Origin of the sequence: Segetibacter sp., assembly GCF_025963695.1 — a bacterium.
Classification (GTDB): domain Bacteria; phylum Bacteroidota; class Bacteroidia; order Chitinophagales; family Chitinophagaceae; genus Segetibacter.
The window spans coordinates 57,672-115,342 of record NZ_JAOQAH010000068.1; the positions used below are offsets into that span (position 1 = coordinate 57,672).

The following is a 57,671-nucleotide window of genomic DNA, read 5'->3' on the forward strand; positions in this document are numbered from 1 at the left end:
TATAATGTTTGGCGCCCACCCCGATGATTGTGATATGGGTGGAGGCGGCACTGCTATCATTTTTGCAAAAATGGGATACGCTGTAAAGTTTGTTTCTGTAACCAATGGAGATGCGGGTCATCAGACAATGAAAGGGACGGCCCTGGCAAAACGACGATTTGCAGAAGCACAAGAAGCTGGGAAACGATTTGGCGTAGCATATGATGTACTTAACAATCATGACGGCGAACTGTTGCCTACACTGGCAGTACGCATGCAGGTAATTAAAAAAATAAGAGAATGGGATGCTGATATCGTTATTGCCCCCAGGCCAAATGATTACCACCCGGATCATAGATATACGGGAGTGCTGGTGCAAGACGCCGCGTACATGGTTGCAGTACCTAATGTAGCCCCTGAAACACCGGCACTAAAAAAGAACCCGGTCTTTCTATACTTCCAGGATCGTTTTCAAAAACCTAATCCTTTCCGCCCCGATATCGCCATAGACATAACGCCCGTTTTTGCTCAAAAAATTCATGCAATGGACGCACACGAATCGCAGATGTATGAATGGCTTCCATGGATAGGGCATTTCCTTGAACAAGTGCCAGCTAATAAACAGGATCGGGAAAAGTGGCTGGGACAAAGACGAGCGGCGGAAATAAACCCATCTGTAAGGCAATCTTTGGAAAAATGGTATGGTAAGGATAAAGCTGCGACAATTAAAAATGCAGAGGCTTTTGAAATTTGCGAATATGGCGCGCAACCTAATGATGAAGAAAAGAAAAGACTCTTTCCGATGCTGGTATCTACAACTGCACAACTTTAGATGTCTAGCCCGAATGCACATTCAACATCACAACTAAAGTTTAAAATTAGCCTGCCGAATTTCAAGACAAACTAAAAGGCTTCCTGTTCAATCATCGCAATTTGGTCAGAAGACTCAAGTTTTATTTCCCACTTCTGTATTTCAAAGTTTCGGTCTTGCTTAAATAAAAAATAACTGAAATCCATTTTGATCTTCCATCACATTAACGTCCCACCTCCTAATAAAAATGTAAGTTGATTGTCTAATAATTTTACGGAAATAACCATCTTTCTATTTTGTCGTTTTACAAAGACTCTTGACGAAAACAAAAATCCCTTGTGTTCAAAATCCATTAAATACTTTTTCACTATTCCTGACATTAACCTTGAAAGTTTGTATGCAACGAAAAAAGGAAGCGTAAAAAATCAGACTCATTGCATTGATAATATGGATCTCCAAAATTCTTATGGCACAATTTTTAAGTAATCTCCTTTAAATAAAAAACACATGAACAACATATTTAGAGGCTTAATAGCAGGATACGGAGCAAAAAAACTTGGTGGTGGATGTTTTAGTACAATACTTATTTTTATAGTGCTATGGTATGTTTTAGGTCAATGCAATAACTAATATTTAAAAAAGTTATAACAGGCCATAGTCTACCCAATCAGAATGGAAGCACTACTAGGTCTTACTAAATGCACGCTAATTTAATTTCAAAATTCTATTTCCTGTATTCATATTACTAACTACGATAGGTGATAGGCTCAACTATTACCTATCACTTTTTTTATTTTCCGCTACTAATATTGCGTTCCTCCACTAGCAGCGAGTTGCTAAGGCGCATAAGATAAATATTGCGGCTATGCCTTTGGAGGTGTCCTTCAATGTTACTCTGTAGCGAGTCTTAAGAGGAGCAAATTATCTCGCCTCACCCATACCAGTTGTATCAGCATTCATAATAGTACCCGTTGAAGTATCTGTAAGCACGTGACCAGAAAAAGAGGTGTCGATTTTTACTGTATCAGCAGTCGGGTTTTCTGCCGAGTTATTATTACCACAAGAAGCAAAGGCAGGAATTAAAAAGAATAATACAAGCTTTTTCATTTTTTAATTTTCTTAGATGGAGTATGGAAAATTGGGCCAGGGATATCGAGACTAAAATAAAAAAAAGCCACCCCAACTTAGGGTGGCCGGTAACGATTGCTTGCCAAATAAAAATTTTTACTTCTGCCGTAGCAAGCTTACACACATATTCAAAAACAGAAGAACAAATATTTTAGTGAGGAGTGCTCATACTAGTAGTATCAGTAGACATTGCACTAGCTCCAGTAGTATCAGTACTCATTGTGCCAGAAGTTGCATCAGTAGATACAGATGTAGAGTCACTAGTAGTTGTTGATTCTCCACCGCCGCAAGCTGCAAATGCACCCAATACGAATACAAAAAGTAATTTTTTCATTGTTTCTTGATTTTGTTGTTAATGTTTGAATTATATATTAATACAAGCAATAATTAAAAGTAACCTCTCCTTTAATTATTTCTTTTTTTTAATAATCAAAAAGCCTTCCGTTTCGGGAAGGCTCTTAAGAATTGCTTGCAAAAATATAATCTTAATCAGCTATAACTTAAGCAAGCGGTAAGCCAGAATAGTCGCCGATTTTAATTCAATGATTAGTGAGCAATAGATGTAGTATCTGTGCTCATTGCACCAGCACCAGTTGTATCAGTACTCATAGTTCCGGTAGAAGAACCAGAAGTTGCATCAGTAGATACAGATGTAGAGTCACTAGTAGTTGTTGATTCTCCACCACCACAAGCTGCAAATGCGCCTAATACGAATACGAATAATAACTTTTTCATTTTTCCTTTATTTTGTTTGTTTGTAATTACAGTTTAATACAAACAACGTAAAAAGGTAACCTGACATTTTAAAAATAATATTTACATCTCTATAAAGACAAGTTATTCCTTTGCTTTTGGCGAGTTTCTTGCTTTACCGCAACAATTAATATTTCTTTTTGCTATTACATAAGAACAAATGGTTGTCTGAAAAGCATACACCTTGTTTTTCTATTAAAGTACGGCGAAATAGCTAAAGAAGACAGCCCAACTGTTATTTTTATTGCCCACTTCAAAGTCTTTTTATACCAGATACAGACTTTAGATCAAATTGTTTCGTCGCAACCTCAGCCACTTAATATCTTTGAAATCATTAAGATTTCGTTTGGGTTACTTTAAAAACAAAACGGTATTAAATAAAACATCTGTGAAAGCCGAAATTAACGAACAAGTATTACTAAAGGGGCTGGCAAAAAGTGATGCAAAGGCTATAGAGACGATATATAAGAGCAATTTCAATATGGTTCAGTCATTTGTTGTAAATAATAATGGAACATACGACGACGCGAGAGATATTTTTCAGGAGGCCATGATTGTTTTATACGAAAATGCAAAAACTGACTCATTCGTTTTAACCTGCCAAATCAAAACTTATCTCTACAGCATTTGCAGAAGGCTTTGGCTTAAAAGACTACAACACCTTAATCGATACAGCACGCAGGTTGAAAGTCTTGAAGAAACTGTTGCGGTTGAAGAGGATCTGGAATACCAGGAAAAACTAAGTGCAGACTTCGCTATAATGGAAAGAGCCCTTGGAAGCTTAGGAGAACCTTGCAGAAGTTTGTTGGAAGCATACTACCTGCAAAAGAAAGATATGACAGACATTGCTACCACTTTTGGATACACCAATGCAGACAATGCTAAAAATCAGAAGTACAAGTGTTTGCTTAGATTGAAAAAATTATTTTTTTCGCAATATAATATAGGAGAATAACTAATGGACGACATTTTACTATTAGATACCACTGAGCGATACCTTAAAGGTGAGCTGAATGCCGAAGACAGGGCGGCATTTGAGCAGTTGCGCCAGACCATCCCAGAGGTAGACCAAATGGTCGTTGAACACAATATGTTCCTCAACCAAATAAATGCTTTTGGCCAAAACCGGGAATATAAACACCATCTTCACGAAGTTCACAACAACCTCGAAGAGGCGGGAGTAATTTCTGCCACAACTACTGATGAAGGAAAAGTGGTTCCGTTATGGAAGAGGTATAAGAAAGTTATTGGAATTGCAGCTACTATAGCTAGCGTTACTGCTTTAGTCATAAGTGCCCTGGTAACTTATTTTACTCCTGCTAATAAGGGTGATATTGTACAACTAAACCGCAAGATTAACCAGGTGATGCACAGCTATAATGTGCAGAGCAAGCAGTTGAATGAGTTGAAGTCAAAAGTTCCGATGTACGAGAAAGCGCTTAATGGCGGCACCAGCTTTCTTATAGACGGAAGCGGATTTCTTGTTACCAATGCTCATGTGGTGAAAGGGTCTTCCACTATCCTGGTTCAGAATAACAAGGGACAGGAGTTTAAAGCCATTATCGCTCATATTGACAATGTTAAAGATCTTGCCATTTTGAAGATCGACGACGAAGACTTCAAATCCTTTCCAAGCTTGCCTTATCGCATACGCAAAGGGGCAACAGATTTAGGAGAGCCTATTTATACCCTTGGCTTCCCAAAAGATGAGATCGTATATAATGAGGGTTATATGAGTGCCAAGACAGGTTATAACGGCGATACCATTAGTTACCAGATTGCCGTAAGCGCTAACCCTGGTAATAGTGGCGGCCCGGTCTTCAATAGAAACGGTGAAGTGATAGGTATCTTGAGCACTTCTCAGCCTACAGCCCAAGGAGTGGTTTTCGCTATAAAGTCAAGAAATGTACACCAGGCAATAGACTCGCTTAAGAAAGTAGATACAACTTATCAAAATTTAAAAGTATCGTCTGTTTCCAATCTAAAAGGATTAGACAGAGTGCAACAGATTAAACAGATACAGGATTGTGTTTTCATGGTCAAAAGCTTTACCAAGTAAGCATTCTTTCTAATCAAATCATAAATAAAAAATCCTGCTCATCTGGCAGGATTTTTATTTAAAACAAGTATTTCTTTGTACCTAACATCACTTACAAATGTAGCTCTCGTTGCGTCGCACACTTGTACATTCGTAATTTTTTCAGCAGTTAAAATCGTAATTACACTGTTCGTTTAAGCGTTTAGGTTATTTGGATATTCGCCTGAATGAACCAGCGCATCAATACTTTTTTGAACACCGGGGGCATCTTCTTTATAAGTAACACCAAACCACTGCGCATCAGTTGGAATAACTTTAATAACACCTAAACCCGATTTAATATAATTATCACCAACCAAAGGAATAAAAAATTCAGCTTTAGGCTTGCTTATATTTTCATCCAAAAACTCCTGAAACTGTTTTTCAATGATGGGAAATATTGCCGGTGAAAAACCAAAGAAATTCATACTTACAAGACTGTCTTCGCTTACCTCATGTAAGCCTGATTCGTCTTCGTATGTAATCTTCCCCTGCTCGTTCCGGTAAATGCTTGTACGCTCATTTATCGAGATCAGGTCATTGTTTTCATCTGCTTCACAAACACCACGGCTAACGCTTCCATTTTCGCTCAGCGTCTTTTTTAATTGGTACCCAATAATACATTGAGCTTTCTCACTAACCTCTGTAGTAAGAAAAGTGTAAGCTTTTTTAAAAGCGTCTGCGCCATAAAAGTCATCAGCGTTTATTACTGCAAAAGGTTCTTTCACAGTGTCTTTGCAGCACAACACTGCATGTGCTGTTCCCCATGGTTTTGTTCTTTCTGCCGGAACCTGCCGTTCACCCAGGAACGATTGTAAACTTTGAAAAACGTAATCTGTTTCAATTTTCCCTTTGAGCTTTGGTTCAAAAATACTTTTGAAATTTTCTGCAAAGTCTTCCCGGATAATAAAAACAACTTTTTTAAACCCTGCTCGAATAGCATCATAAATAGAATAATCCATGATAGTCTCTCCTGAAGGACCAAACGACTGAATCTGCTTCATACTTCCATACCGGCTTGCCATACCTGCCGCTAAAATCACTAATGTTGGTTGCATACTGAATTTTTAAACTTTGCGAAACTAATTTATACTGCTCATGCAGCAAATAAATTGTTCATTTTTGCAAAAACGATACCAGTGGATTTACGTTCAATCGAGATTCAACCTATAGAAGCAAAATGGCTTACAGACAAACATGTTTCACTAGATGTTTTAAGATTGGACAAAATCGATGCAGTGGTAAGCGGAAACAAATGGTTCAAACTAAAATATTATCTGGTCCAGGCACAGGTTGAGCAAAAGCGTACTGTTGCAACATTTGGTGGAGCCTGGTCTAATCACATTATTGCCACTGCTTATGCAGCGAGGGAGGCTGGTCTAAAAAGTGTTGGTATCATACGGGGCGAAAAACCAACAGTGTTGTCGTACACACTTGCACAGGCAATAGAATATAATATGGAGCTGCATTTTGTAAGCAGAGACCAGTACAAAAGAAAAGAAGAGATAATACAATCATTCTCAAATAACGATTGGTTCTGGATAGATGAAGGTGGCTATGGTATAACAGGGGCAAAAGGCGCTGCCGAAATTTTAAAAACAGTCGACACGCGCTCATACAGTCAAATTGTTGCCGCTGTTGGAACCGGAACAATGTTATCCGGATTAATACTTGGCAGTTCCCGGGGTCAGTCAATAACGGGTATTAGTTCTATGAAGGGGAATACGGCTATCGAGCAACAAATAAAGGATTTACTAAAAAACGAAAATCCCCAAGCAACATTTGAAATAAAACACGAATACCATTTTGGAGGCTACGGAAAGCACCCGCACCAACTTATAACTTTTATAAACGACAGTTATGATAAACACTTATTACCACTAGATATCGTTTACACAGGTAAAACGTTTTATGCTATAAAAGACATGGTGGAGAATAATCGGTTTCAAACGGGAAGTAAACTGCTTATGATACATAGCGGAGGCCTGCAGGGTAACAAGAGTTTAGCTAACAAAGTCTTAGTGTTTTAATTATTTTTCACCCATTATCTTTGCCGCCATAATTAAAAGAAGTTGAAAAAAGTCATTAGCCTGATACTTGTAGTGTTTATAGCAGGCAGGGCATTTAGCCAGGATACGTTACCAAAATTTACACTTACCGAAAGGGGAGACAAAGTAACCATTAGTTGGAAAAACCCCTATCTGCGAATGGTGCAGCTAAACGTTCAAAGATCATATGATAGTTTAAAAAACTTCTCTACTGTGTATTCGGCAACTTCTCCCGAACTACCTCAAAATGGTTACACAGATCCACGCCCGGCAACTAGTCGTACTTTCTACAGAATCTTTTACGTACTCGAAGGTGGCTCGTACTTTTTTACAAGGTCTAAAAGAGCTACAGGTGCTACATCAGTAGCTGTTACAACAACAGACAATTCAAGAGATCTGGGAAATGCAAGAGATTTAACAAACGGTGCCTTCAATAATGTAGTTCCGGGTGATAAGAGAATTATATCTATAAAGATAAAAGACAGTATTTTTAAAAAGCTTTCTGTAAATGCATTCAGGAGTTTTAGAGACAGCATTGTACGACAAACGAAGGATACCATTTATTCGATTAATGACTCTGTAATTGGCGTCAGCCCGTATGTAGTAGTAGAAGTTTTCAAAACGTCCTCATACATTTATATCACCAGGGACGGTTATATAAATGTTTCTGTACCGCAGGTTAATGAAAAGAAATACAACGTAAAATTTTTTGAAGAAAACGGTACTGCCCTTTTTGAAATTCAGATGGTAAAAGAGTCGCCGTTAATTCTTGATAAATCAAATTTCATTCATTCCGGCTGGTTTCTATTTGAACTATACGAGGACAACAAACTCAAAGAAAAAAACAGGTTGTTTGTACCTAAGGAATTTTAGGAACAGCTATTACTACGAACCGCAGGCCGCAAGCTTCGTGAGCGGTATTATTGGTTAGCCGGAAACTGCGTTAGCTTGAGCTGCGGTTTGTGAGCCCCTAATTTTTAAAACCATCAAGTTTCGAAACCAAGGCTTTTGCTAAATCTGGTGCAACTTGTAAGATTTACCTTTTAAGTTTTTCATGACGAGCTTGTAGCTTTCAACCGATAGCGGGCACCAAACAATTTTCAGGCTCGTAATCTTGTAGCTAAAAGCTCGCAGCTTGTATTTCCACATCAAAAACCTTTTCAAAATTAGCCTTCACTTTTTCTTTGACTTCGCGCATCGGCACTTCATAACCTAGTTCTTTTTGCAATGAGGTGACTTGTTTATTCTGAATGCCGCAGGGAACAATATAATTAAAATATTCAAGGTTGGTGTTTACATTGAATGCAAAACCATGCATCGTGATCCATCGGCTGCAGCGAATGCCCATTGCGCAAATTTTTCTTTCGCTGCCTTCGATATTGGGTGCGATCCATACCCCTGTTTCGCCTTTACTTCTTTCGCCTTTTAGTCCGTACTCAGCCATTGTAAGAATGATAACTTCTTCAAGGCTTCGTAAATACCAACCTATATCAGTTTTAAATTTTTCGAGATCAAATATGGGGTATCCCACCAATTGGCCCTTTCCGTGAAAAGTAATATCTCCTCCCCTGTTTATTTTAAAAAACTCAATTCCTCTATTTTGCCTGTCATCTTCATTAATTAAGACATTACTAATATCGCCACTTTTACCTAAAGTATACACTGGCTTATGTTCTACAAAAAGAAGATGATTGGTTGTTGATTGATTTGCCAGAGCTTCTTTACGATCTTCATTTTCTAAACCTCTTGCGGCGGCTTTAATTGCACAATTTTGCTGCAACATACGCTCCTGCAAATCCCAGGTTTCTTTGTATGGTTGGTCTTTTCCTAAATCCTTAAATAAAACGAGTTGTTTCATGAATTGGCAAAGCTAAACTATACAGGGCAGTGTTTCAAGAAGGTCTGCTCAGCAAGTTGTGCCACACTTAAAGATGTGGCACAACTAAAAAATACGGGTCTTTTTAGGTGGAACGTATAACACAAACGCGGGCCGTATCAGTGTTGAAAGTGTGGCCCACCTAAACAACATTGATCAAAGATTAATATAGGTTTGGAGTACAAGTGAGTGACACAACAATGCCCCTATGAAAAGTTACTGCTGAAAACCCTGATATAATTAGACTTAAATTTTTTAAAAAAGCGAGGGATTGAATGGAATGCACCACAATAAAGGCTGTCAATTTGAGTTATGCATTAGGAAAAGTGTTTCGTTATTGGTGCGCCTTACCTTTGCAACTATGAACCAGGAAAATGAATTGCTGCGTGACGAAAGCGGCGAAGAACTATACGAGACCCGCGTAATAAAAACCGACAAAGGACAGGAACCAATAAGAATTGATAAGTTTTTGATGAACAGGATTGAGGGGGCGACAAGAAATAAAATTCAACAAGCACTTGAGGCCGGACTTATAACAGTTAATGGACACCAGGTAAAAGCGAATTATAAGGTAAAAGCATTTGAAGAACTCATCATTTATTCTACAGATCATCCAGAATCAACAGATGTTGTTCCGGAGCCAATGGACATAAACATTGTGTATGAGGATGATGCAGTAATGATTATAAACAAGCCAGCCGGAATGGTGGTACACCCTGGGAGCGGAAACTATACGGGCACATTGCTGAACGGGATGGCCTACTATCTGAAGCAACAGAATCCGGGGGTTGACGAAAATTCGCTTCCAAGATATGGTCTTGTACATAGAATTGATAAGAATACAAGTGGCTTGCTTATAATGGCTAAAACAGCACAGGCAGCAGCGCACCTGGCAAAACAGTTCTTTCACCATACGATACAGCGAAAATATATAGCGCTGGTTTGGGGTGACTTTGACGAAGAAGAAGGTACAGTTGTCGCCCACGTAGGACGAAACCAACGTTTTCGTAAGCTGTTTGAAGCTTACCCCGAAGGAGAACACGGCAAAGAAGCTACTACACACTACCGGGTTTTAGAACGGTTTAATTATGTAACAAAAATAGAGTGTGTACTTGAAACAGGTCGTACACACCAGATAAGAGTACACATGAAACACATTGGGCACACCTTATTTGCTGACAGCACCTATGGTGGAGATAAGATTTTGAAAGGAACTGTTTTTACGAAGTACAAGCAGTTTGTGGACAATTGTTTTGAAATCTGTCATCGCCAGGCGCTTCATGCTTTTACCCTTGGCTTTAAACACCCGGTAACAAATGAAGACATGTTTTTTGAAGCTCCCCTTGCTGATGATATAGAACAGGTAATTGAAAAATGGCGGAAATATGTAAAAGGACGTACCGAATAAAATGCCTTCTTCTTTCCACAATGAAAAACCTTCTTTTTGTCCTCTTTTTCTTTCTACTAATTTTTACTAATAAATTATCGGGACAGTCGTATTTTTTAGATCAGGGTTTTACAAGTGGGGCTACCGTAACAACTTGTAGCGGAAAGTTTTTCGACTCCGACCCTGGCGGTAATTATAACCCAAACGAAAACTATACTGTTACTTTTTGCTCCGGAACCAGCAATAAAATAATACAGGTGTCTTTTACTTCAATAAGTATTGCTGCCGGAGACACCTTATTTTCTTATGATGGTAACAGCATCGACGCTACCGTTATTGATACATTCACAAATAGTATTCAAAATTCTCTTTCCTATACCCCATCGCTTTCCAACACAAGTGGTTGTATAACTTTCAGGTTTGTATCAAACGGTTCTGAAGAAAGAAGCGGATGGGAAGCAGTCGTCAGGTGCATATTTCCTTGTAAACAAATGATCTCCGGAAACACTTTTTCGTTGCCGGCCAAAGACCCTGCCGGGTATACAAATATTTGTTTTGGTGATTCCGTTAGCTTTTCGGTAGAAACAAAATTTGCTGATAATAATATTGTTTATCACCAGGATGACCGCACCTCAATCTTTCATTGGGTCTTTGGCGATGGAAAGGATACTACCGGAACGAACTTGCGTTCCGTAAAACATTCATATACTTCTGCCGGGGGATATTATGCAAGGTTAACAATAACAGATTCTAACGGATGTACCAATAACCAGCCTATACGAATGCCGGTAAGAACAAGCCTAAAGCCGGTATTCAACATATTGCCTCCACCTTACATCTGTTTATTAGATACTGCTATCCTAAAACCTGCAGCTTTAATTAATGGCCAGGCAACAGTGACTACTTCGGGCGGCTCATTTGTAACCTTACCAGTTTCCGGCGACTCTGTTTTCCTGCCTGATAACCCCCCGCAGTGTTTTACCAGTAGTATTGTAATTGAGCAATTTGCTCCTAACCAAACCCTTCAAAATTTAAATGACCTTCAGGGCATTTATATGAATATGGAGCATTCTTACCTTGGCGATATAACCATTTCGATTGAGGCACCTAATGGAGCAAAAGTATTTTTAAAAACCACAGTAGAGGGCAGTGCAAACGATGGAACTTTTTTGGGTGAGCCGGTAGATGAGTCTTTATGGGGAGATCCAACTGATAACAACTTTGCCAAGGTGAGGGGGAAAGGTTTCGAATATTTTTTCAACAATGCTCCCCAGCACGCAACTATGTGGGATGAGGCAAGCAAGCACAGCTATAGCTATACTGATAATGCAGGCCAAATAATAACCAATCATTATTACTTGCCAGCGGGCAGTTATAAATCAGAAGAGTCGATGCTTTCGCTAATAGGCACTCCACTTAATGGTAAATGGACAATTGAAATCTGCGACAAACAAGCCATAGACAATGGCTTTGTCTTCAACTGGAGGGTCGAGTTCAAAAAATCAATCCTCCCTAATGCCGAAACTTACACTGTTCCTGCCGTTAGTCAGGTGTGGGTAGGTGCTCCTGGTTTAGTTTCACTATACCATACAACTGCATTAATTTCTCCCCCGACTTCCGGCACATTCCCTTACACCTATCATGTTAATGATGCATTCGGTTGCACATACGATACTACTATCAAACTTATTGTAAACCCTATTCCCGCTAAGCCAAATCTCGGTGCTGACACAAACATTTGTACTGGTGGCAGTTTAATACTTACTGCCGCTAATTTCGAAACAGGTAATAACTACCATTGGAGCACCAGTCAAAAAGGCATATCAAATATTACCATTAACCAACCCGGTGCTTATTGGCTGGAAGCATCAAATTCTAAGGGTTGTAAAAACAAGGACACAGTGGTCGTAATGCGAGTAGACCCGTTTACCGTTAACCTCGGTTCCGACACGCTATTGTGCGGCTTGCGGGCAAACACCCTAATACCAAAAGCCTCCACAAATATTACCGGGTGGAAATGGAGTACGGGCGATACTACGTCAACTTATGCCACTTCAACTACCGGCCAGTATTGGGTTGAGGGGAAAGACGTAAAAGGTTGCCGGGTAAGAGATACAATAGAGGTTTCAAACAATCCTGTCACTTTTTTTGAATTACCAAACGATACTTCCTTTTGCGAAGGATCTGGGTATATGCTAACTCTTAACCCAAATCCCGGTACTGCAATTACCTGGAACGATAGTACAACAAGCTACTCTCGTCTCATAAGCAAGTCAGGCACATATAGCCTTACTGCTGATTACAAAGGATGCACCCATAAAACAGATGTGACGGTAGCAGTTCGGCCCTTACCTGTTTTTAATCTTGGCAGAGACACCACTATTTGTAATGGTTTCAATTTATTATTAAAAGCCACTTACCCCGGTGCCTCCGTTAGGTGGAGTACAGGTGCCCGGGATTCCGCTTATACCGCTACCCAAAGCGGAATGTACTGGGCCAAAGCAACCGCCAATGAATGTGTTTACAGCGATAGTATCACCGTGACATACAAGTTGTGCGCCTGCGACATTAAAATGCCCAATGCCTTTTCTCCTAATGGTGATGGAATTAATGACGTTTACAGACCGACAATAAAATGTTTTCCTCGTAATTATCACTTGTCAATCTTTAATAGAGATGGGCAAATTGTTTTTAATACGAAGAATTACCAGCACTTTTGGGATGGCAGATTTAATGGAGCTGATCTGCCCGTAGCCACGTATTACTATACGCTTACACTCTTTAACCAGGATCTTATGGAAAATGAAAAAAAGTCAGGGAGTATTACATTATTAAGATAAAAGGTAAATATCACAACAAACTACTCGTCGAATTTTTGTTGGTACCAGCATAAGTTTTTCAAATGTTCATCGTTGCGTCGCAATACTTTTATCAGCAAACCAATGTGCAGCTTTTTTCCTCCACACATCATCCTTAGCAAATTGTATTACCAAAATCGCTCAATCTAGCTATCCACATTTTTGATATCACTTTGCTCACTTGGCATACATCATTTTATAATCCAGTTTTAATTTGCCTTTGCTTATGTCATTTAACTTGCCTTGCAACATCTTTTTTCGTAAAGGCTTAAGGTAATCTATAAATAATTTTCCTTCGGTATGGTCATACTCATGCTGAATAATACGGGCCGTTATTCCAACAAATTTTTCAGTGTGCAGCTTAAAATTTTCATCTGCATATTCTAAAACAACTTCTTCAGGCCGCATAATATCTTCCCGTATTTTCGGAATGCTCAGGCAACCCTCATTATAACTCCAATCGTTGCCATCAAACTCTTTTATATGCGCATTGATGAAAACTCGTTTTACCCCCGGCTCGTCAGGATACTTACCCTTATCTTCTTCGTCCTGGTTTTCAAAAATTTGCTTGCTGTCAATTACAAACAACCGGATGCCCTTATTTATCTGCGGTGCAGCCAATCCCACACCATTGCTTGCATACATTGTTTCCCACATATCGTCAAGTAGTTTGGGCAAACCATCGTAATCAGGAGTAATATCAGCGCAAACTTTACGTAAAACCGGCGCGCCGTAAGCTACTATTGGCAGTATCATGAAATAATATCAATTAGTTATAAAACGCAAAACTACCTTTAAACAAGGCAAACAACAAAAGGAAGGTTATCCATTATTAAGATATTCCTGCAGCATTATTGTTGCCGCTATCTCATCAACCAGATTCTTATTCTGCCTGTTTTTCTTTTTCATTCCACTTTCCACCATGCTTCGAACAGCCATTTTGGAAGTAAACCGCTCGTCCACTTTTACAATAGGCATGTTCGGAAATACCTTTTTAAACCGATTAATAAACGCCTGTACCAGTGGAGTAGCATGCGTATCGCTGTCGTCCCAATTTGTAGGATGACCAATAATTACCTTTTCTACTTCCTCTTTTTTAAAGTATTCAATTAAAAAGGTTTCAAGGTCTTTGGTATGAATGCCTGTAAGACCACTTGCAATGATTTGTAAAGGGTCAGTAACGGCAATTCCGGTTCTTTTAGAACCGTAGTCGATTGAGAGTATCCTGGGCAAAAAGATAAATTGAATTAGGATTTAATAATAGGAATTGATGGTTTAAAACCCCTCATTTGAAAAAGATATCTGCTAAAACAAAACATGCAAATACTACACTTGCTATTCCGTTTGCAGTCATAAAAGCTAGGTTTACTCTTCTTAAATCATCTGGTTTTACTATTGAGTGCTGGTAAATCAGCATTCCGGCAAATACAGCTACACCCGTCCAATACAATAAACCAAAAGCGGCTATAAATCCTGCAGTAATAACTAATCCGGCACTTAATACGTGTAAAAGTTCAGAAACCCTAAGTGCTTTTTGCTTACCTAATACAGAAGGAATTGAATATAGATTTTGAGAAAGATCAAAGTCAACGTCTTGAAGAGCGTAAATGATGTCGAAGCCGCTTACCCAAAAAAGTACGGCAAATGAAAAGAGAACCGGCAAAACATCAAATCTTCCTGTAACGGCAAGATAAGCACCTATGGGAGCAAGTGACAAACCTAAACCAAGCACCAAATGACAAAGCGCGGTAAACCGTTTGGTATAACTATAAAAAAGGATAACAAATAAAGCAACAGGACTTAGGAAAAAACAAATTTTATTAATAAACCAGGTGGCTACAATAAAAATGAGGCAGTTAACCACCACAAAAATCAAGGCACTATTGGCAGATATAATTCCCGCAGGAATTTCTCTGATAGCTGTACGAGGGTTTTTTGCATCAAAATTCTTGTCCAGGTACCGGTTAAAGGCCATAGCAGCACTTCGGGCAGTAACCATGCAAAGAATAACAAGGATAAATTTTATATATGGACTTTCAGCATTTAAGGATAGGAAACTTAGCTCCTTATATCCTTCTAAACCTCCGATAGGCGAATAACAGCCGAGAAAAAATCCGATCATTGCAAAGGGCATTGCAAAAATTGTATGGGAAAACTTTACAAGAGAGAGGTAATTTTTTACAGCAGACATTTTTATGATTATTAGATATTCTCTCTACAAAAATACTGAATGAATGAGCATTGGCGGGACAAAGAAGAAGGCCAATGGAAAAATTAACTCTAAGAGCGGTTCCCTTCATATTTAGTGGAATACTACCGCCAGTTCAAATGTTGCCATTCGCATTCAACTATTTAAGATTGCTGGCCTCGTTGATCATTGTAGTAGTATGCGTTTCACTGCCTGCTGCAGAAAACAGCAATACCGCCAAAAAATGTTGCAGTGAAAAGAACAACTGAAGGTGAAAAAATTCATGCGCAAAATGTTTCAGAAGTTTGTGATAGAAATTTTAAATGAGAAGGTGCTAATGAAATAATGTTCCTTTATTCATCGGCGCACTAAAAATACCTCAACCGTTATGACTGCCTGTCTGAACAAAACTTTCCTTATAATTTCTATTCTTGCTATCAACAATTCCATTTGGGCACAGGATAGTATAGATGTTTTTCTAAATGCTCAAATGCAGAAAAGAAAAATACCAGGCTTGCAACTTGCTATAGTTAAAGAAGGGAAGATTGTTAAAACCGCTCATTATGGATTGGCAAGTGTGCAGGACTCGATTGCTGTAACCGATAATACGTTGTTTACAATCAATTCAATTACCAAGGCATTTATTGGTGTAGCGATAATGCAATTAGTGGAGCAAGGGATACTACACCTTTCATCACCCATCTCAACCTTGCTTAGCGACTTGCCTACTGCATGGAAAGCGGTTACCATACAACAATTGTTATCCCACACTTCGGGCATCCCCGACATAGTAGATGAAGAGGAGGCTGTTCTAATAGCAGCAACTTTAGAGGACGCCTGGAACAGGGTGTTGGCCTCACCGATGGATTTTAAACCTGGAGAAAAGTTCAGCTATAACCAAACCAATTACCTTTTACTCGGGCGCATTATTGATACAGTGAGTGAAATGCCTTTTACCCGTTTTATTATAGAAAAGCAGTTGCAAAAAGTTGCGATGCCCCATACAATACGAGCGGGTTTCGGTGCAGAAAAGGATGTAATATCAGGGGCGGCGCGGTCTTACCGCTATTCGCAAGGAAAACTTGCTAATTTGTACTTTTCATTTCCTCCTCCGTTGCAAACTGCGGCGGGCATGAGTTCAACAGCAACAGAAATAGCCACGTGGATAATAGCTTTGCAAAGCAACATGTTTTTAAATAAGACCAGTTTAAGTTCTCTATGGACTCCTGCTTTATTAAGCAATGGGAAAACAGGTGGGTTTAGTAGTGTATTGAATGGCTATGCCGCCGGGTGGCCTGTTGTTTCAAGAACTGAACATCCTGCGGTTGCACCTGTTGGTGGAGGACGCTCTGCAGTTTTTGTTTATCCTGATGATAACCTTTCCGTTATTGTACTCACCAATCTTTCCGGTGGCTCACCAGATATGTTTATTGATGAAATTGCCGGATACTATATAGCCGATATGAAAGAATCAAATGGGTTTGGGCTTTCAGCATCAGTTAAATTCATCAGAAGCCGGTTAGAGAAATTTGGATATAAAAATGTGGTCGAACAAGTAAAACGTATCAAGACAACAAATGCCTTTAATCTAACAGAAAAAGAAGTAAATGACTGGGGATATAGACTGATTAGTCAAAATAGGCTAACTGATGGACTTGAAATCTTCAAGCTAAATGTTTACTTATATCCTGCAAGCGCAAATGCGTTTGATAGCCTTGCAGAAACTTATGCAGAATTGGGAGACAATAAACTATCAATTGTTAACTACGAACAATCGTTGAAGCTAGATCGGAGTAATGATAATGCTTTTAAACAAATTAAGAAACTGAAAGCAGTGAAGTAAAAGCTTAGACTACCCCAACAGGTAACTCTCCCATACGTCCGTTTAATTATGAGCAACAAACAAAATCGAATGGCGTGTTCCTGCTACGAAACTATCCTGGGTTATGCGCAAAATTATTTCATGAAGAAACAAGGCCGGAGTACCAGGCGAGTTGTTTGCAAGTAAGTAACACTTTAATGTGGTCGTTTGTAACACTCGTCGTAAAGTAGAACGGTTTATTGATGGTATAGGAGAAGAGTTGTTGCGGCTCTTGTTTCAGGAATAATAAAAGTAAAAAAAAGGGTTGCGCAAATGAAATACCTCCACGCAATTCGGCATTAATCATTAATTTATTTCATTTGGCAATAGTTACACAACTGTTTTTCTACTTACAGCCATTTGTTCTTTTTAAAAAACCATAGAAATATTAGTGATGAAAGCAGCATTAGGCTAATAGAAAGTGGATAACCGAGATGCCAGGTAAGTTCGGGCATAAACTTGAAGTTCATTCCATATATACTTGCAATTAATGTAGGAGGCATGAAGACTACTGTAACAACTGTAAAAATTTTGATTACCTTATTTTGTTCAATGTTCACCAATCCTAAAAATGTATTCTGGAGATATTCAAGTCTTTCGAAACAGAACTGAGTATGTTGAAGAATAGAACCTATATCTTTAATTACGATCCTTAGTCTGCTTTTTTCCTCTTCAGCAATATTCTTGCTCTTGTTAAGCGACGAAACTAAACGCTGCTTATCAACTATACTTTCTCTTGCAAGAATTGTGTTTTCCTGCAGTTTCGCAATTCGAATTAAAATATCTTCTTTTAAAGATTTTTCTTTGGTTAATTCTCTGCTAATCTCGGTAGTCAGCTTAGTGACATACTCAATGAAATCAGCATCAAGGTCTATCTGGCTTTCGAGAATGGTTAACAGAACCTGTATACCACTGACGGCAGCAGAAGCTTTAAATGCTCTTAACTTTTTAACTGTCCATGCAAACGATTTCAAGTCTGCATCGCGTAGTGTAAACAAAATACCTTTCCTTAAAATAAATGAAACCTGGTCCGTTGTGTAAGATTTATTTTCGTAAACAATGAAAGCATTATTAGCTTCAATATTGTCCTCGTCTTCAAAATATCTTGAACTGCTTTCAATTTCTGCGGCTTCCTGTGGTGTAAATAATTCAATCTCAAATTTACGTTCTACTAATCTTTTTTCTTCCTGGGAAGAGGATTGCAAGTCGAGCCAAACTATTTTTTCGCAACCAACAGGAGATAGAGAAACAGGGTTTTTCTCCCATGTCAATCCACCTTCCTTTTGCATATAAAAAAGTCTAATCATAACTGTAAAGAAATAGTATTAAGGCCTCATAGCAATAGATTTAATAGATTATCTGGCCACACAACAATACTTAGCAGAATGAGTAAACTAACACAGCGGAGAGGGTACCTGGAATGGAAAGACGTCATTACCGTGGTGTGATGCCGCCTAGCGTTAATGAGAAACCTTCATTTGAAATAACAAAGGTAGAAGTGGTTGTTAAAAGGCAAACTTCCCGCATGCCGCTCAACGCCCTGAGTGGATTAGTATTTATTTTCCTCAATAAAAAGCATAACCAGGTAAAACTGTCATTGTGGGAAAGCAACGTTTTGCCTGTATTATAAAAGGCTTCAAAAAGACACCTGATGAATTACCCGTTGTTGATCATCAGAAAGAGCTTATCGGCCACAACTGCCACTCATATTACAAGGCATCTCACTAAAGCGTGTTCGAAGGCGTAAACGTTATCAACATGCATGAGCTAAAAGTGGATGGTGTGGTTATTTAATTAAGTACGTAATCGATCTTTGAGGTGTTACTTTTAGAAGTATAACTTTGTATTAATAAGGTTGGTTAGTGAACCCCATTAAGAGCGGCAAATACACCTACCTGGCAATTATCGATCTTACCGGCAGAACCATTGTATTACCGTGCAACACCTTTGCTTTTTTTGCCCTTTTTAGCGAAGCCACTTTTCTGAATGATAAGTTGTAGGTCATCCTGCCATCCTATCTGTTTAACCAGGTTTACAAAACTGAACGGTAAATATGCCATCTGCCCCCTGTGAATGCTCCGCATTTTTAAGTAGCTAACCACCTTCAATTTTATCTTTCTTTTCCATTTTCTCATCGGCGTCTGGCTTCAATATTGATTAAGATGTTTATATGAGAAACATGCTTTTATCACTTTTCACCTGCTTGCTGCTGGCGGTTGCCGTACAGGCACAACAGGCGAAAGGTCAGCTGGATATACAACTCAACAAAAACATTTTACAACCCGGCGATTCTTTAATTATAAGGGTGGATTACAAAGATGGGGGTGGCCAAATATTAAACCAATCAGCAGCTACGCTTGAGCTGTTGGTTGAAAACGAACAAGGGCTACGTACCCGTCTCCGCTGGCCTGTGATGAACGGACAAGCTTCTGGTGCATTATACTTACCCGATTCGCTGCCCCATGGCAAATACACGTTGCTTGCAGGTTTGCAGCAACGCTTTTTTGAGGTGATAGGCAAAATACAGGAGGCTAAAAACATTGGCAGTATACAAGCCATGCTCCTGACCAAGGCCGGCGACTGGGCCGAGCAGGAAGTACCGGTGGCACCGGACGGCACCTTTGCCATCCGTAACTGGCTTTTTGAAGACGATGCATTGATGGCTTTTTCGGCAACAAAAAACAATAACCAGCCGCTGAATATCCGCATCAGTACCCAACTCGATTCAAGCTATGCACCCTTAGCCGTGGCGGGTCGCGCATTTTACATAGGTAACCCGCTATCAGCGGTGCGGCAAACCCTCACCCAGCCTGTTGAAACATCGCAGTCAGCTTTTGCAGACCAGGGTACAATATTGCCGGCAGTGCTGGTACGGACTACCGCTAAAGGTCCGGCTGAGCAGTTTAACGAAGAACATGCTAGCGGCTTGTTCCGGTCGGGTAACGAGCGGCTGCTTAGCATTATGACCGACGCCAGTGCGCTTAGTGCTCCTAATATTTTCTTCTACCTGCAAGGCAGGGTTGCGGGTTTGCAGATAGCACAGGGCGGCTTTAACGGGGGCATGGCCAGGTGGCGGGGCCGCCCGGTGACGTTTTTCGTGGATGAAGTAAGGGTTTCCGGTCAACAGGTTGCCAACATACCCATGACAGACATCGCAATCGTAAAAGCATTTCCCCCACCTTTCTTTGGCGCTCCCGGGGGCGGTGGCGCCATCGCTATATATACCCGCCGGGGTGGCGAGGCCAATTACCTGCCTGCCAACAGACAGGTGTTTAAAGTGAGGGGCTACACGCCCGCTGCCGCGGCGCTACACATGAACAAGCTAAGCTTGTAAGTTATTCGGGTACTTCAGAGTGAACTTCTTTATTGCACCTTGGTCATTTTTGATTATTAAGAATATTGACCTTCCCTGTATCGCTTTCAAACAAAGGCCCGTAATTGTTGCGCGGGCCATAATGCTAGTACAGAGGTATACGAATGGTACATCGAAAATTTTTTTAACGGTCTTATAATTTGCCTTCCGATTGTAGCCTGTAGTCTTTTTAGCAACGAGGTTGAACTGAATAGTTCTTCATTTGGAACCAATACACGCGACAACCGCGGCTTTACACAATAGTGGCTGAAACAGTGATTTTAAACGAGATATCTTCAGTAAGCTTTTAGCCTGTAGCAACCCGACGTGAGGGCAGGAAGTATTTACAGAAGTAGAAACTTGTATTTTCAGTGGAATAAATCCTTCATCTTTTACCGGCAACTGCGAATCCCTTAAACATAAATACCAATAATGAAAAACATGATAAGTGATTTATGTTGCCCGCAGTAAGCTTTTTGAGTAAGACCACTTTGCTGCCGGTTCCTAATCATACCGAACATTTGATCCCGAATCTGAACATCCCTTCGCATAAAATTTTGCCTGGCAAAATAACAGCAGGTTAAAGGGAGGAACAATATGTATTTAGTGGAACGCTTGCACGGCAACAGCCAAAACAAGGCTAAACAGTACAAGAGTGCGACGCAACGATGATGGATATAGATATAGTGCTGACTAACAAAAGAAACTCATCAAATAATTACAGGGTGTCTGGTGTAACCTTTTTTAATTTGCAAAGAAAACCTTATTCCTTCCGCTCAATTTACCAGAAGTACTAATATTACACCTCAAAATTTTTAAATGGCCGTCACCCGAATTGATATCGAAACTTTTTTGTCTTTAGGTTTTCAACATCCTGTTATTGATGTAAGGTCAGAGGGGGAATTTGCTCAGGCGCATATTCCAGGTGCGGTATCGATGCCATTGTTTAATAACGATGAAAGAAAAGTTGTGGGCACAGCTTACAAACAACAAAGCAAACAACAAGCAATTAAAATAGGCCTTGGCCTATTTGGTAAAAAGATGGTGGAAATGGTTGAATTCGTTGAAGGATTACTTGGCGATAATAATAAGGGATCATCATCCCGAACAGTAGTTGTTCATTGCTGGAGGGGTGGTATGCGAAGCGGCGGCGTTAGTTGGTTGCTTGATTTGTACGGTTTTAAAGTATATACAATTATAGGTGGTTACAAAGCTTACAGACTTTGGGGTCTTCAACAGCTCGGAAAAGACTACCGGGTTAACATTCTTGGTGGTTATACGGGAAGCGGCAAGACACCCGCTTTGCAGGAATTAAAAAAGCACGGCGAGATAATCATAGACCTTGAAGAGCTTGCAAAACACAAAGGTTCAGCTTTTGGCAGTATTGGGATGCCTAAGCAACCGAGCCAGGAAATGTTTGAGAATTTGTTTGCACTCGAGCTTCACCAGGCAGATGACAGGTGTAAGATGACAGTTGACAGAAAGAATGCGGATGGCGGATCGACAACAGAATTGCCGCCTTCTATCTGGCTTGAGGATGAAAGTCAAAGAATTGGTTTGGTAAATATTCCGGCACTTTTTTTTAAAATGATGAGAAATAAGCCCATTTATTTTTTAGATATCCCGTTTGAAGAGAGATTGAAACATATTGTGACAGGTTATGGAAAAGGTGATAAACAAGAGATTGCAAGTGCAATCATAAGAATTCAAAAAAGACTGGGTGGCCTTGAAACAAAGACGGCCATTAATTATTTAATAGAAGATAACCTTATTGAAAGTTTTAGAATTCTTTTAAAATATTACGATAAGCAATACCTGAAGGGATTGCAAAGCCGCGAAAATTTAAACGACCTCTTATGTAAGGTTAAATGTGAAACAGTAGACGCGGTAAAAAATGCAAAGCTTATTTTTGCGCAAGAAACAGAAAAAGTAGATGTCTGAAAATATAAAACTCACTCAATACTCTCACGGCGGAGGTTGTGGTTGTAAAATAGCCCCCAGTGTTTTAGCGGAAATACTAAACAGTCAGTTTGCTTTCCCTGACAACAAAAATTTGTTGGTTGGTAACCATAGTAAAGATGATGCTGCCGTTTATGATCTCGGCAACGGTACCGCAGTTATTAGTACTACCGACTTTTTTATGCCAATTGTAAACGATCCGTTTGACTTTGGCCGGATTGCCTCTGCTAACGCAATTAGTGACGTGTATGCAATGGGTGGTAAACCTATTATGGCAATTGCAATATTAGGATGGCCGATAGATAAATTACCTGCCTCGGTTGCACAAAAGGTTTTGGAAGGTAGTCGTTCAATTTGTGCTGAAGCAGGAATACCCCTGGCAGGAGGGCACAGTATAGATGCCCCGGAACCTATATTTGGTTTAGCTGTTACAGGAATGGTGAATATTGAAAACCTGAAGCAAAACAATACTGCTAAAGAAGGAGACCTGCTATTTATTACAAAAAGACTGGGTGTAGGCATTGTGTCAACAGCTCAAAAAAGAGAGCTGATTACTGAGGAACATTTTGCATCTCTTTTAAAGCAACTGACACAATTAAATAGCCTGGGCGAGAAATTTGGTAAAATAAAAGGGGTGAACGCCATGACGGATATTACGGGTTTTGGATTATTGGGACATTTAACTGAGATGGCAGAGGGAAGTGGACTAACGGCAGAAATAGTGTACGACAAACTACCAATTATAGATGGAGCAAAAGACTACCTGGCTAAAAAAGTGGTTCCTGGTGCAACCAACCGGAACTGGAACAGCATAAGTGACGGGGTGATCTTTGATGGCTCGATTGATCAACAGGAAGCCATTAACTTACTTGCTGATCCTCAAACTAACGGAGGATTATTGATATCGGTAAGCGCAGACTCAGTAAAGGAGGTTGAAACGCTACTAACAGAAAATGGATATGCAGCATTTAGTAAGCCGATAGGAAAAATGATAAAATCGTCAGAAAAGGTAATAATGGTGATGTAAGATTATTTAGACGCGGAAGTCCTGGACCTTTTGGAAGAAATTGTTACATAATTGCGGATATCGAAAGAACGCAGTTTTTGGTTGATGGTAAAGGGACCTGCTGCTAGTCTTTCATTACTAATATATCCATAACTGCCATTTCTAAATGTTATCCCTTCCGCTTGCCCCATACTTAGCGCGTCTGGCAGGTTTAGCTTTCTTTTGTTTCCATTAAAATAACTACCCCCGCTATAATCACTTAAAATTTGCATGAAATGTTTTCCCGGAGCTTTCGGAAAATATCCTATAAAAACTATTATTTGCTGCCCACGGGCTTTTCCGGCACCTGTTACTAAAAAATCGGTTGCAAGTGTTTCGACTGAGTCCGCTATGTAAGAACCGGCCGCCGTACTATTGATCACATAATGGGTTGTATTTACGTTGATCCAATTTTTACTAAATAAATGGATTTTCCCCCTATCGATAATCATTGCTTCACAATCATATTTTGTGTTATTTGTAGCTGAAACTTCGGGTAATAATTGATTGGAGTATCGAAAAGAGATGACTTCAATCTTTTCTTTGGGAATAGTTACAACGGGGTTGGTTACATATTCAGCTACATCATTAAGAGCGAATTTGTAGATTTTGAGATCTGTTCTTGCACCGTTTACATTGTTACCAAAATCGCCCACATAGAAATAGGTTCCATCAAAAGATATTTCTTCCCAATCTACATTAGTTGCGTCTTCTAAATTTACGGTTTGAAGCAAGGCGTCGGTCGCAGTATCAATTCTGTAAATAGCCGCTGCTCCTCCCCCATCGTTACAACTCCACAAATAATTGCCAACCATTTGTAACCCGCTGCTTTCGTTCAATAGTTTACTTATACTACGTACTTTTATAGGTGGAGCATATGTAGTGGTGTTATAAGTACAGGTACCGTTATTTTTGGAAGCAGCAGCATTGTAATTATTTGCCTTTAGATCAGTACAGCCGGTTTTCTGGGAATAAGAAGAAAGGGTGTTTATTACAAGAAAAAAGGCGATTGTAAAATGTATAACAAATTTCGATGCTATACTTTCATGCAAGAACTTCACTCGATTTTAAATTTAGCAGGTGGTAAACAGCCCTGACATTTTGAAATAAAGAACCCATTTAAAACAACGTCATTAACCGAACAACTGTTGGCTAATGACGTTGCATGAGATATAAAAATTCGAATATCTCGGATTTAAAAAATAGTCGTCTTTTTCTCTATCTCATCCGGATCGTCACCAATTTCTGTTTCAGTAAAAGGATCGTCGTCATCTTCATCGTCATCTTCTTCAGTATCAGGATCTGCCTGTCCCGGATCTTCACTTGGTAAGTGCTCGGGTTCAACTTCTGGTTTTTGTTTAGGATCTGTTTCGGGCTCTATCGCCTCTTTCACTAAATAAATTTGTTCGGAAAGCCCAGTTGTATTAGCAGGTTTAAACATGATAGTTAAATTTTTATGATTAACAATGAAAGACCACCACAAAGAAACTTAATAAAACTTAAAAGAAACAACTCACAATCCCGGGTGCTTCTTCGTTTAGGTCTTACTACTTTCTGTTGCCTATAAATAAATAATGCCACGGATTATTTGCCGTTATTCTTTTATAACAATTAACCATGTTATTAGCAAAACCTTCCTTTAAATCTTAAATAGAGGTTCGATAACAAACATGCATCAAACCTGGAAATGAACAATTACAAGCCCAAAAAAAATCTGCGCCCGTAACAACAGAACGCAGATTAGTAAATTTCGCAGATATTGGGTTGGGGGGCAGTATAGGATATTTTAAAATCAGTATAAGCTCTTTGCTTTACAAACACTTGGACCAGGAGTGGACAGGAAGGTTTAAAAAAGAACTTGCTTTTTTAAACTCCGGGGTTTAAAATACAGATGTATTAACAGTGCTATAACTGACAGTATCAAACCCATCGTAGCAACTCCTTTCCAATTGTAAATATGCCATGCCTGTGTTGCAAGTAATGTTCCGATGGAACCTCCTATGAAATAGGTAACCATGTATACTGTGTTCATTCGATTTCGTGCCTCGGGTCTAATCGAAAAAATAGATGCCTGGTTAGAAATATGAGCGGCTTGCACTCCCATGTCCATCAGTATTACACCGACAATCAATCCTGCCATGCTACTGGCCGAAAATCCAAAAATTATAAAGGAAATTATTACGATACCGATACTCATTGCTGTAAGCCAATGGCCATTTCCCCTGTCGCTTAACCTACCCATTTGTGATGCAGCCAAAGCACCAAAAGCGCCAACCAAGCCAAACGCACCGGCCACTTCACTTCCGGCACGAAATTGCGGCTGAGCAAGCAAGAACACCAGCGTGCTCCAAAATCCGGCAAAACCAGCGAAACACAAAGCGCCTCGTACAGCAGCAACTCTTAGTATTGGCTCTTCTTTAATTATGGAAATTAATGACGTCATTAGTTCCCTATAGTTTCCCTTGTATTCAGGGTACACTTCGGGCAAAAGAAAATAAAGCGCTATGGCCAGAATGACCATTAAAACCGCTGCAATCACAAACATTGCCCGCCAACCAAAGTGTGCACCTACATAACCACTTACTGTGCGCGACAACAAGATACCTATCAATAATCCACTCATTACAAAGCCAATCGTCTTACCTCTTTGCTCAGGGGCAGAAAGATGAGCAGCCATTGGTATAATTAATTGTGGAATGATAGAAAAAGCCCCAATAAGGAAACTGGCGAACATCAAAATATGTATTGAAGGGGCCCAGGCAGCCAACAACAAAGCAACAATATCAATCACAAATACTGTCATTATTAATTGCTTTCGCTTCAGCATGTCTCCTAATGGTACGCAAAAAAGCATCCCTGCAGCATACCCTATTTGGGTAAGCATAGCTAAGATTCCACCTTCTGCTTCAGTGACATTAAAGTCTTTTGAAATATCACCTAAAAGAGGTTGGTTATAGTAAATATTGGCTACGACTAAACCCGTTGCAATTGTCATTACCCACAAATGCAATTTGGTTAAACCTTGTTTTACATTATTTTCTTGATTCATTTGCTTCGGCAGGTTGTTACAGACAATTAGCTGCAACATTAATTCAATGAGTTTTGATTGCAAAAAATCGCAACGGGAATAAATCCAAATTAAGGGAATGATAAGTTGAAGCCCCGCCTTTCATCGTAGTAACCCCCATTCCCCAAATGAAAGAAACCATGCAATGGCATGGTTTTGCTAACTCAATAACTTTCATACTATAAATTTTATACTTATGTTTTACCATGTAAAAGACTTACAATTCAATGCGAGGGTATCAAAGCCTGATCCCGCATTTGCCACATTGTTACTGGAACAATTTGGTGGAGCCAATGGCGAGCTGGCTGCCGCACTTCGTTACTTTGTGCAGGCATTCGGGGCCAAAAATCCTTATCCTGACAAGTACGACCTGTTAATGGATATAGCCACCGAAGAGTTCAGCCATCTTGAAATAGTAGGTGCAACTATCCAAATGCTTTTGACCGGTGTAAACGGAGACTTGAAAAAAGCAGCAGAGACTTCTGAAATTATGCAGTTACTTGATGGAAAGGCTGCTAAAGAAAATATGATTCACCAGGCTATGGTAGCTCCTCAATTTTTTGTAGCAACAGGTGGAGGTCCGGCATATACAAACAGCCAGGGTGTACCCTGGACAGCAGCATACATTAATGGAGATGCACAAGGTGATCTTACATCTGACCTTCGCTCTGATATTGCCGCTGAAACACGCGCTAAAATGGTATACGAGTATCTTTTACAGTTCACCGACGATCCTTATGTGCAGGAGACCTTGCGCTTTCTGATGACAAGAGAGGTGGCACATTACCAAATGTTTGAAGCTGCCCTGGCAACCATTAAACCAAACTTTCCGATGGGAGTTTTGCAAGCCGACACCAGGTATAGTAATTTATACTTCAACATGTCTAGCGGTAACGCTATTCGCGGTCCATGGAACCAGGGAGAAAGTACGCAATTAGGCGAAACCTGGCAATACATTGAAGACCCCATAAAGCATGTTTTACAAACAAACAGTTTGCTTGATCAAACACCGACAGAAACAAGCAGCACTAAAGATGTAAATAACCAGCTTGAAATTGACCTGGGTAAAATGCGTAGCGATATTGTAAATGCTGCTGCACCGATTGGCCCACAACAGTGGAATAAACCTTTAGGTGATGATGACCTTGGAGTAAGCATGGACAAAGCGAACCTAGACAGATAATGATAGTGCAACAAATAGAACAAGGGTTAAGAGATATAATGGAGGGTGAAGAAAATAAAGCGGATCGTGTAGAAATAACCTTTTACACTGATCCGCTTTGTTGTTGGAGTTGGGCTTTTGAACCGCAGTGGCGAAAGCTTCAATATGAATTTCAGGACAAATTGGTATTGAGATATGTTATGACCGGCCTTTTACCAAGCTGGAAAAATTATAGCGATTCTGTTTATTCTGTAAGTCGCCCTCAACAAATGGGACCGGTTTGGATGGAAGCTTGCGAAACTTCGGGCATGCCGATTAATAGTAAAATTTGGGTTGAAGATCCTCCCGCCTCTTCTTACCCCGCGTGTATTGCAGTAAAATGCATACAACTACAATCGCAGGATGCATCGGTAAAATACCTCAGGCTACTTCGGGAGGCGGTAATGTTGCAAGGTAAAAACATAGCAAAACAAGATGTTCTTATACAAATTGCTAAAAAGATTGCGACTGATTTTCCGGGTGTAATAAACCTGGCGCAGTTTGCCAACGACCTGACTAGCGACAGCGGCGTGGAGGCATTTCGTCCGGATTGGCAGGAAGCGCAAAGCCGAAATATTACCCGCAGCCCCACATTAATTATGAGGTCTCGAAGCAAACCGGCAATAATGCTGACCGGCTATCGTCCTTACCCGGTTTTATTGGAGGCGCTTAAACAGGTATCTCCGGCCATAGTGCCAACACTCAATCCCCTTGAAGTGGAAAGCTACAAGCGTTTCTGGGGCGATTTGCAGCAAAGGGAGGTAGAGGAAATATTATAAATACAGCAATCACTGTTAATATGAGAGATACCGTTTGTACAACCCTTTTAGGGCCAAACACATGGCTTATAGAGGTTATGTCGCGATCCATTTTGTTTCTTCAAACGTCCGCTGAAAAAAGTTTAATTGATAAACTACAGATGAACGGATTGCGACGCAACGATGTTTAACCGGAGTTGAATATGTTTGTACCATAAACGCCAGGTAAACAAACTGTGCAAAAACACTAATTCTCTCTGCTTATTTAAACAAAAATGAGAAACTTTTCTTTCGGGCTTCTTGCCTGTTTATTTTCATTCTCTGCTACTTCTCAACATATCCGCTACCAGTTCGCTGCTCCTAATGCGGTACACCATGAGGCAGAGATAACAGTAATAGCTGACGGACTTACTGGCTCTTCTGCAATCTTTAGAATGAGCCGTTCATCGCCGGGTCGGTATGCAAAGCACGAATTTGGGAAGAACGTGTACAATGTGGCGGCTTACGACGCAGCAGGCAAACCACTGAAAGTAAATAAAGACGATGCCGACGTATATAGAGTAACAGGGCACAAAGGAACTGTAAAACTCACTTATACCTTATATGGAAATTATGCCGACGGAACGTATGCAAGCATCGATATTTCAGGTTTTCACTTAAACATGCCCGCTTCTTTTATGTGGGTGAAAGGCCTGGAAAATGCCCCGATAACCATCCAGTTTTCGGTACCGGTCGCCAGTTGGAAAATTGCCACCCAGCTAAAACCTACAGCTGACCCCCGCACATTTACTGCACCCAATCTTCAGTATTTTATGGATGCTCCTACCAAAGTTGGCAACCTTCACATACGTGAGTGGACAGTTACAAATACCGATAATAAACCTTTAAAATTCAGATTAGCATTAGATGCGGAAGGGCGGGAAGCTTTAATTGACAGTTTTACTGAAAAAGTGAAACGGATTGTAATAGCAGCTAAAAACGTTTTTGGTGAGTATGCTGCTTATGACTATGGAACGTACACTTTTATTGCCAGTATAAATCCTTCTGTTTACGGGGATGGTATGGAGCACCGTAATTCGACCATGATAACCATTCCAACTGATTTTGATGGCAGCGATGACCTTTTAGGCGTTTTTGCTCACGAGTTCTTCCATTCCTGGAACGTGGAGCGTATAAGACCTAAGAGCCTTGAACCTTTTAATTTCGAGAAGAGCAATATGAGCGAAGCGCTTTGGGTTGCCGAAGGTTTTACACAGTACTATGGAAGTCTTATACAAGCCCGTGCAGGACTGCTTTCTGACTCAGGTTTTGTTGACGATTTGAGCAGGCTGGTAAATGCAAAAACAAATACTCCTGCGGGCCAATTATACAATCCAATAGAAAACAGTCAGCGTGCCGTGTTTGTAGATGCAGGCGTATCGATAGATCGTACCAATTATCTTAACATGTTCACCTCCTACTATTCTTACGGTGGTGCTATTGCCTTGGCTCTCGATCTCGAGTTGCGCGCCAGGTTCAACAAATCCCAGGATGATGTAATGAAGGAGCTTTGGAAAAAACACGGAAAAACTGAAATTCCTTATACTATACCTGATGTACAAAGTGCCCTTGCAACCGTAACCAATACAGCTTATGCCAACATTTTTTTTAAAAAATATGTGTATGGCCACGATGCTATTGACTATAAAAAATTGTTTGCTGCTGCCGGTTATTCTATCAGCCCTGCAAATGCAGGTAAAGCTTCGTTAGGTCGCATTAGCTTTGATAGTACTGAGAATGGTTTAGCCATTTCTAAAAATACTATCCGCAATACACCTTTGTATAACGCAGGGTTGGATGTAGATGATATCATTATCGAGCTAGATGGTAAGAGACCTAAAGGAACGGGCGATGTCAACGATATTATAAGCAACCATAAAATAGGCGATAAAATAGCTGCTACATATTTGCATCGTAAAAACGAAATTAAAACCACAATTACCCTAACTGAAGATCCCTGGATAAAAATTGAAAAAACACCTGGCAGTACAGAGAAGCAACAAGCGTTAAGCAAGCAATGGATGAAAGGCCATTAATGTTTGGTTCTTTTTTTTACCAGCTTTGGTACCTTTTTGAATCATGGTTGTGTCACTCACTTCTGCCTGCAAATCTTTTATGAGCGCCAATTGTGCAACACCTTGTATAGGGTGTTAGGCTTCCAATTATTAGAGCATCCATACTTTTCATTTGTATTTTTTATACATTCGCACCTCTCTTTAAGGTAAAGCCTTAATAAGCAACATAAACTTCACCTCTGTAAAAGGAAACAATGTTTTTGTTGAAGTCATACAGTTGGTCATAATAAAAGAAATCGATCTTAAACCGAGACCTTTAAAATTAACACCTGCTACTAGCGACTACATTCATTATAAAAAAACTACTGCTGCATGCCTACCCCAAGACGAAACGTTGATCTGACAGATAGCTTTGAAAAAATACCGGTAAAAATATTTGCAACTCCCAAAGAAGGGTCTGCTTACGTAGCACAGGAGATAGCTGACAAAATAAGAGAGTCGCAAGAAAATGAAAAGCAAATCGTAATTGGTTTAGCAACAGGTTCTACTCCTATCAGCCTATACAAGGAGTTGGTGCGCCTGCACCGGGAAGAAGGGTTAAGTTTTAAAAATGTAGTAACATTTAATCTTGATGAATACTACCCCATAGAAAAAGAAGCTTTCCAGAGCTACTTCAGTTTCATGCACCGTCAACTGTTCAATCACATTGACATTGATCCCTCAAACATCTTTATTCCTAACGGCGAGTTGCCTAAAGAAGAGATTAAAAAGCATTGCCAGGCTTACGAACAACTGATCGAATCAAAAGGCGGCATTGATATACAGATACTCGGCATTGGAAGTAACGGCCACATCGGCTTCAATGAGCCTGGTTCAAGTATTTTTTCAAAAACAAGACTTATCACACTTGACAACAGTACGCGCATAGCGAACGCCCGGGATTTTCAAAACATATCGCAGGTGCCGCGCCTTGCCATTACAATGGGGCTAAGTACTATTCTTAAAACCAAAAAAATATTCCTGATGGCATGGGGAATGAAAGCTCCCATTATTGCCCAAACCGTAGAGGGTGATGTTACAGAACATGTGCCCGCAAGTTTTTTGCAACAGCACAATGATTGCACTTTTGTGATAGATGAAACTGCTGCTACCGAACTTACAAGATTCAAGTCGCCGTGGTTAACCGGTGAAATAGAATGGACACCTGCCAGTATTAAAAAAGCGGTGGTGAACCTTGCTCTGAAAACTAAAAAACCTGTACTAAGTTTAACCACGCACGATTATAATGAAAACGGTCTTGGAGATTTGCTGGTAGAAAAAGGAGACTCGTACGAAATAAACCTACAGGTATTTTATATGCTCAGAGACACTATTACAGGCTGGCCTGGTGGCAAGCCAAATTCTGTTATTCCTGGTCATCCTGAAAGAAGTGACATCCAGCCTAAACGTTGCCTGATTTTTTCTCCACATCCTGATGATGATATTATCAGCATGGGTGGAACCTTTATGCGGCTGGTTGACCAGGGACATGAGGTACATGTAGGGTATCAAACCAGTGGCAACATTGCAGTAACAGATGAGTTCGTAACTCGTTTTCTTGACTTCGCCGTTGGTTTTGAAGATATGTTTGGCATCGATAACAAGACAAGTAAAGAGCTGCTGTTGTCAGCACAAATGTTTTTAGCAAGGAAAAGAAAAAATGAAAGAGACACACCAGAGATACGAGCCATTAAAGGTTTAATAAGAAGGTGCGAAGCAAAAGCGACCTGCCGGTATGCAGGCCTGACAGATGAAAGAGCCCACTTTCTCAACCTTCCTTTTTATGAGACAGGAACCATAGAAAAAAGGCCAATGGGAGAAGAAGATGTACTGATAACAATGGAGCTATTACAAAAAATAAAACCTCACCAGGTGTTTTGTGCCGGAGACCTTGCTGATCCACATGGCACCCACAGGGTTTGCTTAGATATAATATTTGAAAGTATCCGAAGGCTAAAAGAAAGAAGAGAAGATTGGATTAAAGACTGTTGGGTATGGCTATATAAAGGTGCATGGCAGGAATGGGGGATTTCAGAAATTGAGATGGCCATCCCCATGAGCCCCGATCAATTAATGAAAAAAAGGTTTGGTATTTTTATTCATCAATCTCAAAAAGATATGGTTCCCTTCCAGGGTAGTGACAGCCGCGAGTTTTGGCAACGGGCAGAAGAACGAAACAAAAACACTGCAAACCTTTATGCCCAACTTGGAATGACACAATATTCGGCTATGGAAGCTTTCGTAAGATGGCGGGAATAGAAATGTAGTTTTTAAAATAACAAGACGTTTTTTTCTTACAGCTACTACGCGCTAACTAAGAATAAAAACGGTTTAAGGATAATGTGGCAAAATCAAAATAGCGGGGTTTATTCTTCGCTATTTTGATTCTATCTGATTAGCTCGCTATTTCACATCAATAAGGCTGATATCAAAAAACAAAACAGCGTTTGGAGGAATATTAGCGCCCGAACTTCCATTGCATCCGTAAGCATATGAGGAAGGAATAATTAATTTAATTTTTCCACCTTTCTTAATTAAAGGAATTCCTATTTGCCATCCTTCTATTACTCCTGATAAAGGGAAACTGGCAGTTTGCGAGTCGAAGATAGCGCCATTAAGAAGCTTCCCAACATAAGTAGCAGTAACGGTAGAATTTGCTGTGGGAGTTACACCAGTGCCGGGGTCAAGAATTTGATAATACATGCCGGTACCGTGCTTTACTACATCAATACCATTTGCACTTGCATAACTACTTATCTGCAGGTCTTCAGTTTGTGGCGAAACAGGCATGCACCCCATTTCCTTTTTTGCGCAGCCGGAAAATAACAACCATATAATCGATACAGTTAGCAATAACTTCTTCATTAAATCTGTTTGATTGAAACGCTCATCTAATTGCTTACTTGACTATTTATTCCATCGTCCTGCTGCATAGTTGTAGTAGATTCTTGAGATTTCTTCTTGTAAGTCAACTCTAAGTATCGCTGCTCATTCATTTCCCATCGATGTCTTTTAAAAAATACGCTACAAAAAACTGTAATAAGAATGAAGCCAAAAATTAGCACCAGCGGAGTTGACTGGCCATTTGCTACCATTGTTGCCCTGGTATACCAGCCTGACATATAATTAAGAATTATGCCGAGACTTATTAATAACCCTAGCGGAAGCCCAATCCACAGATGCTGGGAAAGACTTTTATCTTTCTCCCTATTCTTTTCCCAATAGCTCAAAAATTTTTCTTCCTCTTCCGTTAGCATAAAGTAAAGGTAACATCAAAAAAAGTAGATGAAAGGTTCTTTTAATGTCAGCCGTGGAAAGGATAAAGCTTTCTTTCAAATTGATTAAGTTTGTGAAACCTAAATTATTACTTGTGAAATTTGATGACCAACTCGCCGCATTTCTTTATGAAAACAAAACATTGAGGCTTGAAGGAATAGGAACTTTTACTTTAGACAGTAAAGTAAGCGTACCTAATCAGCATGAAAAAGAAATTTATTATCCAATAGAAGGACTCTCTTTTACTTATAATCCTAAAAGCGACACTGATGAAAATATAATTACTTATTTAGTAAAAAAGCTGCATAAAATACAACCCTTAATCAGGTCAGATCTTGAGTCATATTTAGCGAATATTAAGCAGTTTATTAATTTAGGTAAACCCTATACAATTGAAGGAGTAGGTACGCTTAGTAAAAATAACCAGGGAACCTACGAATTTACACCTGGCAACTTTTTACCTGCAAAAGAAGAATTAAATCCGAAAAGAGAAAATGCAGATCATAATTATCCTGTACGGTCTCACTCAAATGCAGGAAAAACTTTTGTAGTTATACTTATCGTAATAGCTGCATTAGCGGCATTAGGAGGCATCGGCTGGGGAGTTTCGAACCTTCTATCACAACGACAAGTGAGTAACGATATAGAGCAACAACAAGGCTTTAGTGATACAATCCCACAAGCAGGGGCAGATACTTCGACACCTATCACTACAGCCTCCTCTTCTTCCGGTGGGCCTACATCGTCAACTATTGATAATACTACTAGCAGCGATTCTGCAAACTATAAAATGATTTTTGAGATTACAACACTAAAAGCAAGAGCCCATAAAAGAACTGTACAATTACATAGCTATAAACACAACAGCAAATACGATACGATACATGTAGGGCCTGTTGTAAACTATCGCCTGTTTTTACCTGTCAGAATTAGACCTTCCGATACCACACGTGTGAAAGACTCCCTTAGTATTTTTTTTGGTTCCGGAGTACGAGTGGAAAAACTGTAGGGCCAGGATTGATAGTATTTGAGCATATTAGAAAAGAAAAATTTGGAATAGGTCTATAATGATGAGGACACATGATAAAAATAGGCACTTGCAGAATAAAGATTTACAGTAAAAGTGAGTGACACAACAATGTCGAATTCACGTTCTACGTCCACAACTAAAAATCTAACCGCTATATTCAAAAACAAAAAATCCCCTGCTGCAAACGCAACAGGGGATTTTTTTTTATTCCTTTCCACTTCCCCTTTTGGGGGTTTTGGGGCTTAATAATCCATTCCACCCATTCCACCTGGCATTCCACCTGGAGCACCAGCAGCAGATTTAGGCTCTGGCCTGTCAGCAACTACACATTCGGTAGTCAACAACATACCAGCGATAGATGCAGCATTTTCAAGCGCTACACGGGTAACTTTAGTTGGGTCAATAACACCAGCAGCAAATAAGTTTTCATACACTTCAGTGCGGGCATTGAAACCAAAATCAGCAGTACCTTCTTTAATTTTCTGTACCACGATAGAACCTTCGATACCGCTGTTAATAACGATTTGGCGAAGAGGCTCTTCAATAGCACGCTTAACGATTTGGATACCTGTAGTTTCGTCTTCGTTAATGCCTTTTAAAGTTTCAAGAGCAGATACGGCACGAATGTAAGCTACTCCACCACCTGGAACGATACCTTCTTCAACAGCAGCACGTGTTGCGTGAAGGGCGTCGTCTACACGGTCTTTCTTCTCTTTCATTTCAACTTCGGTAGCAGCACCTACATAAAGAACTGCAACACCACCGCTTAATTTAGCAAGACGTTCTTGTAATTTTTCGCGATCGTAGTCAGAAGTTGTATTCTCGATCTGAGATTTAATTTGATTAACACGGTTAGTGATATCAGCTTTTTCACCTTTACCGCCAACAACAGTTGTATTGTCTTTGTCAATAGTGATAGAAGCAGCAGTACCTAAGTAGCTAAGGTCAGCATTCTCTAATTTGTAACCTTGCTCTTCGCTGATAACTGTACCAGCAGTAAGAACCGCAATATCTTGTAACATTTCTTTACGACGGTCGCCGAAGCCCGGAGCTTTAATAGCTGCAACTTTAAGGGTACCACGCAATTTGTTAACAACCAAAGTAGCCAATGCTTCACCTTCAAGGTCTTCAGCAATAATTACTAATGGACGTCCGCTTTGTGCAACTTTCTCCAAAATGTGAAGAATATCTTTCATTGCAGAAATCTTCTTATCGTAGATAAGGATGTATGGGTTCTGCAATTCAGCTTCCATTTTTTCGCTGTTAGTAACGAAATAAGGGCTGATATAACCGCGATCGAATTGCATACCTTCAACTACATCAACTGTAGTGTCAGTGCCTTTTGCTTCTTCAACAGTTATTACACCTTCTTTACCAACTTTTTGCATTGCTTCAGCAATCAGCTTACCGATAGTCTCGTCGCTGTTTGCAGAAATAGTTGCAACCTGCTCAATTTTGCTGCTATCATTACCAACTTGTTGGCTTTGACTTCTAAGATTAGCAACAACAGCCTGAACAGCTTTGTCAATACCACGCTTAAGATCCATTGGGTTTGCACCGGCAGCTACGTTCTTTAAACCTTCGCTAATGATAGATTGAGCCAAAACAGTTGCAGTAGTAGTACCATCACCTGCTATATCAGCAGTTTTAGAAGCTACTTCTTTCACCATTTGAGCGCCCATGTTCTCAATAGCATCGTCAAGTTCAATTTCTTTAGCTACAGTAACACCATCTTTAGTAACAGATGGTGCACCGAATTTTTTCTCGATAACCACGTTACGACCTTTTGGTCCAAGTGTTACTTTCACTGCGTTAGCTAGTGTATCAACACCTCTTTTCATCTTATTTCTTGCTTCAATATCGAAGAAGATTTGCTTTGCCATAATTATTATTATTTGAAGTTTTTAGTTTAAAGTGTAAGGTTTAGAACCCGACTAATTAAAACTATTTAGCTTTCGTTGCGTCGCACTCTTGTACAACCTGTTTGCAATTCAGCTCTAAAAAAAGCCCCTTTTAAGGGGTTGGGGTTAAACTATTGCGAGAATATCGCTTTCCCTCATAATAAGGTATTCACCACCTTCTACAGAAATCTCAGTTCCTGCATATTTACCATATAAAACAGTATCACCTGCTTTTACAGTTACCGGCTCATCTTTCTTTCCAGGACCTGCAGCGATAACTACTCCTTTTTGAGGTTTTTCTTTAGCAGTGTCAGGTATAATGATACCACCAGCAGTTTTCTCTTCAGCCGCAGCGGGCTTTACAATTACCCTGTCATGTAAAGGGGTAACTTTTAAACTTTCAGCCATACTTTTTAGTTTTTATTTAGTGTAAAAGAATTATGATTTCGTTTCTCCTGTGCATCGACTATTGTGCCATTCGTTATAAAAAAGTCAAATTAGCAGTTACTGTCACTTTTTAACCTCTTGCTTGCATTAATGACAGGAAGCAGGGCAGACGACAGTTATAAGGTGACAGTTGCGAGACAGGTTGACGAACGAAAGATGACAGTGGGTAGATGCTAGAGGACGCACCAAGCAAACGCTAACCTTAACCATCAATCAGTCACCTGTCGTCATATTTTTTCTGTCCGTCACCTTACAATTGTTAACTCCCTCCCATCTGTCACTCCGTCCATCTCCTCCCACAGACTCATAATTTTTCCTTAACCGTATTATCAAAGATGTCTAATTACTATCTTCGCCGCCCAATTAAAGTTGTTGAGTAAATGATCAGTAGAAGAAATATCAGAGTTAAAGTGATGCAGACCCTCTATACTCTAAGTACAGCAGATGGACAGAACTACCCGGAACCGGTTAAACTATTAAAAAAACAAGTAGATTCTTCGAGACAATTATTTGTATACCTGTTGTATGTACTGACAGAAGTAGCCCGCTACGCAGAAAAAGATGCAATAAAACGTGCTTCAAAAAATCTCCCCAGCCAGCAGGACCTCAACGTTAATACCAAATTGTCAGGCAACGAATTTCTTTGGAAAATAATAGAAAGCAGTTCTTTTAAAAAGGCAATAGAAGATGAGAAGCCTAACCTAATAGAAGACACTACCAATCAAATAAAAAAGATTTACAACGAACTAACGAAAAGTGAGGAGTACCATAAATACATTCAGCTTGAAAGTCGGGAGAAGAAGTCGGAGAAGGAAATTATCGTTTTTATATTTACAGACCTCATGCTGCCTTCTGAAGATTTTACAAGTCATGTAGAAGAGCATTTCACTAATTGGGACGATGATGCTGATATGATGAATCAGCTTATGCTAAATTACCTGCAAAAGCCAGGAAGTTACAATCTGCAAGATATGTTGTCCCAGGAAAAATGGGACTTCGCAAAAAGTTTGTTACAGACAACAAGAGAAAAAAGAGAGTACGTACTTGACCTTATAAAACCAAAGTTGAAAAACTGGGATGCAGAAAGAATTGCAGTGCTTGATATGATCCTGATGGAAATGGGTGTTTGTGAACTCCTGTTTTTTGAAACCATCCCAACAAAAGTTACGATCAACGAATATATAGACCTCGCTAAAGCCTACAGTACTCCACAAAGTGGGCAGTTTGTAAATGGCATTTTAGATAATATTCATAAAGATCTTGCAAGCCAGGATAAAATACATAAAGTAAGTTTTAAACAAAAAGCTTAACGAATCACGCTAGATGAAGATCTGTTTATTTTTCATAACTACTATTATAGCCTTTACTGCCTGTAAAAATGAGGATGTAAAGAAGAAAGGATCACAGGTTTCGGTGAACGATACGACTAAGTTTACAAACATTAAATGGATAGATTCCTTAAAGGATATAGGGTTCGTTGAACCAGGTAAAAAAACAGAAATAAACTTTAAGTTTAAAAACACAGGGACCAGGCCACTTTTCATTATTTCGGCTGAACCTGGTTGTGGTTGTACCGTTGCTGACTATCCCAAAGGGGCCATATTGCCAGGCGCAGAAGGAGTAATAACCGCGGCTTATAATGTAACTTCAGGAACGACCGGAGCATTCAGAAAGAACATTCATGTTACCACAAATACTATTGGTTCAACAAGTCATTACGTATACTTTTACGGCGTAATAAAAACCGCAGGCGATACCACTACAACGAGACGAAAAATAGACACTGCAGTTTTAAATACGCTGAAATCAAAAGAATTAAAAAGAAACCTTTTATTAAAACCAACTAAAAATTAATCTCAATGCTTCAATTTTCTTATCTGTTAATGGGCGATCCAAAAAACGGTGGTTCAGTTCAACTACTGCTAATGGGCGGTATTATGCTTGTTTTTTGGTTATTTATGATTCGCCCTCAAGCTAAAAAAGCGAAACTGCAAAAGACGTTTATAAATGATTTAAAGAAAGGCGACAAAATTGTAACGATAGCCGGCATTCACGGAACCATACATAAAGTAAATGACGACAATACGACTATCCAGTTAGAAGTTAATCCGGGCAGTTATATTAAAATAGAAAAATCAGCAATTAGCCTTGAATGGAGCCAGGCACTTAACAAGCCTGCTACAGCAGTTGCAGAGACTAAATAAAAAACGCACTAAATATTTCTTCAGATCCGAATGCTAATTTCGAAAACCTTCAAATTAGTGTTCGGGTTTTTTATTTTCATCGTTTAATTAAAGCTTCCTAAAGGATTTGGTATGCTAAAAATTGGACTAACCGGAGGAATTGGCAGTGGCAAAACAACTATATCAGGTATTTTCAGAGTACTTGGTAGTCCTGTCTTCGATGCTGACCGGGAAGCTAAGTTGATTATGGAAACGGATGCAGGCCTTATATCTAACATAAAAAAAACCTTCGGGGAAGAAAGCTATACTAACGGTAAGGTTAACAAACCTTACCTGGCCAATATTGTCTTTAACAACCCTGCTAAATTAGATACACTAAATGCATTGGTCCATCCCGCAACTATAGCTGCTGCCAATAAATGGATGAATGATCAGCAAACTCCTTATGTTATCAAAGAGGCTGCCCTTATGTTTGAAACTGGTTCTGTCTCAAATCTTGATTATGTAGTTGGTGTACATGCACCACAGCATGTTCGGATACAAAGAGTGATGGACAGAGATAACATTGACAGGGAACAAGTACTGTTGCGAATGAGTCGCCAAATAGATGAAATAATTAAAATGAAACTGTGCGACTTTGTTATATCAAACAACGAACAACAATTATTAATCCCACAAGTGCTGCAACTTCATGCCAGGTTTATCGACATGAGTTTCCAGAAAAAAAGTAATTCCGGCGCTTGAAGAAATAAGAGATCTTTCTGGAAGACTTCAAATAATATTTATAAAATCAACGTTTCTTGTATTACCAATAAAACATTTTCATTTATTTTGGTACTTTTGAAAATATGCAACTGAGATACCTTAAAGTCTTTAAAAGAAAAATTTTAATGCTAATATTAGTAGTGGTACTAGTAATATTTAGCTCGATAACCAAAGGAAAAACTTCGGTTGTATTAAGCACAGTAACAGGAATTGTCTTAATTGTAACCGCCATTTATTACATTGTATGGATAATAAAAACTCCCACTAAGAAGGAAAGCGACGAAGCTTTATAATTGTCTATATTGCTTCGCCTCTAATTATTGTTACCTCGGTGATACAAAGATTAATTTTAAAAACGCTTCAAAACTTTCTTATCTACCACAAACTCTCACCTTCCATATCGTAAACCGACCCGTTGAGTTCATCGTAATCTTGTTCTTGTCCTTTCACCTCAAATCCTAATTCTTCCTGTGAGTGAGGCCCACAACCTTCACGCTCTTTTCCTTCTGCTTTCAAATCAATTCCTGGTATTTGGAATGCTCCTTCTGTATAATTGCTAGACATCTTTTAATAATTAAGGTTTCAAAATCTTATAATGCCTCTATTTGATAAAATGATGCCAGAAATTATTCTACACAAACAGTTAAAGCCCTTTTTCTCTATTGCTTTTACAAAAATTTTAGATAGTTATAAAAACAATACATAAAAGGGCTGTAGTCAAAAGTTACTTATTTGTAAAATAGATAGTTATTGTTTTAAAATTAACATGGTTGTAAAAAGAAATAAATAAGAACATCATTAACAACAGTGGAAATCGTTCCCCTTTTTAAACCCTTTCACCTATAAGTTTTTTCATAGAAGCTTTAGCCCGCAGGTGCTGACTCTTACTTGTGCTTTCTGAAATACCAAGTATTTGGGAAATTTGGTTGTGAGAATATCCTTGAATGGCGTAAAGATCAAAAACAGTACGATAACCTTTACTGAGTTGGTGGGTAAAATGAATAACATCCTTTTCATATAGGTTATCGAGAGCAGAAATTTCCAAACTTGGTAAGATTTCCTCCAGGTCGTTAACACAAATTGAAGGTGGTTTTTGAGTTCTGTAAAACTGAATAGATGTATTAACAAATATTCTTCTTACCCATCCTTCAAAAGAACCTTCTCCCCGATAGTTGTGGAGGTTATTAAACAACTTTATAAAGCCTTCCTGCAACACATCTTCTGCTTCGGCATTGTACCTGAAAAACTTCAAACACACCGCATACATTTTTGGCGCCAGGAGATTGTACAGCCTTTCCTGACTTTTTCGGTTTCCGGCAATACAACTGTTAATTATTGAAGAATCTGGTGAAGTAGAATTTTCTTTCATTATACCGAAGCAGTTAGTTTGGTCTTGTAAATCAGTCAAAATGCAACCATCCAATTAACCTTACAAGTTCTTATAGTGAAATCACGCTAAAAATAAGTATAATTACTATTAGTTCTGTTGAATTTTATACATAAAAACAAAGTAAAACTTTAATCAAAGTACTGTAGTTAAATTTACAGGAATTGATAAAAACGCTGCAATTGCCCTCCCTTAAGTCTTCTATATCTATCCTTGCTATCACTTATAAGAAAGGGCTTAATTATTGAAACATTATTAAAAAAGATAACATATTGCAACAATATACAAAGCCGGCGTATATTATTACAGTTGGCGCTTCAGCAGGAGGTTTAAATGCAGTAAATGAATTAATTGCTCAATTACCCGAAACCCTAAATGTAGCGGTCTTCATTGTTATGCATTTGTCTAAAGTGGGTGTGGGCGAGTTTTTAGTAACGAGGCTGCAAAAATACACAGCCTTTACCTGCATCATTCCCCAGGACGGAGACCAAATAGAAGCAGGAAAAATCTACATAGCACCACCTGACAAACACTTGTTAATTAAGGACGGTAAAGTAGCATTGGGTTACGGTCCGGCAGAAAACAGGTGGCGGCCTTCTATTGACGTACTATTCCGCTCCGCCGCAGCCAATTATGGCAACCGGGTAATAGGAATCATTTTAACAGGCTACCTCAGCGACGGAACCTCAGGTATGGTTGCCATTAAAAAAAGCAATGGATGCTGTATCGTACAAGATCCTAACCAGGCCGAATATCCAGATATGCCCTTATCAGTAATGGAAGCAATGGAAGTTGACTTTTCTGCGCGGCTCGATGAAATGGGAGAAATTATTGAAGCAATCGTTCAAAAAGCGCAACCAGAAACAGATGAAATTGACCAGGATGTATTAAAGGAAGCGCAGATTTCAGAGAATACGGTAACAAGCATTGCAGCAGTATCAACACTGGGCGAAAAAGCGCTTTACGCCTGCCCTGATTGCGGAGGAGGTCTATGGGACGTAGAAAAAAACAGTACTATAAAAAGATTCCGATGCCACATAGGGCATTCTTATTTAGAAAACGATCTTTTTATTAAACAGGGACACAATGTAGAAGCTACACTATGGGTTGCGTTAAGAATGATGGAAGAGCGAAAAATGTTATTGATGAATATAGGAGCCGAGGAACAAAATAAAGGGCTGCCGAGGCTGTCGCGGCTGCATCAACAGCGGGCAAATGACCTTGAGAGTCACATCAGAACTTTGAAAGAATTACTATTCGACACACAGAAAGAGAAATTAGCAGGGTAGCATTTTCCTATTCTCCACACGCTACATATTTAATAAAGCAGGCCCCTTCTTACAAATGTAATCACACGGCTTCAGCCAGGTCTTCGCTCATCAATTCCTGCGTCTTTACCAGGTTGTGCAATATTTTTGATTGGCGGCGACTTTCTTCAGCTTTGGCAAAAAATTCTTTTGCCGCGCCGTGGTTTCCCGCTTGTTCAAGATTAGTGGCAATTCGCTCCAATAACATAATCGCTTCTTCAAGCGTTCGCATCGTGCTCCAGATTTGTTCCTCTATACTTTGAGTAACTCCTGCCAACAAAGTGCTTGAGGAAAAAGCATGACCCGTGTGGCAGCGAAAACGAACAGAAGTACCTTCTTTAAGACTTATCAATGTGCCGTGACATTCGGGACAAGTAAAAGGGGTAAGTTCCCCTTTGTTTAATATGCCCAACTCAAAGGCATTTTCATTAGAAGCGATTATAACTTCCATTTTCATCAGCTCCATTTGCGCAGGTGTAATCTCATGCATTTTCGGTGCATTTTTGTTTATTAATTCTTCAAGCAACATACCCATTTTAGATACAGCTATTGAGTAATCCACATCTACCTCCTTTAGTACATTTACCGGCATACTGTTATACAGCGCTTCTGCAGGGTCTTGTATAATTGATAGTCCACCCATATGTTTAATTGACCACATACCCGAAGTACCGTCGTTCAACATACCTGAAAGCACAATTCCTATAACCTTTGCCCCATAGTTGTAAGCAGCAGAACGAAAAAGAACATCAATCGAGGGACGAAATCTGTTCTCTTTTGGCCCTTTTCTTACCAATATCCTTCCCTTCTCTATCAGCATATGATGATCAGGCGGCGCTACATAAATTCGTTTTCTTTTTATCTTTTCTCCATCTTCTGCATGAAAAGCCAAAAGAGGTCCGTAACTGGTTAGTATTTGCGGAAGGTTACTTGGCGTAGAGGGATGCATATGTAGAACAACAAAAATAGAAGCATCAAAATTTTGAGGCAACGATTTTACAAACTCTATTAAGGCGTTAACCCCACCTGCCGAAGCACCTATCACTACGATATCCATTTTTTCCATTTCTGTCTTTTTAAGCTTTAAGCTCTTTTCTACATTTTAGATACTGCCTGCGTAACAATTTAAAAGAAACTTAGAAGATTTTTTGTTGACGAACCAATTTGCTACTATAGGCTTTTGTTGCGTCGCACTCTTCAACCTTATTTTCGCTACTCAGCTTTCTATAAGCACAATAAAAATATTGTGTCTTGTTGCACCAGCTATAAAACAATTAAAAACTTTTTTTCTAACTATCCAATGCTTTTTCATTTTCTTCTCTTGTTATTTGTACCGCCGGAATGATAATATTAAACGTGGTTCCTTTGCCTTCTTCACTGTACGCCACTATCTCGCCACCATGATTTCTTACAATCTTTCTGCACAGTGCCAGGCCTATACCTGTGCCCGGATAATCTTCTTTATCATTCAACCGTTGAAAAATTACAAAAATCTGATCGGCAAATTCCTGGGGAAAACCAATACCGTTATCGCTAACAGAAATCTCGTAATATTTACTGTGCTTTTCTAATTGATTGTAATTACTCAGGTCTTCCGGGGCAAGAGTGCGACACTTAATTGAGACCTCGGGTGCAGCAGTGCGTGAAGCAAACTTAAGCGCATTACTTAGCAGGTTATGGAAGAGCTGGTTCATTTGTAAAGGAATTGCATCCAGTACAGGTAACCTTTCAATATTTAACACGGCATTCCTTTCCTGGATCAATAAATCAAAATCACTCAAAACGTCTTTCAACACTTTATTAAGATCTGTTTTTACCAGCTTTTTATCAAAGCGCGAAATACGCGAAAAGTTCAACACGTCGTCAATCAGGTTTCGCATTCTCTCTGCCGACAAATTGATCTTTTGGATATATTCTTTACCCTGCTGCGGAATTAGATCCAGAAACTGTTCTTTAAGCCTCGTTGAGAACGTTATAATTTTTCGCAACGGCTCCTGCAAGTCGTGGCTCGCCACATATGCAAATTGTGCAAGATCATTATTTGAACGCTCAAGGTTAATATTTACTTCCTGCAGTTCCTGCGTTCTTTCTCTCACCCGGTTTTCCAGTTCCTCATTCAACATCCTCTTATCATGAACTTCGGTACAAGAACCCGAATAACCGGAAAAGCGGCCATCGGCTTCAAAGGTCGGAACGCCATTATTTAAGATCCAACGGTATTCACCATCAAATCGCTTCATCCTGTATTCTATGCTGAAAGGTTTCTTCTCGGTAAAGCTTGAACGGTACGTTGCGAGCACCGTTTCAAGATCGTCTTTGTGTATTCCCTCGGTCCATCCAGGGCCAACTTCTTTAATTAGAGGCCGACCTGTAAAGGCAAGCCATGTCTTATTTACGAACGTTATATTTTCATCGGTGCCTGCCACCCATAACATCACAGGTACGCTGTTGGCCATATTCCTTAGCCATTCTTCACGTTCCTCAAGCAATCTTTCTGCCTGCCTGTGTTCTGTTATGTCTTCTATTGCCAGTAGAATAAGCTGTCGCCCACTTGTTTTTTGTACAATTCTTTTGGCACTTATCAATAATACTTTATCACCAATTCCTTTAAAATATTGTTTTAACTCGTAGCCATAATGTTGATTATGCCTTGGCAATATGTCCTGCAACAGTTCTTTTAATTCACGTATATTAAATTGCCCCTGCGATACTTCAAAAATTAGCTGGCCTTCGGTTTCTTCAACTTTAGTATTAAAAGTGCGATAAAAAGCTTTATTAGCCGACCTTACCATTAACTGGTTATCCAAGACCAAAACAGCTTCCCTTATTGTTTCTATTACCTTTTCTGCATAATCGTGAGCTTCTGAAAGTTGTTCATTTCTTACCTGCAATTCCTGGTTAATCGTGATGAGTTCTTCATTGCTCGACTCTAATTCTTCCTTAGAAGTTTCCAGTTCTTCATTTATACTCTGCAACTCTTCATTGCTCGATACTATTTCTTCATTCGCCGACTGTAGTTCTTCATTTGCAGCTTCCTGCTCCTCAACCAACGAGCGCATGTCCTGGCGCAAAGCAACCAGCTCCGACTCCAGTTGCTTTACACGCCTGTCTTTTGAAAAATTAGCTTTCAGATCTGCTGGCGATGGTGTTTTTACTTCTTCAAAAATAATCAGGAGCAGTTTTTCTCCTGTTTGTTCAAATAAAGGAACGATCTCAAATGCCACATGGTGAATATTACCTTTATGACTAATATCCAAACCTGACACTTTTAGCGCTTCCCCTGATTTTATTACTTTATGTGCCGCGTTTCTTAACTCAAGTTCAAGCCCGCTTCTTACCATTTTTAATAAATGAAGACTTGCCTTTCCGGGCGAAGGCTCAAGAAACAAACCTGTAGACCCGCGAAATTGTACGATGTCTAAATCATAATTTACAATAACACCAGGTGGAACATATTGGGAAAGAAAGATTTTGTCAACTATATTTTCAAGACTTTGCGTTTCTGTGGCTGTTAACTCCTTAACGGCAGGTTTAACCGGAAGCTTAGGTAATGCACGCTCCGACATTGCATCAGGCTGAAAATTAATATCAAAAAGCGCCGTTGAAACTGCGTCAGCCTTTTTCTCATAGATTTTCAGCCTTTTATCTATTGGCATAAAAAGGTTGTTTGAAGAACCAACGGTTTCTGACTTGCCCAGCACCAAATACCCCTTCTTATTTAAAGCGTAGTGAAAGTTCGACATTATCTTTCTCTGTAAGAAGGTATCAAGGTAAATAAGTAGATTACAACAGCTTATCAGGTCAACACGGGAGAAAGGAGGATCTTTAAGGATATTGTGAGGGGCAAAAACACAGAAATCTCTTAAACGCTTATTTACACGATAGTGTCCGTCTACTTTGGTAAAAAAGTGTTCAAGTCTTTTAGGCGATAGCTCCATAACATCTGTAGCGGTATACATACCAACCCTTGCTTTTGTGATAGCTGTTTCACTTAAATCGGTGGCGAATATTTGCACAGCCTTATACACATCTGCTTCACCCATTATCTCACATAACATCATAGCCAATGAGTATGCCTCTTCACCCGATGCGCAGGCCGGCACCCAAATTCTTAGTGGATTAGTGGCAGACTTATCTTTCAGCAATTCAGGCAACAATTCTTTCTTCAGGTATTCTGTCGCTTCCGCATCCCTGAAGAAATGTGTTACATTTATAAGCAGGTCCTGGTACAGCAGATTTACTTCCTGCCCCTTGTTCTTTATATACTCTAAATATTCAGGCAGCGAATTCAGCTTATGCAACAACATTCGCCTGATAATCCTTCGCCTTATCGTGTTTTGTTTGTAGTTGCTGAAGTCTACTCCTGTTACAGATCTTATCTGCCGCAGTATCTTCTTTAAATCCTCCGGTTGAATTTCAGTCGTTTCGTTCAATTCAACGTCCTCACTTTCTTCATCCTCGGTTTCCGGGGGAATAAGTTTTAACAGGAGAGAAGCATTTTGACTTAAGCGGGTAATCTCCTGGGCCATTTCATGGGGAGATAAGACTTTATCCGCCACCGCAGACATTGGCATTGTTTGAAACATCGCCGACTTGTCCTGGGCAAAAGTAATTCCTCCGGCTTCCTTTACCGCTTTAATTCCGAGAGCACCGTCAGAAGCTGTTCCTGAAAGAATAATAGCAATTGATCCTTCCCGTTTCTTTTCAGCCAGGGAAAGAAAAAAAATGTCGATCGGAGAATGTTTTACAGGACCATCCGCCCTATCGTAAAGCTTAAAAGTGCCACCATCGAGGGCCATGTTAGTATTAGGCGGAATGATATACAAATTGTCGGGTTTAACGACTGTTCCATGATCCACTTCCGTCACTTTCATTTCCGTTGCTCGTTGCAGAATCTCCGCAAGTGCGCTTTTGTGAGAACGATCAAGATGCTGGATATACACAAAAGCCATCCCGGTATTATTCGGTAGATTTTGTAAAAGTTCTGTAACTGCTTCCAGACCGCCCGCTGAAGCTCCTATTGCAACAATAGGAAAACGCTTTATCTCATTGCTAGCTAAACCGTCTCGCTCTTTGTTATCCATTAAAATGATGCTTTCAATTACGTGTTAATAGTTGAGAATAAAAAAAGAAACTATTACAATCCGCACTTTTTGTATAACTGAAGAAATTGCGGTAAACAGGCTTTTATCCCTGAGCAAGTATATATAAAATAATCTGTTTAACAGTCACAATATTTAACTGCTATTACTTCTTTCAACATCAATTGTTTTTGTTTATTAGCATTCGCTCAAAATTTACGATGTACATGAAACTACACCAATGCAAACACCGATTTCCTTTAAAGAAATGCCAGGGCGATTTTTTTAATATTATTACGCTTTAATATATTTACTGCCTACTTTTGGTTATCTAACACGTTTCTAGCTAGTGCATAAGACCCTATCCCTTTTAATTGTCGATGACGACGAAGACGACAAGGAAATGTTTATAGAAGCAGTAAGTGAACTGCATCATTCTATAAACTGTATTAAAGCTTGTAATGGCCTTGAGGCTCTGGAAGTATTAAAAAAAGAGGAAGGACTTCCTGATTTCATCTTTTTAGACCTTAATATGCCGCGAATGAACGGCAAACAATGCCTGGAAAAACTTAAGAAGAGCCAGAAATTTCAATCGGTGCCTGTTATTATTTATACCACTTCCAAACTAGCTGAAGATATAGAAGAAACCAAAAAATTAGGAGCAGCCCATTTTATATCAAAGCCTAGTTCTATGATTACACTAAAAAAAGAACTGGAACTTGTTTTTTCAAGGGAGTGGCAGTAAATAAAAGGAGTTAAGTTTAGCAGGTGCCACTGTAAGAGGGGCAGTAAATACAACCGTTCACATTTTTGATCTTTGGACTGAAGTTAATACTTGACCCTTCTTCCCCGGATGTTGTTGTTAACTTCAACTGTGCAAAAAGCCAAATATTTTGTTTTTTCTATTCTTGCTGAGTGTTGCTCTGCAAAAGAGGAAAAGCTTTGCCGCAACTTTTCACATTTTTTCTCCAACTTTTGCAGCTTCAAAAAAGACTCTTTGTCACGTTGTCTTCCAACCTCATCGGAATACACATTTAACGGTATAAAAAACAACAAAGGGGACTTGTAATTGTAGTAGCCCGGCTTACTCTTTTTAAAACCTGTTCCTTTTTGCATGTTTTTGGGTTGAGGTGGGAATGGTTATCTTCTCTTCTTACAATTATCTTCCTGGTGAGTTCTCTAAAGTTACCTGATTTCGTACTACAAAATTGTATTTACCCGGTTTTTCCCCACTTTCATCTAGCCGACTAAGTGCGGTGTTTAAAATTTCTGTTAGCAAATCTGCATTATTTGGCTTCACTATATAATAATGTGCTCCGCCCTTAAATGCTGCGTCTATATGTTTAATATAGTGAGATGTAGAATATATGATGACCGGTATATCTTCTAATGCCTCGTTATTTTTTATAAATTTCAAACACTCTAACCCGCTCTTCAGAGGCATGTTAAGGTCGAGAAATATAACATCCGGCTTTTCATGTGTTTTAAGATAGGTTATACATTCAAGTCCGTGTTTAGCTCTTTCTATCCGGTACTCTGCAGAAATTCTCCCAAATGCTTCAACAAAAAAACTATAATCATCTGCATCATCCTCAGCTAGCAGTACGTTGTATTTACTCATTCTTCTCTAATCTGGTTTACCTGTGCTAATATTCTTTGCGCCTGTCTACTGCTATGTAGGTGCAAACAACCTGCCGCTTTAATTGGCCAGTACTACTAATAAAAATGACACTAACTTCTACAAAACAGGACAGTAGGTTGTGGACTAAATTGCCTATATATGATTAAACTTTAATGCTTGTTTGGGAACTTTAAATAAACAAAAAGCGCGGCGATTTGAGATGGAGAAAGACGTGTAAGTAAAAAAGAAGTGTTACTTCAGTTATAACGATTTTTGGGTGGATAAAGACGATTAATATTAGGCAGCATTACCGCAAAAACTAAGCATCTCCTTAGCCAATACAACCAACTGAGTGAAATTGTCAGGCTTTACACGGTAAGCCTTCGCACCTTTGTGCATACAATCTGTGATATACTTTGGATTGCTCGAAGTGCTTAAAATAATTTTAGGTATGTTTTCGTATCGCTTATTATCGGTAAGATGCTGTAATACTTCTGCGCCGTTCAGCTCAGGCATATTATAATCGAGAACAATAAGACACGGCAGTTTGCTGTCAGACGTAGTAGATAAAAAATCTATCACTTCTTTACCATCATTTACAATATGCAGGTTGTATGTGCCACAAACCTCTGAAAATGCATGAATAATAAGTTCCTGGTCGTCGGGGTCATCGTCTGCAAGCAAAATTGTATGTGTTTCTTTCATTGAAGATGCAAATTATAGCATCATCTGCACAAATAAAAATGACGAGACCTTATTACCATTTAATAGCCATAAATTAAATTTTTATTAATTATCCAATTGGAAGTCTGATAAATTAGAAACCACAATCAGGGACTTATCCTAATTGTGATTTCGCTGCTACCAGGTAGCGACTATTATGGAAGTTATAGCCTAACCGCCGACTTTTTCTTGCTCAGGTGTTCCCTGGTAACCTTCGTCGTGCAGGGCGCCATTTGAATATTTTTGTTGTGGTTGGTTCTCTGTTTGCCGGCCATTACTTAAGAAACCGTGCAAATCAGAAAGGCCTTTTTCCCATCCGTTTTCATTAGGATGTAAATTTTCCTGGCTTTGAGTATCCTCCTGGTTTACATGGATCTCGCTTCCATTGCCTTTTGCTAAAAATTGAATAGTCAGTTTATAACGGGCGTTTTTCGAAGCATCCTCGGGGAAGTGCCAGTTCCATGTGTATACCAACGTCTCATTCACCTTCACCCTCTCGTAGTTGCCCGATATAATTAAACTGCCGCCGCCGAAGGTGTAGCGCACTTCACCTCCGACCTTCAGATCGTTGCTTACTTCCATTAAATCTTTTCCCATCGGCTTCCACCATTGCTTCAACTGTTCCGGATCATTCCATGCCTGAAACAATTTTTCTACAGGTACATCAAATTGCTTTGTAGCCTCTACTTTTTGCATATTATTCGTTTCCATAAAAGTTATTTAGATTTAAAGTAATACAATTCCTCTTGCTTTTGTTTACACTTATACCTCATACTTTTGACAACATGTATACCAGAATTTTACTCATTTTTTTTTGCTTCAGCCTTCTGTGCTGCAGAGAAAAATTTAGGAATCCGCATATTGAGATACAAACAAGAATTGGAGGTATTGAAATAGAATTATTTGCTAACAAAGCCCCCAAAACAGTTGCGGCATTTCTGTCTTATATTGATTCGGGTTATTACCGGAATGCGACTTTTTACCGCGTTCTTAATTACGACAACCAACCTTCTGACGTTTCGAAAGCGGAACTCGTACAGGGCGGTATTTACAGGAAAAAAAATAAACCGGTGGTAAAAGGCATTGAACACGAAACGACTAAACAAACAGGGATTTCTCATAAAGATGGAGTGATATCGCTTGCACGATTAGAGCCGGGAACAGGTTCAACCGAATTTTTTATTTGTATTGGCGACCAACCCGGTTTTGATTACGGCGGAATAAATAATCCTGACAGGCAGGGCTATGCTGCTTTTGGAAGGGTAGTAAGAGGAATGAATATCGTAAGAACTATTTATAACAGACCTGAAGATGATGGTTATTTCGATCCGCCTGTTTATATTTTTGATATTGTGAGGCGATAGGCTGCCGGAAGGTGATTGGTTTTTTAGGCAGACAAGAAAAATACGCAGCTTCGAAAGTTCTTCGGCTGAGCTTTACAATATTAGCCGTTAAAAGCGCTGAAAGAGATAAAATTGCTGAAGTGTGCGACGCAACGAAAGTGCAATAGAAAAGGAATGCTGGCTTCGTAACACTTCTTACTTTGTCATCTCCTTATCCATCCAGGAAGTTTGCTTAGTGTCTTTTAAAAAGATGTAGACAAGCAAGGAAATAAATACACAAATGGTGATGTACCAATAAAAATAATTTTCGTGCCCGGCGTTTTTAAAATATAAAGCGATATACTCAGCCGTACCTCCAAACACTGCAACTGTAACAGCATAGGGCAAGCCGACCCCGAGTGCTCTTATTTCGGCCGGAAACATTTCGGCTTTTACAACGGCACAAATGGATGTATAACCGCTTACAATAATTAGCGCACCAAAAATGAGGAAGAATGCTTGCCATTCGGAACGGGCGTGACTTAAAGTAGTTAATATGGGAATGGTGAAAACGGTTCCTAAAACACCAAAACCAATTAATAAAGGTTTGCGGCCGTACAAATCCGAAATCCACCCAAACAAGGGTTGCATAAGTGCAAATAGCAGCATAAGCCAGAAGGTGATTATGGTAGAGCGGTCTTTTGTAAGGTGTACGGTGTTTACAAGAAACTTTTGCATGTATGTGCCATAGGTGTAAAAAGCAAGGGTACCACCAAGCGTAAGACCAACAACGGTAAGCACTGCCCGGGGATGGCTGTATAATAAAGCTTTTAAAGAGCCCCGTTCATTCTCGTGCGATTCGGTTTGGCTAACAGGCATGGTCTCCTCCATATTGAGGCGCAGATAGTAGGCAACAAATGCAAGCAGGGCGCCAATCGCAAATGGGATGCGCCACCCCCAATCTTCCAATGCCGCTTTTGATAAAAAAACCCGTTGCAACAATACCTGTATGCCCAGTGCAACCAACTGCCCGCCAATAAGCGTTACATATTGAAAACTGGAGTAAAAGCCTCTTCTGGCGGGGGTGGCAACTTCGCTTAAGTATGTAGCAGATGTACCGTATTCGCCGCCCACACTGAGGCCTTGTAAAAGGCGTGCAAATAATAGTAATACGGGGGCAAAAATGCCTATAGTTGCATATGAAGGTGTGATGGCAATAAGTAAAGAACCGAATGACATTAGTAAAACAGAAAGCGTCATTGCCAACTTACGGCCTTTTGTATCAGCAATTTTTCCGAAAAGCCACCCTCCTACCGGCCGCATTAAAAAACCCACGGCAAAAATGGCTGCTGTATTTAAAAGCTGGGCAGTTGGGTTTTGCTTCGGAAAAAATACGGGGGCAAAATATAGTGCAAATGCTGAATACGCATACCAGTCATACCACTCAACAAGATTGCCAATAGAACCGCCAAATAATGCTTTTAAACGCCACGCTGTAGAACGACTGTCTAGATTGCTCAATGATTATTCGTTTATAAGAAACAAAAAAAATAAGGCTACGTTTTAAACTTATAAAACGTGCAAAAGTCTATTATTAAATGAAAGTAAAAAAGCAGTAAAAAATAAAATAGTTTCTTGTTTGTTTATTGGTAAAGTTGATGGTTTATGCAAGCATGGTTTAAAAGGGTGTTCCGGAAGGGATACCCTTATTTTTTTAAGGCAAAATATACTGCCCCTAAGATGAATCCAAAACTTACGAGATACTTCCAATGCATAGCTTCCTTTAAATAGAAGACTGCAAAAAATATGAACACAATCAGCGTAATTACCTCCTGAATTATCTTTAACTGGAAGCCATTCCATCCTGAAGCAAAACCTAATCTATTTGCCGGTACCGTAAGGCAGTACTCGAAGAATGCAATTCCCCAGCTAATCACGATCGCCCTCCATATTGGTATTCCTTTATCTTTTAAATGCCAATACCAGGCAAACGTCATAAAGATGTTTGATACAACCAACATCGCAATTGTCTTCATACCTATTTACGTTTTACATAACTATGTAGCCAACATGGTTCCCTGCTACTCTGGCCGGTAGCAGACCTAGCCGTAATAAAAAGAATAATAAAAAAGCTGAGGTAAAGATCAACACGTGCCATCTTATCCAACAACCGATAAAGGCATAAATACTTGAAACAGGAGGGTCGGAAGGATTGTATATAATGGCAGCAGGTTGGCCTGGTTTATAAGCTCTCTGAAAATACATATCAGTTTTATATTGCAATTTTTCTTTGCCTACATTGTAATCTACTACCAGCTGCGAGCTGTTTGTCTTTTCTGAAAATGACACCTTCGATACAACACCCTTCATAAATTCTCCTTCAAAATAATCAGGTACACAGGTAAAAAGCACATAGGAAGAATAAACACCGAGATACGACATAATGCCCCCTTGTACAAGTATAACAGCATTTATAAGACAAAGAACGGAAAACACACTGGGTTCTTACCTGCTCTTTAAAAACAAAAAAGGTTGACCTCAGTCACCCTTTTTTTTAAAAGTATTCTCCCTGTAAATATTCTTCCCGGTTACATTACAATGTAATCGCCCTTTTTATTAGTTGATATTAATGGAAGACGTTTCTTTTCTTCGAAGTAATCAAAAACCTCTTTTATCTTAATTGCAAAACGTTGAAGGTCCTGGTTGTCTTTTGTTGTGCGGGCTAAGTATTCAAAGCTTTTTCGGTTATTAAATCGTATTGGAAATATATGAACCGGAATGAAGTCCTGTCCCTGGTTTTTTGCTTGAGCTGCAAGTATATACAATTCTTCAATCTGGTCGTTTTGTAATGGAATGCAGCCGATAGTTACGCAATTACCATGAATATAAATATCGCCTCCCGGGTTGGCAGAGTCACTTAAAACCTTATCAGAAGCATTTGGATAATTAATTCCGAGAGATAAATGATAACTGCTATTAGGGTTAAACTCGTTGATATAATAAAACCCTTCAGGAACCTGGTAATCGCCCTGCACACGCTTAGGACCTATTGCCCCGGCCATTGCACAAACTTTATAAGTTTTAAAAAGCTTGAAGGGCTGTCCGTTTGTATATCTTACCCAAACTTCAAGTTGACTGTCGTACTTAAAAGACCGCACATAAATCTGCTTTGCGGGCCAGGGTAACCCCTGCTTTGCAAACTGGCTTCTAAGCGTATCTTCTTTCAACCTTAAAGCATTTGCCACCTTAGGATAGCTCCGTTGGTAATCGATAAACGAGAGTTGCGCAAACATGGGTATTGACATACCCTGTAACACAAAAACGAAAAGTAGAGAGGATAATATGCGTTTCATTGGAGTCAAAAATATTCTTTACAGGTTGATTAACGGGAAATGTAAAGTTAAAGTATGAAAAAGAGTAATTTAAAAGGCCTGATGTTAATAGTTGGTGCCCGTAAAATATTTTTAGCACAATCTGCGGAACGGTATCTTCGCGGCTTCTGGTCTAAAATAATTTGAAAGCAATATGAAAGTAGGCATTCTTGGCGGTGGGCAGTTAGGACGTATGTTGTTGCAGTCGGCACTAAATTACCCGGTTGAAACATTTGTTATGGAAAATGACCCAAATTGCCCCTCTGCTCATTTATGCCACCACTTTGTTACTGGTAATATCCAGGATTTTGATGCCGTTTACAATTTCGGAAAAACGCTTGATGCAATCACCATAGAAATTGAGGCAGTTAACGTAGACGCGCTTGAAAAATTAGAAAGCGAGGGGGTAGCCGTTTTTCCCAATAGCGCAGCCATAAAAATCATCAAAAGCAAAATTTTACAGAAACAGTTTTATAAGGCCGCTCAGATACCTTCACCCGAATTTATAGTAACCAATACTCTTGCAGACCTAAAAGTGCAAACTGCTTTTTTACCGGCAGTACACAAAATTGCCGAAGGAGGGTATGATGGCCGCGGCGTGCAACTTATTCGTACAGCCGCAGATTTCGAAAAAGGTTTTGATGCTCCGTCTGTGTTAGAAAAAATGGTTACCATAAAAAAGGAAATAGCCGTTATGGTTGCCATGAATGCAAAAGGAGAGACTGCTATTTATCCTCCGGCTGAAATGTTTTTTGACCCTGTTTTAAACTTGCTCGACTTTCAAGTCTGTCCTGCCCAGATCCTGCAAAACTCGTTATGGAAAGCAGAAGCCATTGCTTTAAGAGTAGTGAAAGATTTAAAAAGCCCCGGCATATTTGCGGTAGAAATGTTTGTCGATAAAAATGATGAAGTCTGGGTAAATGAAACAGCTCCACGCGTGCATAATAGCGGTCACCATACCATCGAAGCAAATTACAGTAGCCAGTTCGATATGCTTTGGCGCATCATCCTCAATTACCCTCTCGGCAATACAGAACCTATTCTTCCTGCGGCAATAGTAAATGTGGTGGGGGCAGAAAAATTTTCAGGTAAAGCGGTTTACAAAGGATTGCAGGATGTGCTGAAGCTTGACAATGTTTTTGTGCACTTATACGGAAAGCAGGAAACCAAACCAGGCCGCAAAATGGGCCACGTTACTATTCTAAGTAACGAAAGGCAGGAACTCATTCATACCGCCCTTAAGATTAAAAAAATGCTAGTGGTAGAAAGTGAGAATGTTAACGCTTAGAGAAGCGAATCTTTTTTGTTTTTGATACCAACACTGGCATGTCTATCAACAATTGTTGCGTCGCACATTGGGACGCCTTGTCACATGTTCAGCCATCCCACTTATTTCCAGCTACTTTATTGTGTAGCCAATGCTGCACCTTTAGTTTCATCTCTTTCCGGGTAATATAACGACCATCTTTATAATCATTCATTGCCCTATTAATTTTATTCTACCCATCTTAAAGGCAATTGGCTAACGCCTACATTTTTAACTCCTGCATGCGGCTGAAGCGGCTCATAAACTTCCTCAATTAATTGCTCATCATCCGCTGCTTCAACGCGTCAGCAATTTCCTTCTTTTTACCTCCAACTTTCGCAAATAAATTTCAATATTTAAAATTCGGGCGAAACCATTTTAGCTTAAAAAAACTGTGATTTTGCAGATATACTTAATAGAGCTCTTTATATTTTCAATAAACTTCCGGTATCTGTTTTCAATTTAATTTTGGTATTCTACTATTACTTTACAAATGAACAAAAGCGTTTCCTCTGCCCTACTTCTTTGCCTTTTCAATACATTTCTTCTTGGTGCACAAACTCCCATTGTAATAGATAGTTTAGAATCTGTTAGCAAAGCAGCTAAAACAGAAATGCGATACGACCTGGGGAACGGAAAAACCCTGGTATACCAAACCCCTAAAAAGTTTGCTTTTATAACAAATCTACCTAAAGATGCTGCTGGTATTGTAACTACAACGTTTAGTAAGAAAAGCATAAAACCGCTGCTGGCTATAGCAGCAAGCACCGGTATTTTAATACTTGCCGACCAGCCAATAGTTGATGGTGTTGAAGCTTTTTCGAGGCAGATCCATTTAAGCCCTGATGAGAAGAATAAAAATGTTATTGTAAAACTAGGCGGTAAAGATGTTGCCCTTCTTCGCTTTCCCGGAAACTGGAATACAGCTTTTTACCAGGTAGGACAAGGTTTTCCAAGTTTATTAATTGGTGCAGGATTGTTTACCTATGGAAAAATAAAGGATGATTACAGGGCTTTGAGTACAGCCAGTCAGTTGGCCGAGGCTTTTATTTTGATGGGCATAGGTACGCAGATAGTTAAAAGAATAACCGGAAGAGAAACTCCGGGCGAGTCGTCAACGCCTGCTGGCAAATGGCGCTTTTTTCCTTCTTTCTCCGACTACCAAAATCATACGCCTAGTTACGATGCTTTCCCTTCTGGTCACCTTGCTACATTAATGTCTTCGATCACTATTTTTTCAGAAAATTACCCTGAGAAAAAGTGGATCAAACCGGTCGGTTATTCTCTTACCGGATTGGTTGCTTATTCCATGATAAATAATAAAGTGCACTGGGCCAGCGACTATCCATTAGCAATAGGAATGGGTTACTTATGCGCAAGGCAGGTTGTAAAGCGAAACCGGCAAGTAGTGTCGTCAACAGGTTTGCAAAAAAGACGCGGAGAATTACAGTACACCTTCAATTACGTAGGAGGATCATTAATGCCAGGGATAATTTACAAGTTTTAGTAA

At 39.5% G+C, this 57,671-nt stretch carries 56 protein-coding genes (1 of these 56 only partly in view); 27 read left to right on the top strand and 29 right to left on the bottom strand.

What is annotated here, in order from left to right; translation table 11 throughout:
* A protein-coding gene (locus JWR87_RS11865; RefSeq protein WP_297820178.1) for a PIG-L family deacetylase crosses the window boundary here: on the top strand, nt 1–811 show its 3' portion. It extends 95 nt beyond the left edge of the window; the window shows 811 of its 906 coding nt (coding positions 96–906); its start codon lies beyond the left edge, outside the window; it ends in the stop codon at nt 809–811.
* 900 nt (nt 812–1,711) lie between these two features.
* Here the strand turns inward: JWR87_RS11865 and JWR87_RS11870 are convergent.
* The 3 genes from JWR87_RS11870 to JWR87_RS11880 form a co-directional block, all read right to left on the bottom strand.
* Nucleotides 1,712–1,897, bottom strand: a complete 186-nt coding sequence (locus tag JWR87_RS11870) for a hypothetical protein (protein WP_297820182.1) — start codon at nt 1,895–1,897, stop codon at nt 1,712–1,714.
* Between the two features lie 172 nt (nt 1,898–2,069).
* Nucleotides 2,070–2,252 (bottom strand): hypothetical protein, encoded by a 183-nt coding sequence (locus tag JWR87_RS11875; protein ID WP_297820185.1) that lies wholly within the window; start codon nt 2,250–2,252, stop codon nt 2,070–2,072.
* Between the two features lie 212 nt (nt 2,253–2,464).
* Nucleotides 2,465–2,653, bottom strand: a complete 189-nt coding sequence (locus tag JWR87_RS11880) for a hypothetical protein (RefSeq protein WP_297820188.1) — start codon at nt 2,651–2,653, stop codon at nt 2,465–2,467.
* Nucleotides 2,654–3,059: 406 nt separating this feature from the next.
* Between JWR87_RS11880 and JWR87_RS11885 the strand changes: the two genes are divergently transcribed.
* Both JWR87_RS11885 and JWR87_RS11890 read left to right on the top strand, forming a co-directional pair.
* A complete protein-coding gene (locus JWR87_RS11885) occupies nt 3,060–3,626 on the top strand; it encodes a sigma-70 family RNA polymerase sigma factor (RefSeq protein ID WP_297820191.1) in 567 nt (188 codons plus the stop codon).
* A gap of 3 nt (nt 3,627–3,629) precedes the next feature.
* Nucleotides 3,630–4,730 (top strand): serine protease, encoded by a 1,101-nt coding sequence (locus JWR87_RS11890; RefSeq protein ID WP_297820194.1) that lies wholly within the window; start codon nt 3,630–3,632, stop codon nt 4,728–4,730.
* 173 nt (nt 4,731–4,903) lie between these two features.
* Here JWR87_RS11890 and JWR87_RS11895 read toward each other — a convergent pair whose 3' ends face one another.
* Complete coding sequence (locus JWR87_RS11895; RefSeq protein ID WP_297820197.1) at nt 4,904–5,806, bottom strand: sugar phosphate nucleotidyltransferase; 903 nt, start codon at nt 5,804–5,806, stop codon at nt 4,904–4,906.
* Between the two features lie 81 nt (nt 5,807–5,887).
* On the opposite strand from JWR87_RS11895, the gene JWR87_RS11900 reads away from it, so the two are divergent.
* Nucleotides 5,888–6,778, top strand: a complete 891-nt coding sequence (locus tag JWR87_RS11900; RefSeq protein ID WP_297820200.1) for a pyridoxal-phosphate dependent enzyme — start codon at nt 5,888–5,890, stop codon at nt 6,776–6,778.
* A 42-nt stretch (nt 6,779–6,820) separates the two neighbouring features.
* Nucleotides 6,821–7,669 carry a hypothetical protein gene (locus JWR87_RS11905; RefSeq protein ID WP_297820203.1) on the top strand — a complete coding sequence of 283 codons (849 nt, stop codon included), beginning with the start codon at nt 6,821–6,823 and terminating at the stop codon, nt 7,667–7,669.
* A gap of 247 nt (nt 7,670–7,916) precedes the next feature.
* Here JWR87_RS11905 and lipB read toward each other — a convergent pair whose 3' ends face one another.
* On the bottom strand, nt 7,917–8,654 hold the full coding sequence (lipB, locus tag JWR87_RS11910) for a lipoyl(octanoyl) transferase LipB (RefSeq protein WP_297820206.1): 738 nt from the start codon (nt 8,652–8,654) through the stop codon (nt 7,917–7,919).
* 379 nt (nt 8,655–9,033) lie between these two features.
* Between lipB and JWR87_RS11915 the strand changes: the two genes are divergently transcribed.
* Both JWR87_RS11915 and JWR87_RS11920 read left to right on the top strand, forming a co-directional pair.
* Nucleotides 9,034–10,080, top strand: coding sequence for an RluA family pseudouridine synthase (locus JWR87_RS11915; RefSeq protein ID WP_297820208.1), 1,047 nt, complete (start codon nt 9,034–9,036; stop codon nt 10,078–10,080).
* Nucleotides 10,081–10,100: 20 nt separating this feature from the next.
* Nucleotides 10,101–12,899, top strand: coding sequence for a gliding motility-associated C-terminal domain-containing protein (locus tag JWR87_RS11920; protein ID WP_297820210.1), 2,799 nt, complete (start codon nt 10,101–10,103; stop codon nt 12,897–12,899).
* Nucleotides 12,900–13,094: 195 nt separating this feature from the next.
* On the opposite strand, the gene def is transcribed toward JWR87_RS11920, so the two are convergent.
* From def to JWR87_RS11935, 3 genes are all read right to left on the bottom strand, one after another.
* A complete protein-coding gene (gene def / locus JWR87_RS11925) occupies nt 13,095–13,673 on the bottom strand; it encodes a peptide deformylase (protein ID WP_297820213.1) in 579 nt (192 codons plus the stop codon).
* Between the two features lie 66 nt (nt 13,674–13,739).
* Nucleotides 13,740–14,150, bottom strand: a complete 411-nt coding sequence (ruvX, locus tag JWR87_RS11930; RefSeq protein ID WP_297820216.1) for a Holliday junction resolvase RuvX — start codon at nt 14,148–14,150, stop codon at nt 13,740–13,742.
* Between the two features lie 52 nt (nt 14,151–14,202).
* Nucleotides 14,203–15,108 carry a UbiA-like polyprenyltransferase gene (locus tag JWR87_RS11935; RefSeq protein WP_297820219.1) on the bottom strand — a complete coding sequence of 302 codons (906 nt, stop codon included), beginning with the start codon at nt 15,106–15,108 and terminating at the stop codon, nt 14,203–14,205.
* A 385-nt stretch (nt 15,109–15,493) separates the two neighbouring features.
* On the opposite strand from JWR87_RS11935, the gene JWR87_RS11940 reads away from it, so the two are divergent.
* On the top strand, nt 15,494–16,948 hold the full coding sequence (locus JWR87_RS11940) for a serine hydrolase domain-containing protein (RefSeq protein ID WP_297820221.1): 1,455 nt from the start codon (nt 15,494–15,496) through the stop codon (nt 16,946–16,948).
* 368 nt (nt 16,949–17,316) lie between these two features.
* Here the strand turns inward: JWR87_RS11940 and corA are convergent, their stop codons facing one another.
* A complete protein-coding gene (gene corA / locus JWR87_RS11945; protein WP_297820224.1) occupies nt 17,317–18,273 on the bottom strand; it encodes a magnesium/cobalt transporter CorA in 957 nt (318 codons plus the stop codon).
* A 113-nt stretch (nt 18,274–18,386) separates the two neighbouring features.
* On the opposite strand from corA, the gene JWR87_RS11950 reads away from it, so the two are divergent.
* Nucleotides 18,387–18,596, top strand: coding sequence for a hypothetical protein (locus JWR87_RS11950; protein ID WP_297820227.1), 210 nt, complete (start codon nt 18,387–18,389; stop codon nt 18,594–18,596).
* 301 nt (nt 18,597–18,897) lie between these two features.
* Here the strand turns inward: JWR87_RS11950 and JWR87_RS11955 are convergent, their stop codons facing one another.
* Nucleotides 18,898–19,101 (bottom strand): hypothetical protein, encoded by a 204-nt coding sequence (locus JWR87_RS11955; protein ID WP_297820467.1) that lies wholly within the window; start codon nt 19,099–19,101, stop codon nt 18,898–18,900.
* Nucleotides 19,102–19,136: 35 nt separating this feature from the next.
* On the opposite strand from JWR87_RS11955, the gene JWR87_RS11960 reads away from it, so the two are divergent.
* The 3 genes from JWR87_RS11960 to selD all read left to right on the top strand — a co-directional run bounded on the left by JWR87_RS11960 (nt 19,137) and on the right by selD (nt 23,304).
* Entirely contained in the window at nt 19,137–20,300 is a 1,164-nt protein-coding gene (locus tag JWR87_RS11960) for a hypothetical protein (RefSeq protein WP_297820230.1), read from the top strand.
* Nucleotides 20,301–21,137: 837 nt separating this feature from the next.
* The gene (gene mnmH / locus JWR87_RS11965; RefSeq protein WP_297820233.1) at nt 21,138–22,259 is read left to right on the top strand and encodes a tRNA 2-selenouridine(34) synthase MnmH; all 1,122 of its coding nucleotides are present in this window, start codon (nt 21,138–21,140) and stop codon (nt 22,257–22,259) included.
* Complete coding sequence (gene selD, locus JWR87_RS11970) at nt 22,252–23,304, top strand: selenide, water dikinase SelD (protein WP_297820236.1); 1,053 nt, start codon at nt 22,252–22,254, stop codon at nt 23,302–23,304. Before mnmH ends, selD begins: the two co-directional genes overlap by 8 nt.
* Nucleotides 23,305–23,306: 2 nt before the next feature.
* Here selD and JWR87_RS11975 read toward each other — a convergent pair whose 3' ends face one another.
* From JWR87_RS11975 to JWR87_RS11985, 3 genes are all read right to left on the bottom strand, one after another.
* A complete protein-coding gene (locus JWR87_RS11975; protein ID WP_297820239.1) occupies nt 23,307–24,383 on the bottom strand; it encodes a hypothetical protein in 1,077 nt (358 codons plus the stop codon).
* Between the two features lie 134 nt (nt 24,384–24,517).
* Entirely contained in the window at nt 24,518–24,763 is a 246-nt protein-coding gene (locus tag JWR87_RS11980; protein WP_297820241.1) for a hypothetical protein, read from the bottom strand.
* A gap of 405 nt (nt 24,764–25,168) precedes the next feature.
* The gene (locus tag JWR87_RS11985; protein WP_297820245.1) at nt 25,169–26,371 is read right to left on the bottom strand and encodes an MFS transporter; all 1,203 of its coding nucleotides are present in this window, start codon (nt 26,369–26,371) and stop codon (nt 25,169–25,171) included.
* A gap of 214 nt (nt 26,372–26,585) precedes the next feature.
* Between JWR87_RS11985 and JWR87_RS11990 the strand changes: the two genes are divergently transcribed.
* From JWR87_RS11990 to nagB, 4 genes are all read left to right on the top strand, one after another.
* Nucleotides 26,586–27,572 (top strand): manganese catalase family protein, encoded by a 987-nt coding sequence (locus tag JWR87_RS11990; RefSeq protein ID WP_297820248.1) that lies wholly within the window; start codon nt 26,586–26,588, stop codon nt 27,570–27,572.
* Nucleotides 27,572–28,369 (top strand): DsbA family protein, encoded by a 798-nt coding sequence (locus tag JWR87_RS11995; protein WP_297820251.1) that lies wholly within the window; start codon nt 27,572–27,574, stop codon nt 28,367–28,369. Before JWR87_RS11990 ends, JWR87_RS11995 begins: the two co-directional genes overlap by 1 nt.
* A 254-nt stretch (nt 28,370–28,623) precedes the next feature.
* Nucleotides 28,624–30,423 carry a PDZ domain-containing protein gene (locus tag JWR87_RS12000; protein ID WP_297820254.1) on the top strand — a complete coding sequence of 600 codons (1,800 nt, stop codon included), beginning with the start codon at nt 28,624–28,626 and terminating at the stop codon, nt 30,421–30,423.
* 351 nt (nt 30,424–30,774) lie between these two features.
* Entirely contained in the window at nt 30,775–32,700 is a 1,926-nt protein-coding gene (nagB, locus tag JWR87_RS12005; protein WP_297820256.1) for a glucosamine-6-phosphate deaminase, read from the top strand.
* A 144-nt stretch (nt 32,701–32,844) separates the two neighbouring features.
* Here the strand turns inward: nagB and JWR87_RS12010 are convergent, their stop codons facing one another.
* Entirely contained in the window at nt 32,845–33,306 is a 462-nt protein-coding gene (locus JWR87_RS12010) for an FKBP-type peptidyl-prolyl cis-trans isomerase (protein ID WP_297820259.1), read from the bottom strand.
* A gap of 26 nt (nt 33,307–33,332) precedes the next feature.
* Entirely contained in the window at nt 33,333–33,698 is a 366-nt protein-coding gene (locus tag JWR87_RS12015) for a hypothetical protein (RefSeq protein WP_297820262.1), read from the bottom strand.
* A gap of 113 nt (nt 33,699–33,811) precedes the next feature.
* Between JWR87_RS12015 and JWR87_RS12020 the strand changes: the two genes are divergently transcribed.
* The gene (locus JWR87_RS12020) at nt 33,812–34,726 is read left to right on the top strand and encodes a hypothetical protein (protein WP_297820265.1); all 915 of its coding nucleotides are present in this window, start codon (nt 33,812–33,814) and stop codon (nt 34,724–34,726) included.
* Between the two features lie 263 nt (nt 34,727–34,989).
* On the opposite strand, the gene groL is transcribed toward JWR87_RS12020, so the two are convergent.
* Nucleotides 34,990–36,633, bottom strand: a complete 1,644-nt coding sequence (groL, locus tag JWR87_RS12025; RefSeq protein WP_366090598.1) for a chaperonin GroEL — start codon at nt 36,631–36,633, stop codon at nt 34,990–34,992.
* A gap of 141 nt (nt 36,634–36,774) precedes the next feature.
* Nucleotides 36,775–37,056, bottom strand: coding sequence for a co-chaperone GroES (locus JWR87_RS12030; RefSeq protein WP_147205430.1), 282 nt, complete (start codon nt 37,054–37,056; stop codon nt 36,775–36,777).
* A gap of 419 nt (nt 37,057–37,475) precedes the next feature.
* Between JWR87_RS12030 and nusB the strand changes: the two genes are divergently transcribed.
* The 5 genes from nusB to JWR87_RS12055 all read left to right on the top strand — a co-directional run bounded on the left by nusB (nt 37,476) and on the right by JWR87_RS12055 (nt 40,336).
* Nucleotides 37,476–38,405 (top strand): transcription antitermination factor NusB, encoded by a 930-nt coding sequence (gene nusB, locus JWR87_RS12035; RefSeq protein WP_297820275.1) that lies wholly within the window; start codon nt 37,476–37,478, stop codon nt 38,403–38,405.
* Nucleotides 38,406–38,418: 13 nt separating this feature from the next.
* Nucleotides 38,419–38,949, top strand: coding sequence for a DUF1573 domain-containing protein (locus JWR87_RS12040; RefSeq protein ID WP_297820278.1), 531 nt, complete (start codon nt 38,419–38,421; stop codon nt 38,947–38,949).
* Between the two features lie 5 nt (nt 38,950–38,954).
* A complete protein-coding gene (gene yajC / locus JWR87_RS12045; RefSeq protein ID WP_297820280.1) occupies nt 38,955–39,299 on the top strand; it encodes a preprotein translocase subunit YajC in 345 nt (114 codons plus the stop codon).
* A 111-nt stretch (nt 39,300–39,410) separates the two neighbouring features.
* Entirely contained in the window at nt 39,411–40,022 is a 612-nt protein-coding gene (coaE, locus tag JWR87_RS12050) for a dephospho-CoA kinase (RefSeq protein WP_297820283.1), read from the top strand.
* Nucleotides 40,023–40,168: 146 nt separating this feature from the next.
* Nucleotides 40,169–40,336, top strand: a complete 168-nt coding sequence (locus JWR87_RS12055; protein WP_297820285.1) for a hypothetical protein — start codon at nt 40,169–40,171, stop codon at nt 40,334–40,336.
* A gap of 82 nt (nt 40,337–40,418) precedes the next feature.
* Here the strand turns inward: JWR87_RS12055 and JWR87_RS12060 are convergent, their stop codons facing one another.
* Nucleotides 40,419–40,607 carry a hypothetical protein gene (locus JWR87_RS12060; protein WP_297820288.1) on the bottom strand — a complete coding sequence of 63 codons (189 nt, stop codon included), beginning with the start codon at nt 40,605–40,607 and terminating at the stop codon, nt 40,419–40,421.
* A 262-nt stretch (nt 40,608–40,869) separates the two neighbouring features.
* Nucleotides 40,870–41,412, bottom strand: coding sequence for a sigma-70 family RNA polymerase sigma factor (locus tag JWR87_RS12065; RefSeq protein WP_297820292.1), 543 nt, complete (start codon nt 41,410–41,412; stop codon nt 40,870–40,872).
* A gap of 290 nt (nt 41,413–41,702) precedes the next feature.
* Here JWR87_RS12065 and JWR87_RS12070 point away from each other — a divergent pair, with 290 nt between their 5' ends.
* A complete protein-coding gene (locus JWR87_RS12070; protein WP_297820295.1) occupies nt 41,703–42,719 on the top strand; it encodes a chemotaxis protein CheB in 1,017 nt (338 codons plus the stop codon).
* 61 nt (nt 42,720–42,780) lie between these two features.
* On the opposite strand, the gene JWR87_RS12075 is transcribed toward JWR87_RS12070, so the two are convergent.
* Complete coding sequence (locus tag JWR87_RS12075) at nt 42,781–43,803, bottom strand: chemotaxis protein CheB (RefSeq protein WP_297820298.1); 1,023 nt, start codon at nt 43,801–43,803, stop codon at nt 42,781–42,783.
* Between the two features lie 223 nt (nt 43,804–44,026).
* Nucleotides 44,027–47,821 carry a CheR family methyltransferase gene (locus tag JWR87_RS12080; protein WP_297820302.1) on the bottom strand — a complete coding sequence of 1,265 codons (3,795 nt, stop codon included), beginning with the start codon at nt 47,819–47,821 and terminating at the stop codon, nt 44,027–44,029.
* A 346-nt stretch (nt 47,822–48,167) separates the two neighbouring features.
* On the opposite strand from JWR87_RS12080, the gene JWR87_RS12085 reads away from it, so the two are divergent.
* The gene (locus JWR87_RS12085) at nt 48,168–48,563 is read left to right on the top strand and encodes a response regulator (RefSeq protein WP_297820305.1); all 396 of its coding nucleotides are present in this window, start codon (nt 48,168–48,170) and stop codon (nt 48,561–48,563) included.
* Nucleotides 48,564–48,646: 83 nt separating this feature from the next.
* Here JWR87_RS12085 and JWR87_RS12090 read toward each other — a convergent pair whose 3' ends face one another.
* From JWR87_RS12090 to JWR87_RS12105, 4 genes are all read right to left on the bottom strand, one after another.
* A complete protein-coding gene (locus tag JWR87_RS12090) occupies nt 48,647–48,934 on the bottom strand; it encodes a hypothetical protein (protein WP_297820308.1) in 288 nt (95 codons plus the stop codon).
* Nucleotides 48,935–48,977: 43 nt separating this feature from the next.
* Nucleotides 48,978–49,439 (bottom strand): response regulator, encoded by a 462-nt coding sequence (locus tag JWR87_RS12095; RefSeq protein ID WP_297820311.1) that lies wholly within the window; start codon nt 49,437–49,439, stop codon nt 48,978–48,980.
* Nucleotides 49,440–49,736: 297 nt separating this feature from the next.
* Complete coding sequence (locus JWR87_RS12100; protein WP_297820313.1) at nt 49,737–50,144, bottom strand: response regulator; 408 nt, start codon at nt 50,142–50,144, stop codon at nt 49,737–49,739.
* A gap of 189 nt (nt 50,145–50,333) precedes the next feature.
* Nucleotides 50,334–50,873: an SRPBCC family protein gene (locus JWR87_RS12105; RefSeq protein ID WP_297820316.1), complete on the bottom strand. Its 540-nt coding sequence runs from the start codon at nt 50,871–50,873 to the stop codon at nt 50,334–50,336.
* A gap of 74 nt (nt 50,874–50,947) precedes the next feature.
* Here JWR87_RS12105 and JWR87_RS12110 point away from each other — a divergent pair, with 74 nt between their 5' ends.
* Entirely contained in the window at nt 50,948–51,526 is a 579-nt protein-coding gene (locus JWR87_RS12110; protein ID WP_297820319.1) for a peptidylprolyl isomerase, read from the top strand.
* A 174-nt stretch (nt 51,527–51,700) separates the two neighbouring features.
* Here JWR87_RS12110 and JWR87_RS12115 read toward each other — a convergent pair whose 3' ends face one another.
* The 4 genes from JWR87_RS12115 to JWR87_RS12130 form a co-directional block, all read right to left on the bottom strand.
* Nucleotides 51,701–53,005 (bottom strand): MFS transporter, encoded by a 1,305-nt coding sequence (locus tag JWR87_RS12115; protein WP_297820321.1) that lies wholly within the window; start codon nt 53,003–53,005, stop codon nt 51,701–51,703.
* A 185-nt stretch (nt 53,006–53,190) separates the two neighbouring features.
* Nucleotides 53,191–53,520 carry a DMT family protein gene (locus tag JWR87_RS12120; protein ID WP_297820324.1) on the bottom strand — a complete coding sequence of 110 codons (330 nt, stop codon included), beginning with the start codon at nt 53,518–53,520 and terminating at the stop codon, nt 53,191–53,193.
* Nucleotides 53,521–53,533: 13 nt separating this feature from the next.
* On the bottom strand, nt 53,534–53,926 hold the full coding sequence (locus tag JWR87_RS12125; protein WP_297820327.1) for a hypothetical protein: 393 nt from the start codon (nt 53,924–53,926) through the stop codon (nt 53,534–53,536).
* Between the two features lie 146 nt (nt 53,927–54,072).
* Complete coding sequence (locus tag JWR87_RS12130; protein ID WP_297820330.1) at nt 54,073–54,837, bottom strand: L,D-transpeptidase family protein; 765 nt, start codon at nt 54,835–54,837, stop codon at nt 54,073–54,075.
* 172 nt (nt 54,838–55,009) lie between these two features.
* Between JWR87_RS12130 and JWR87_RS12135 the strand changes: the two genes are divergently transcribed.
* Both JWR87_RS12135 and JWR87_RS12140 read left to right on the top strand, forming a co-directional pair.
* Entirely contained in the window at nt 55,010–56,143 is a 1,134-nt protein-coding gene (locus JWR87_RS12135; protein WP_297820333.1) for a 5-(carboxyamino)imidazole ribonucleotide synthase, read from the top strand.
* 511 nt (nt 56,144–56,654) lie between these two features.
* The gene (locus JWR87_RS12140; RefSeq protein WP_297820336.1) at nt 56,655–57,668 is read left to right on the top strand and encodes a phosphatase PAP2 family protein; all 1,014 of its coding nucleotides are present in this window, start codon (nt 56,655–56,657) and stop codon (nt 57,666–57,668) included.
* The last annotated feature ends 3 nt before the right edge of the window (nt 57,669–57,671 follow it).

Bases quoted from the DNA above. Each gene is read 5' to 3' on its own strand.
- lipB (WP_297820206.1), bottom strand. From the start codon at position 8,654: ATGAAACAACTCGTTTTATTTAAGGATTTAGGAAAAGACCAACCATAC.
- JWR87_RS12015 (WP_297820262.1), bottom strand. From the start codon at position 33,698: ATGCTAACGGAAGAGGAAGAAAAATTTTTGAGCTATTGGGAAAAGAAT.
- JWR87_RS12055 (WP_297820285.1), top strand. From the start codon at position 40,169: ATGCTAATATTAGTAGTGGTACTAGTAATATTTAGCTCGATAACCAAA.
- JWR87_RS12000 (WP_297820254.1), top strand. From the start codon at position 28,624: ATGAGAAACTTTTCTTTCGGGCTTCTTGCCTGTTTATTTTCATTCTCT.
- JWR87_RS12105 (WP_297820316.1), bottom strand. From the start codon at position 50,873: ATGGAAACGAATAATATGCAAAAAGTAGAGGCTACAAAGCAATTTGAT.
- JWR87_RS11895 (WP_297820197.1), bottom strand. From the start codon at position 5,806: ATGCAACCAACATTAGTGATTTTAGCGGCAGGTATGGCAAGCCGGTAT.
- JWR87_RS12130 (WP_297820330.1), bottom strand. From the start codon at position 54,837: ATGAAACGCATATTATCCTCTCTACTTTTCGTTTTTGTGTTACAGGGT.
- JWR87_RS12060 (WP_297820288.1), bottom strand. From the start codon at position 40,607: ATGTCTAGCAATTATACAGAAGGAGCATTCCAAATACCAGGAATTGAT.
- JWR87_RS11960 (WP_297820230.1), top strand. From the start codon at position 19,137: ATGAGAAACATGCTTTTATCACTTTTCACCTGCTTGCTGCTGGCGGTT.
- JWR87_RS12120 (WP_297820324.1), bottom strand. From the start codon at position 53,520: ATGAAGACAATTGCGATGTTGGTTGTATCAAACATCTTTATGACGTTT.
- JWR87_RS11915 (WP_297820208.1), top strand. From the start codon at position 9,034: ATGAACCAGGAAAATGAATTGCTGCGTGACGAAAGCGGCGAAGAACTA.
- yajC (WP_297820280.1), top strand. From the start codon at position 38,955: ATGCTTCAATTTTCTTATCTGTTAATGGGCGATCCAAAAAACGGTGGT.
- JWR87_RS11870 (WP_297820182.1), bottom strand. From the start codon at position 1,897: ATGAAAAAGCTTGTATTATTCTTTTTAATTCCTGCCTTTGCTTCTTGT.
- coaE (WP_297820283.1), top strand. From the start codon at position 39,411: ATGCTAAAAATTGGACTAACCGGAGGAATTGGCAGTGGCAAAACAACT.
- JWR87_RS12110 (WP_297820319.1), top strand. From the start codon at position 50,948: ATGTATACCAGAATTTTACTCATTTTTTTTTGCTTCAGCCTTCTGTGC.
- JWR87_RS11935 (WP_297820219.1), bottom strand. From the start codon at position 15,108: ATGTCTGCTGTAAAAAATTACCTCTCTCTTGTAAAGTTTTCCCATACA.
- JWR87_RS12010 (WP_297820259.1), bottom strand. From the start codon at position 33,306: ATGAAGAAGTTATTGCTAACTGTATCGATTATATGGTTGTTATTTTCC.
- JWR87_RS12075 (WP_297820298.1), bottom strand. From the start codon at position 43,803: ATGGAAAAAATGGATATCGTAGTGATAGGTGCTTCGGCAGGTGGGGTT.
- JWR87_RS12140 (WP_297820336.1), top strand. From the start codon at position 56,655: ATGAACAAAAGCGTTTCCTCTGCCCTACTTCTTTGCCTTTTCAATACA.
- JWR87_RS12030 (WP_147205430.1), bottom strand. From the start codon at position 37,056: ATGGCTGAAAGTTTAAAAGTTACCCCTTTACATGACAGGGTAATTGTA.
- mnmH (WP_297820233.1), top strand. From the start codon at position 21,138: ATGGCCGTCACCCGAATTGATATCGAAACTTTTTTGTCTTTAGGTTTT.
- JWR87_RS11995 (WP_297820251.1), top strand. From the start codon at position 27,572: ATGATAGTGCAACAAATAGAACAAGGGTTAAGAGATATAATGGAGGGT.
- JWR87_RS12065 (WP_297820292.1), bottom strand. From the start codon at position 41,412: ATGAAAGAAAATTCTACTTCACCAGATTCTTCAATAATTAACAGTTGT.
- JWR87_RS11955 (WP_297820467.1), bottom strand. From the start codon at position 19,101: ATGAGAAAATGGAAAAGAAAGATAAAATTGAAGGTGGTTAGCTACTTA.
- JWR87_RS11920 (WP_297820210.1), top strand. From the start codon at position 10,101: ATGAAAAACCTTCTTTTTGTCCTCTTTTTCTTTCTACTAATTTTTACT.
- JWR87_RS11980 (WP_297820241.1), bottom strand. From the start codon at position 24,763: ATGTTTAAACCTGCTAATACAACTGGGCTTTCCGAACAAATTTATTTA.
- selD (WP_297820236.1), top strand. From the start codon at position 22,252: ATGTCTGAAAATATAAAACTCACTCAATACTCTCACGGCGGAGGTTGT.
- JWR87_RS11890 (WP_297820194.1), top strand. From the start codon at position 3,630: ATGGACGACATTTTACTATTAGATACCACTGAGCGATACCTTAAAGGT.
- JWR87_RS12040 (WP_297820278.1), top strand. From the start codon at position 38,419: ATGAAGATCTGTTTATTTTTCATAACTACTATTATAGCCTTTACTGCC.
- JWR87_RS11990 (WP_297820248.1), top strand. From the start codon at position 26,586: ATGTTTTACCATGTAAAAGACTTACAATTCAATGCGAGGGTATCAAAG.
- corA (WP_297820224.1), bottom strand. From the start codon at position 18,273: ATGATTAGACTTTTTTATATGCAAAAGGAAGGTGGATTGACATGGGAG.
- JWR87_RS11940 (WP_297820221.1), top strand. From the start codon at position 15,494: ATGACTGCCTGTCTGAACAAAACTTTCCTTATAATTTCTATTCTTGCT.
- JWR87_RS11950 (WP_297820227.1), top strand. From the start codon at position 18,387: ATGGAAAGACGTCATTACCGTGGTGTGATGCCGCCTAGCGTTAATGAG.
- JWR87_RS11985 (WP_297820245.1), bottom strand. From the start codon at position 26,371: ATGAATCAAGAAAATAATGTAAAACAAGGTTTAACCAAATTGCATTTG.
- JWR87_RS12080 (WP_297820302.1), bottom strand. From the start codon at position 47,821: ATGGATAACAAAGAGCGAGACGGTTTAGCTAGCAATGAGATAAAGCGT.
- JWR87_RS12095 (WP_297820311.1), bottom strand. From the start codon at position 49,439: ATGAGTAAATACAACGTACTGCTAGCTGAGGATGATGCAGATGATTAT.
- JWR87_RS11880 (WP_297820188.1), bottom strand. From the start codon at position 2,653: ATGAAAAAGTTATTATTCGTATTCGTATTAGGCGCATTTGCAGCTTGT.
- def (WP_297820213.1), bottom strand. From the start codon at position 13,673: ATGATACTGCCAATAGTAGCTTACGGCGCGCCGGTTTTACGTAAAGTT.
- JWR87_RS12125 (WP_297820327.1), bottom strand. From the start codon at position 53,926: ATGTCGTATCTCGGTGTTTATTCTTCCTATGTGCTTTTTACCTGTGTA.
- JWR87_RS12100 (WP_297820313.1), bottom strand. From the start codon at position 50,144: ATGAAAGAAACACATACAATTTTGCTTGCAGACGATGACCCCGACGAC.
- nusB (WP_297820275.1), top strand. From the start codon at position 37,476: ATGATCAGTAGAAGAAATATCAGAGTTAAAGTGATGCAGACCCTCTAT.
- JWR87_RS12135 (WP_297820333.1), top strand. From the start codon at position 55,010: ATGAAAGTAGGCATTCTTGGCGGTGGGCAGTTAGGACGTATGTTGTTG.
- nagB (WP_297820256.1), top strand. From the start codon at position 30,775: ATGCCTACCCCAAGACGAAACGTTGATCTGACAGATAGCTTTGAAAAA.
- JWR87_RS12090 (WP_297820308.1), bottom strand. From the start codon at position 48,934: ATGCAAAAAGGAACAGGTTTTAAAAAGAGTAAGCCGGGCTACTACAAT.
- JWR87_RS11875 (WP_297820185.1), bottom strand. From the start codon at position 2,252: ATGAAAAAATTACTTTTTGTATTCGTATTGGGTGCATTTGCAGCTTGC.